Annotated in this window: 38 protein-coding genes (2 of these 38 cut by a window edge); 23 read left to right on the forward strand and 15 right to left on the reverse strand. The window is 63.4% G+C overall.

Annotated features, from left to right (window positions below; translation table 11 throughout):
* A protein-coding gene (locus tag RGUI_RS14830; protein WP_081534359.1) for an acetyl-CoA carboxylase carboxyltransferase subunit alpha crosses the window boundary here: on the reverse strand, nt 1-452 show its start. 508 nt of this gene lie to the left of the window's left edge; the window shows 452 of its 960 coding nt (coding positions 1-452); it begins with the start codon at nt 450-452; its stop codon lies off the left edge, out of view.
* Nucleotides 453-578: 126 nt separating this feature from the next.
* Between RGUI_RS14830 and RGUI_RS14835 the strand changes: the two genes are divergently transcribed.
* The gene (locus RGUI_RS14835) at nt 579-1,040 is read left to right on the forward strand and encodes a GyrI-like domain-containing protein (protein ID WP_081534362.1); all 462 of its coding nucleotides are present in this window, start codon (nt 579-581) and stop codon (nt 1,038-1,040) included.
* Here the strand turns inward: RGUI_RS14835 and cysK are convergent.
* From cysK to RGUI_RS14850, 3 genes are all read right to left on the reverse strand, one after another.
* Nucleotides 1,037-2,116, reverse strand: coding sequence for a cysteine synthase A (gene cysK, locus RGUI_RS14840; RefSeq protein ID WP_081534365.1), 1,080 nt, complete (start codon nt 2,114-2,116; stop codon nt 1,037-1,039). The two genes, RGUI_RS14835 and cysK, sit on opposite strands and share 4 nt — an antisense overlap.
* A gap of 229 nt (nt 2,117-2,345) precedes the next feature.
* On the reverse strand, nt 2,346-2,801 hold the full coding sequence (locus tag RGUI_RS14845; RefSeq protein ID WP_081534368.1) for an isoprenylcysteine carboxylmethyltransferase family protein: 456 nt from the start codon (nt 2,799-2,801) through the stop codon (nt 2,346-2,348).
* 65 nt (nt 2,802-2,866) lie between these two features.
* The gene (locus RGUI_RS14850) at nt 2,867-3,826 is read right to left on the reverse strand and encodes an L-malyl-CoA/beta-methylmalyl-CoA lyase (protein ID WP_081534370.1); all 960 of its coding nucleotides are present in this window, start codon (nt 3,824-3,826) and stop codon (nt 2,867-2,869) included.
* Between the two features lie 230 nt (nt 3,827-4,056).
* Here RGUI_RS14850 and dgcN point away from each other — a divergent pair, with 230 nt between their 5' ends.
* From dgcN to RGUI_RS14865, 3 genes are all read left to right on the forward strand, one after another.
* A complete protein-coding gene (dgcN, locus tag RGUI_RS14855) occupies nt 4,057-5,058 on the forward strand; it encodes an N-acetyltransferase DgcN (RefSeq protein ID WP_081534372.1) in 1,002 nt (333 codons plus the stop codon).
* Nucleotides 5,059-5,067: 9 nt separating this feature from the next.
* Nucleotides 5,068-6,033, forward strand: coding sequence for an N-acetyl-D-Glu racemase DgcA (gene dgcA / locus RGUI_RS14860; RefSeq protein WP_081534375.1), 966 nt, complete (start codon nt 5,068-5,070; stop codon nt 6,031-6,033).
* Nucleotides 6,034-6,094: 61 nt separating this feature from the next.
* The gene (locus RGUI_RS14865) at nt 6,095-6,955 is read left to right on the forward strand and encodes a D-amino-acid transaminase (RefSeq protein ID WP_081534378.1); all 861 of its coding nucleotides are present in this window, start codon (nt 6,095-6,097) and stop codon (nt 6,953-6,955) included.
* 6 nt (nt 6,956-6,961) lie between these two features.
* Here the strand turns inward: RGUI_RS14865 and RGUI_RS14870 are convergent, their stop codons facing one another.
* The 3 genes from RGUI_RS14870 to RGUI_RS14880 form a co-directional block, all read right to left on the reverse strand.
* A complete protein-coding gene (locus tag RGUI_RS14870) occupies nt 6,962-8,605 on the reverse strand; it encodes a SulP family inorganic anion transporter (protein WP_081534381.1) in 1,644 nt (547 codons plus the stop codon).
* Between the two features lie 96 nt (nt 8,606-8,701).
* The gene (locus RGUI_RS14875; RefSeq protein WP_081534384.1) at nt 8,702-9,019 is read right to left on the reverse strand and encodes a DUF1244 domain-containing protein; all 318 of its coding nucleotides are present in this window, start codon (nt 9,017-9,019) and stop codon (nt 8,702-8,704) included.
* A 16-nt stretch (nt 9,020-9,035) separates the two neighbouring features.
* Nucleotides 9,036-9,776, reverse strand: coding sequence for an N-formylglutamate amidohydrolase (locus RGUI_RS14880; RefSeq protein ID WP_081536112.1), 741 nt, complete (start codon nt 9,774-9,776; stop codon nt 9,036-9,038).
* Nucleotides 9,777-9,912: 136 nt separating this feature from the next.
* Between RGUI_RS14880 and pyk the strand changes: the two genes are divergently transcribed.
* The 4 genes from pyk (at nt 9,913) to rplT (ending at nt 12,918) form a co-directional block, all read left to right on the forward strand.
* Complete coding sequence (pyk, locus tag RGUI_RS14885) at nt 9,913-11,358, forward strand: pyruvate kinase (protein WP_081534387.1); 1,446 nt, start codon at nt 9,913-9,915, stop codon at nt 11,356-11,358.
* A gap of 170 nt (nt 11,359-11,528) precedes the next feature.
* Nucleotides 11,529-12,167, forward strand: coding sequence for a VPLPA-CTERM sorting domain-containing protein (locus tag RGUI_RS14890; protein WP_156882979.1), 639 nt, complete (start codon nt 11,529-11,531; stop codon nt 12,165-12,167).
* A gap of 174 nt (nt 12,168-12,341) precedes the next feature.
* Nucleotides 12,342-12,542, forward strand: coding sequence for a 50S ribosomal protein L35 (gene rpmI, locus RGUI_RS14895; protein WP_081534392.1), 201 nt, complete (start codon nt 12,342-12,344; stop codon nt 12,540-12,542).
* A gap of 13 nt (nt 12,543-12,555) precedes the next feature.
* Complete coding sequence (gene rplT, locus RGUI_RS14900) at nt 12,556-12,918, forward strand: 50S ribosomal protein L20 (protein ID WP_081534395.1); 363 nt, start codon at nt 12,556-12,558, stop codon at nt 12,916-12,918.
* A 63-nt stretch (nt 12,919-12,981) separates the two neighbouring features.
* Here the strand turns inward: rplT and RGUI_RS14905 are convergent, their stop codons facing one another.
* Nucleotides 12,982-13,599: a nitrogen fixation protein NifQ gene (locus RGUI_RS14905; RefSeq protein WP_081534397.1), complete on the reverse strand. Its 618-nt coding sequence runs from the start codon at nt 13,597-13,599 to the stop codon at nt 12,982-12,984.
* 229 nt (nt 13,600-13,828) lie between these two features.
* Between RGUI_RS14905 and pheS the strand changes: the two genes are divergently transcribed.
* The gene (pheS, locus tag RGUI_RS14910; RefSeq protein ID WP_081534400.1) at nt 13,829-14,902 is read left to right on the forward strand and encodes a phenylalanine--tRNA ligase subunit alpha; all 1,074 of its coding nucleotides are present in this window, start codon (nt 13,829-13,831) and stop codon (nt 14,900-14,902) included.
* Between the two features lie 332 nt (nt 14,903-15,234).
* Here the strand turns inward: pheS and RGUI_RS14915 are convergent, their stop codons facing one another.
* Nucleotides 15,235-15,942, reverse strand: a complete 708-nt coding sequence (locus RGUI_RS14915) for a VPLPA-CTERM sorting domain-containing protein (RefSeq protein ID WP_172841162.1) — start codon at nt 15,940-15,942, stop codon at nt 15,235-15,237.
* A 187-nt stretch (nt 15,943-16,129) separates the two neighbouring features.
* Between RGUI_RS14915 and RGUI_RS14920 the strand changes: the two genes are divergently transcribed.
* From RGUI_RS14920 to RGUI_RS14930, 3 genes are all read left to right on the forward strand, one after another.
* Complete coding sequence (locus RGUI_RS14920) at nt 16,130-16,420, forward strand: YrhK family protein (protein WP_371586880.1); 291 nt, start codon at nt 16,130-16,132, stop codon at nt 16,418-16,420.
* 148 nt (nt 16,421-16,568) lie between these two features.
* A complete protein-coding gene (locus RGUI_RS14925) occupies nt 16,569-18,086 on the forward strand; it encodes an alkaline phosphatase (RefSeq protein ID WP_081534406.1) in 1,518 nt (505 codons plus the stop codon).
* 5 nt (nt 18,087-18,091) lie between these two features.
* Entirely contained in the window at nt 18,092-18,394 is a 303-nt protein-coding gene (locus tag RGUI_RS14930; protein ID WP_081534408.1) for a hypothetical protein, read from the forward strand.
* Between the two features lie 37 nt (nt 18,395-18,431).
* Here the strand turns inward: RGUI_RS14930 and RGUI_RS14935 are convergent, their stop codons facing one another.
* From RGUI_RS14935 to RGUI_RS14950, 4 genes are all read right to left on the reverse strand, one after another.
* Entirely contained in the window at nt 18,432-19,055 is a 624-nt protein-coding gene (locus RGUI_RS14935) for an exopolysaccharide biosynthesis protein (protein WP_081534410.1), read from the reverse strand.
* Nucleotides 19,056-19,331: 276 nt separating this feature from the next.
* Nucleotides 19,332-20,093, reverse strand: a complete 762-nt coding sequence (locus tag RGUI_RS14940) for a methyltransferase domain-containing protein (RefSeq protein WP_081534411.1) — start codon at nt 20,091-20,093, stop codon at nt 19,332-19,334.
* 155 nt (nt 20,094-20,248) lie between these two features.
* Nucleotides 20,249-23,785, reverse strand: a complete 3,537-nt coding sequence (locus RGUI_RS14945; protein WP_081534413.1) for a glycosyltransferase — start codon at nt 23,783-23,785, stop codon at nt 20,249-20,251.
* Entirely contained in the window at nt 23,782-25,002 is a 1,221-nt protein-coding gene (locus RGUI_RS14950) for a glycosyltransferase (protein ID WP_081534414.1), read from the reverse strand. The genes RGUI_RS14945 and RGUI_RS14950 overlap by 4 nt, the downstream gene beginning before the upstream one ends.
* 293 nt (nt 25,003-25,295) lie before the next feature.
* Here RGUI_RS14950 and RGUI_RS14955 point away from each other — a divergent pair, with 293 nt between their 5' ends.
* From RGUI_RS14955 to RGUI_RS14980, 7 genes are all read left to right on the forward strand, one after another.
* Entirely contained in the window at nt 25,296-26,045 is a 750-nt protein-coding gene (locus RGUI_RS14955; RefSeq protein ID WP_081534415.1) for a hypothetical protein, read from the forward strand.
* The gene (locus RGUI_RS14960; protein WP_081534416.1) at nt 26,045-29,227 is read left to right on the forward strand and encodes a glycosyltransferase; all 3,183 of its coding nucleotides are present in this window, start codon (nt 26,045-26,047) and stop codon (nt 29,225-29,227) included. The genes RGUI_RS14955 and RGUI_RS14960 overlap by 1 nt, the downstream gene beginning before the upstream one ends.
* The gene (locus RGUI_RS22205; protein ID WP_253798463.1) at nt 29,217-30,038 is read left to right on the forward strand and encodes a hypothetical protein; all 822 of its coding nucleotides are present in this window, start codon (nt 29,217-29,219) and stop codon (nt 30,036-30,038) included. Before RGUI_RS14960 ends, RGUI_RS22205 begins: the two co-directional genes overlap by 11 nt.
* Nucleotides 30,039-30,193: 155 nt before the next feature.
* A complete protein-coding gene (locus RGUI_RS14965) occupies nt 30,194-31,300 on the forward strand; it encodes a class I SAM-dependent methyltransferase (RefSeq protein WP_256387887.1) in 1,107 nt (368 codons plus the stop codon).
* 69 nt (nt 31,301-31,369) lie between these two features.
* The gene (locus RGUI_RS14970) at nt 31,370-32,215 is read left to right on the forward strand and encodes a DUF1698 domain-containing protein (protein ID WP_081534420.1); all 846 of its coding nucleotides are present in this window, start codon (nt 31,370-31,372) and stop codon (nt 32,213-32,215) included.
* Nucleotides 32,216-32,235: 20 nt separating this feature from the next.
* A complete protein-coding gene (locus tag RGUI_RS14975; RefSeq protein ID WP_081534422.1) occupies nt 32,236-33,924 on the forward strand; it encodes a glycosyltransferase in 1,689 nt (562 codons plus the stop codon).
* Nucleotide 33,925: 1 nt separating this feature from the next.
* Nucleotides 33,926-35,458 (forward strand): hypothetical protein, encoded by a 1,533-nt coding sequence (locus tag RGUI_RS14980; RefSeq protein WP_081534424.1) that lies wholly within the window; start codon nt 33,926-33,928, stop codon nt 35,456-35,458.
* A 75-nt stretch (nt 35,459-35,533) separates the two neighbouring features.
* On the opposite strand, the gene pyrF is transcribed toward RGUI_RS14980, so the two are convergent.
* Nucleotides 35,534-36,235, reverse strand: coding sequence for an orotidine-5'-phosphate decarboxylase (pyrF, locus tag RGUI_RS14985; protein ID WP_081534425.1), 702 nt, complete (start codon nt 36,233-36,235; stop codon nt 35,534-35,536).
* 193 nt (nt 36,236-36,428) lie between these two features.
* Between pyrF and clpB the strand changes: the two genes are divergently transcribed.
* Nucleotides 36,429-39,044: an ATP-dependent chaperone ClpB gene (clpB, locus tag RGUI_RS14990; RefSeq protein WP_081534427.1), complete on the forward strand. Its 2,616-nt coding sequence runs from the start codon at nt 36,429-36,431 to the stop codon at nt 39,042-39,044.
* A gap of 152 nt (nt 39,045-39,196) precedes the next feature.
* On the opposite strand, the gene RGUI_RS14995 is transcribed toward clpB, so the two are convergent.
* Nucleotides 39,197-39,640 (reverse strand): DUF302 domain-containing protein, encoded by a 444-nt coding sequence (locus RGUI_RS14995; protein ID WP_081534430.1) that lies wholly within the window; start codon nt 39,638-39,640, stop codon nt 39,197-39,199.
* A 124-nt stretch (nt 39,641-39,764) separates the two neighbouring features.
* Here RGUI_RS14995 and RGUI_RS15000 point away from each other — a divergent pair, with 124 nt between their 5' ends.
* The 3 genes from RGUI_RS15000 to msrQ all read left to right on the forward strand — a co-directional run.
* A complete protein-coding gene (locus tag RGUI_RS15000; protein WP_081534433.1) occupies nt 39,765-41,318 on the forward strand; it encodes an FMN-binding glutamate synthase family protein in 1,554 nt (517 codons plus the stop codon).
* A 116-nt stretch (nt 41,319-41,434) separates the two neighbouring features.
* Nucleotides 41,435-42,340 carry a protein-methionine-sulfoxide reductase catalytic subunit MsrP gene (gene msrP, locus RGUI_RS15005; protein WP_081534436.1) on the forward strand — a complete coding sequence of 302 codons (906 nt, stop codon included), beginning with the start codon at nt 41,435-41,437 and terminating at the stop codon, nt 42,338-42,340.
* A protein-coding gene (gene msrQ, locus RGUI_RS15010; RefSeq protein WP_081534439.1) for a protein-methionine-sulfoxide reductase heme-binding subunit MsrQ crosses the window boundary here: on the forward strand, nt 42,340-42,417 show its 5' end (the start). 540 nt of this gene lie beyond the right edge of the window; the window shows 78 of its 618 coding nt (coding positions 1-78); it begins with the start codon at nt 42,340-42,342; its stop codon lies beyond the right edge, outside the window. The genes msrP and msrQ overlap by 1 nt, the downstream gene beginning before the upstream one ends.

Raw genomic sequence — 42,417 nt, forward strand, 5'->3', positions numbered from 1 at the left:
AGCTTGAACCGGTCGGCAAGATCCATCAGCCGCACGGCCTTGCGGTATCCTTCGGGGCGGGCCATGCCGAAGTTGCGCTCCAGCCGCGTCTTGGTGTCGAACCCCTTCTCGTGGCCCAGAACCACCACCGGCTTGTCGTCGAACCGGGCGATCCCGCCCATCACCGCGCTGTCCTCGGCAAAATTGCGGTCCCCGGCCAGCGGCGTGTATTCGGTGAACAGCGCCTCGATATAGTCCTTGCAGTGGGGACGGTCGGGGTGCCGTGCGACCTGACATTTCCGCCATGGTGTCAGGGTCTTGTAGAGTTCCTGCAGAAGGCTGGCGGCCTTGCGGTCTAGGGCCGCGGCTTCCTGCTCGACATCCATTTCCTCGTTGGCGCGGGCCAGTGCCCGCAACTCTTCGGCCTTGCCTTCGATCTCGGCCAGGGGCTTTTCGAATTCGAGGTAGTTCATGGACGGCCTCCCGCTCTCATCCGCGCGTATATGACGGCGCCGGGTGCCATTTGCAACAGCGTACCAACTGGACGCAAGGACGCGGAGGGCTATGGTCGGTGCGGCGTGTTTGGTCGAGGGGTTTGAATGTTTTCTGTCGAGGTTCGGGAGCTGCCTGCCATGACCGTTCACGGTCTTCCCCACCTCGGACCCTATACGGCAATCGGGCCGACCTTTCGAAAGCTTGGCCTGCGCCTTGAGGCGGCGGGGCTGGTTGATCGTGCATGGCCCTGGGTCGGGGTCTACCATGACGATCCCGCCCGGGTCGCAGCGCGGGAGCTGCGCAGCCATGCCTGTTGCGTGCTTCCCGATGGTGCGGCTGTGCCTTGGGGATTCGAATGTGTGAAACTGGCCGGCGGGCGCTGTGCCGTGCTGCGGTATCGCGGCCCCTATTCCGGGCTTGCCGCCGCGTGGGGCTGGCTGTTCGGGGACTGGCTACCGGGCCACAAGGCAATGCCCCGTGGCCCGACCTTCGAAATCTACCGCAGCATGTTCCCGACCGTGGCGGCAGAGGAGCAAGTGACGGAGATCTGCGTACCGCTGGTCTAACCCAGACGGAACCCCGGCGTGGAGGCTGCGATGGCCTGTTCGTCGGCGTCCATGTCGGCAGCGATGTCGTCGAACAGCGGCGTCGAGAGGTACCGCTCCCCGGTGTCGGGCAGCATGCACAGGATGACTGCGCCCGGTTCGGCCTTCTCCGCCACGGCGAGTGCGACGGCAAAGCTCGACCCGCCGGAGATACCTGTCAGGATGCCCTCCTTGCAGGCCAGATCCTGCGCGGCCTTGATCCCGTCGGGACCCGCGACAGGGATCAATTCATCATAGAAGCCTTTGTCGAGCGTTTCCTGCAGGACCAGCGGAATGAAATCCGGTGTCCAGCCCTGGATCGGGTGCGGTTGGAAGGCCGGGTGGCTTTCGTCCGGTTCACCCTCGGCCGTCCGCCCCTGTGCATGGCCGCTGGCGACCAGTTGCGCATTGGCCGGCTCGCTGAGGATGATCTTCGTCTCGGGCCTGTTCTGGCGCAGGGCGCGGGCGATCCCCGTGACCGTTCCCCCCGTGCCGTAGCCGGTAACGACGTAGTCCAGCCTTTGGCCGTCGAAATCGGACAGGATCTCGCGGGCGGTGGTCGTCTCGTGGATATCGGCATTGGCGGACGTCTCGAACTGATGGGCCAGGAACCATCCATTCGCCTCGGCCAGTTCCTTGGCTTTCTTCACCATGCCCATCGCCTTGTCCGCCTTTGGCGTCAGCACCACCTTGGCACCCAGCATCCGCATCAGTTTCCGCCGCTCGACCGAGAAGCTTTCGGCCATGGTGATGACCAGCGGATACCCCTTTTGCGCGCAAACCATGGCCAGCCCTATACCGGTATTGCCGCTGGTCGCTTCCACAACGGTCTGGCCGGGTTTCAGATCCCCGCTCCGCTCTGCCGCCTCGATGATGTTGACGGCCAGCCGGTCCTTGACCGAAGCCCCCGGGTTGAACGCCTCGGCCTTGACGTAGATCGTCACGCCATTGGGCCCAAGATTGTTGATGCGGATCGCGGGCGTGTCGCCGATGGTGTCGAGGACACTGTCAAAAAGCCGCCCGCGGCCGTTGGTGGTTCGGATGCTGGTTTCGGTCATTGCCTCTCCCTACGGCGGCGCGGAGTCGGCCGCCTGTGACTTGTTTCTCGCGACGGACAATAGCAATCCGCGCGAGGACGTGCAGGGGGGCAGGCAAATTGAGGACGGGTTTGCGGGGGGCTTTTGCCGGACGAAAGCCCGTTCGCTGGGGTATCCGGGCGATAGAAGCGGGGACCAGAACGAGACGCACCGGCCGGATACCATTCCGCCCAGCTGGGGCGCATTAGCGCTACAGCCAGCGCCGGACGCGACCTTTATACGCCAAATAGTCGGCTCCGAAGGTGTCTTCGGCCCGCTCCTCCTCCATCCGGATGAAGTACCCGTTGGCAATCGCAAAGAAGACCGCGGGGGTCAGCAACGCACCCCAATCATTTGCGAAGAGCGAAATCCCGGCCAGCATGACTATGAAAGCAAGATACATAGGGTTGCGCGAATGGGCGAAGGCGCCGGTGGTCATCAGGTTGCGTGGCGCCTTGTAGGGATTGATTTCGCACCCGTTGCGGATAAACGGGTGGTGGGCCCATAGCATCAGTGCCAGTCCAGCCGCGAACACCAGAACGCCCACAAGCCGTAGCGGCCAGGCTGGCGTTAGAAGCGTGCCGCCGGGGAGCAGCCATAAAACGCCAATCGCTATCAATAAGACCTGAAAGACGCGGGGCGGGATGAACCGAAACAATCCAGACATGAGGCGCCGACCAACCTAGCAGTGCAAGATTGGTCTGCGCCTGCGACCCCGCGCTGTCAAGCGGGTCACGCAGCGCCGATCATCTCGGACTGTTTCACGATCACCTCGGCCTGCTTGATCGAGGCGATGTCGACCAGACGGCCCTTGTAGACGGTTGCGCCTGCGCCCTCGGCCTTGGCCTTTTCCATCGCGGCGAGGATCTCGCGCGCCTCGGCCACGGCTTCTTCGGACGGCGTGAACACCTCGTTGGCCAGCGCCACCTGCTTGGGGTGGATCGCCCATTTGCCGACCATGCCCAGCGTGGCAGAGCGCAGCGCCTGCGCGCGGAACCCTTCGTCATCCGAGAAGTCGCCGAACGGGCCGTCGACCGGCAGCACGCCGTGGGTGCGGCAGGCGGCGACGATGGCGGTTTGCGCCCAATGCCACGGGTCGGACCAGTATTTCGCCCCTTCGCGGATCATGTAGTAGTTTTCCTGCGTCCCGCCGATGCCCGTGGTGGCCATGCCCATCGAGGCTGCGAAATCGGCGGCGCCAAGGCTCATCGCCTGCAGGCGCGGGCTGGCCGCCGCGATTTCTTCGACATGGGCGATGCCAGCGGCGGATTCGATGATCACTTCGAACGCGATGGGCTTGGTCCGGCCCTTGGCGCGTTCGACCGCGGTGACCAGTGCGTCGACGGCATAGATGTCGGCGGCACAGCCCACCTTGGGGATCATGATCTGATCCAGCCGGTCCGACGCGTTTTCCAGCAGGTCCACCACATCGCGATACCAGTAGGGGGTATCCAGCCCGTTGATGCGGACGCTCAGATGCTTGCCGCCCCAGTCGATATCGCCAATGGCCTGGATGATATTCACCCGCGCCGCATCCTTGTCGTCGGGGGCCACCGAATCCTCAAGATCGAGGTTGATCACGTCCGCGGCGCTGGCCGCCATCTTCTCGAAGATCGCGGGGCGCGACCCCGGGCCGAACAATTGGCAGCGGTTGGGACGAGAGACCGGCGTGGGCTGGATACGGAAGGACATGGAAGACCCTTTCGGCAAGGATGTGTCGTTTGAATCGGTCTGCGTGATAGAATGTTGCGCGCCCTTCCGCAAGCGATTTCGCCGCGCTGCAGCGCGGGCGCATGTTTCTTCATCAGCGGCGTGCGAAATTCGAACGATCTTGCCCGGCCGCCCCCCGCGGGATGCCAGATCGGCAGAACATTTCCCGCCCCGATGCTAGGTTTCCCGCCAACAAATGAGGGAGCCGTTGGATGATCGAAACGCCGTATCTGCTGTTTCTCGGGGACGCGCCGGACCAGCTATCGTCAAAGGTGGCGCAGGGTATCCGGGATTGGCGGCCGGACAATGCCGTGGGCCAATACCGGATGGAGGGCTGCAAGGCCGATCTTCGGCTTCCGGACATGGATCTGGCAGAGGCGCGTGCCGCAGGTGCAAAGACGCTTGTTGTGGGCGTTGCCAATCGCGGCGGGGTGATCTCGCCCGCTTGGAAAAAGGTGCTGGTTGCCGCGCTTGAGGAAGGGTTCGACCTTGCCAGCGGTCTGCACAACCTGTTGCGCAATGAACCCGACCTTGCTGCCGTGGCCAAGGCGACGGGCCGCGCCCTGCACGACGTCAGGGTGCCCGAGGTGGCCTATCCCATCGCGAACGGAAAGCGGCGCAGGGGGAAGCGGTGCTTGGCCGTGGGCACGGACTGCTCGGTGGGCAAGATGTACACCGCGCTGGCGCTGGATCGGGACATGAAGGCGCGCGGGCTGAAATCGACCTTCCGGGCGACGGGGCAGACCGGCATCCTGATCACCGGGGATGGCGTGCCACTGGACGCCGTAGTGGCCGATTTCATGGCCGGGGCGATCGAATGGCTGACGCCCGACAACGACCCCGACCATTGGGATATCATCGAGGGGCAGGGGAGCCTTTTCCACGTCTCCTATTCCGGGGTCACCCTTGCGCTGATCCACGGGGGGCAACCTGACGCTCTGATCCTCAGCCACGAACCCACGCGTCCGCATATGCGGGGGCTGCCGGACTATGGCCTGCCGAGCCTTGAAGCGGTGCGCGACGTGTCGCTGACACTGGCCCGCTTTGCCAACCCCGACGTTCAGGTGGTGGGGGTTTCCGTCAACACCGCTGCGCTGGATGAGGCTGCGGCCCTGGCCTGCATGGCCGAGATCGAGGACCGGATGGGACTGCCGACGGTGGATCCGTTTCGGCAGGGCGCGGGACGTCTGGTGGATGCGCTCGTGGCGCTGTAGGGTGCCCGCATGAAGATTGCAGTCACCAAAGATACGTTCCAGTTCGCCGAACCGTTCACCATCTCTCGCGGCTCCAGAAGCGAGGCGGTGGTGCTGACGGTCCGTGTTTCCGCCAATGGTGCCACGGCATGGGGCGAATGTGTGCCCTATGCCCGCTATGGCGAAACGCCGGAAAGCGTGGCCGCGCTGATCGAGGGCTTGCCCGATAGCGTCAACCGCCAGAACCTTCAGGAGTTGCTGCCTGCCGGGGCCGCCCGAAATGCCGTGGATTGCGCGCTTTGGGACCTGTCGGCCAAGCGGGCGGACAAACGGGTCTGGCAATTGCTGGGCCTGCCCACGCCAAAGCCGGTCGTGACGGCCTATACGCTGTCGCTGGACACGCCCGAGAACATGCGCGCTGCCGCGGCCAAGAATGCCCACCGACCGCTGCTGAAGATCAAGCTGGGCACCGAGGCCGACATGCCGCGGCTGGAGGCCGTGCGCGAAGGCGCCCCCAAGGCCCGGATCATCGTGGACGCCAACGAGGGGTGGAGCGCCGAGGTCTACGCCGACCTTGCCCCCCATCTGGTCCGGCTGGGCGTCGAACTGGTGGAACAGCCCCTGCCGGCCGATGCCGATGACATGCTGGCCGAAATCGAACGCCCGGTGCCGGTCTGTGCAGATGAGTCCTGCCATGACCGGGCAAGCCTGCCGGCGCTGAAGGGCAAGTACGACGTCGTCAACATCAAGCTCGACAAGACCGGCGGCCTGACAGAGGCGATGGCGCTGCGGGCCGAGGCCAGGAAACAGGGGTTCGGCATCATGGTCGGCTGCATGGTGGGGTCGAGCCTTGCCATGGCACCCGCGGTCGTGGTGGCGCAGGGCGCGGCGGTGGTGGACCTTGACGGCCCGCTGCTTCTGGCCGAAGACCGGCCGGTGCCGCTGAAGTACGACGCCGCGGGTGCGCACCCGCCGAGCCCGTTCTTATGGGGCTGATCTGATCAGTTAACGGGTGGCCTCCTTAGCCGGGGCCGACAGTAAGGAAGGAAATACCGCGATGAGCCGGACCGTCTATGTCAACGGGGTCTACATGCCCGAGGAAGAGGCCAAGGTCTCGATCTTCGACCGCGGTTTCCTGTTTGCCGATGGCGTTTATGAGGTGACGAGCGTTCTGGGCGGCAAGTTGGTCGATTTCCACGGTCACGCAAGGCGGCTGGAACGGTCGCTGGGCGAGTTGGACATGCCCGCCCCGGTGACGGTGGAAGAACTGCTGGATATCCATCGCGAATTGATCGTCCGCAACGAGGTGACCGAGGGGATGATCTATCTACAGATCACCCGCGGCGCGCCGGCCGACCGTGACTTCGTGTTCCCCGACCCCGAAGCGACCCCGCCAACCCTTGTGCTGTTCACGCAATCCAAGGCCCTGATCGAAAGCCCGGCCGCGGAGAAGGGGCTCTCGGTCATCTCCATCGACGATATCCGTTGGGGACGGCGCGACATCAAGACGGTGCAACTGCTGTACCCGTCGATGTGCAAGATGATGGCCAAGAAGGCCGGCGCCGACGATGCGTGGATGGTCGAGGACGGTTTCGTGACCGAAGGCACCTCGAACAACGCCTATATCGTGAAGGGCGGCAAGATCATCACCCGAAGCCTCGGTACCGAGATCCTGCACGGGATCACCCGTGCCGCCGTCCTGAAATTCGCGCGCGAGGCGCAGATGGAGGTAGAGGAACGCCCCTTCACCCTGGAGGAGGCCAAGCAGGCGGACGAGGCGTTCATCACCTCGGCGTCGACCTTCGTGATGCCGGTGGTCTCGGTCGATGGGGTGTCGCTGGGCGATGGCACGCCGGGCCCCGTGGCGCGACGGCTGCGTGAACTTTACATCGACGAAAGCGTCAAGGCCGCCATCTGAGACGGGTCAGACCGCGCGCTTGCGCGCGGTCGCGACGTCTGGTGCCCGTGCTGTCGTATCCGGCAGGCCCGCCGCTTTCAGCATCTCCATGTGTTGGGGGCGCGGCGCGGCCAGAGTGACCTGCATGCCCTGATCCTGCGCCTTTCGGATGAATCCGGTCAGGCTGTGCGCGCCGGTCATGTCCAGAAGGGGCACATCGGCCAGATCGAGGATCAGATGGCGGGGGCGCGCGACGATCTGGTCCAGAACACTTTCGATCACCGGGGCGGAGCCGAAGAAATAGGCCCCTGTCAGCCGCAGCACCACCGTTTCGCGGGTTTCCCCGCGGTCTTCGGGCCGGGAAACGGTATCGGCTTCATCCAGCATCGTGTCCACGCCGCTCATCTGCGCCATGCGGTGCATGAAGACCAGCGCGCCAAGGGCAAGGCCGGTGACGATGGCCTCTGTCAGGTCGCGAAGAACGGTCATGGCGAGCGTTGCCAGCAGCACCACCGCCTCTGCCCGTGCCGTGCGCAGCAGGGTGCGGATCGCCTTGAGGTCGATCATGTGCCATGCGACCGAGACGAGGACGCCAGCAAGCGCGGCCAGCGGGATGGCGCTTGCCAGCGGGGCCAACAGCAGGACCATCGCCAGAAGGGCAAGCGCATGGATCATGCCCGCCACGGGGCCATGCGCGCCGGAGCGGACATTGGTTGCCGTTCGCGCGATGGTGCCGGTGACGCAGAAGCCGCCGAAACAGGCCGTGGCCATGTTGGCCACACCTTGCCCGACCAGTTCGGCGTTTGAGCGATGGCGCCGCCCGGTCATCGAGTCCGCGACCACGGCGGACAAAAGCGACTCGATGGCCCCCAGCAGGGTGAAAGCCAGCGCGTCGGGCAGCACGGCCTGCACCTTTCCCCAAGACAGGTCTGGCAGGTGCGGTGCGGGCAGGCTGGAGGAGAGCCCGCCATAGGCGCTGCCGATGGTCGGCACGGGCAGTTTCATCAGCCAGACCGTAAAGCCGGCCAGCGCGATGGCCGCCAGCATCCCGGGAAAGCGCGGGGCCATCCGGCGCTGGACGCTGATGAACGCGAACGCGCCGACACCCATCGCGACGTTCAGGAGGCTGAAGGTCGGCAGCGCATCCCATAGGACCGGCAGCTTTTCCAGAAAGGGGCCCGGTTCCGGCCCGTCCAGCGTGAGCCCTAGGAACGGCCGCATCTGGCTGACAAGGATGATGACGCCGATCCCGGCGGTAAAGCCCACCGTGACCGGGTAGGGAATGAACTTGACGAAACTGCCCAGCCGCAGCGCGCCCGCCGCGGCCAGAAATATCCCCGAAAGGAATGTCGCGAGCGCCAGACCGTCCAGCCCGTGCCGCTGCACCGTGGCCAGAACCAGAACGATAAAGGCCCCCGCCGGACCGCCGATCTGGTACCGGCTGCCGCCCAGAAGCGACACGAGGAACCCGCCGATAATGGCGGTCACCAACCCACGGTCCGGCGGCACGCCAGAGGCAATCGCGATGGCCAGTGACAGGGGCAGCGCGACCACGGCGACGGTCAGGCCGGCGATCAGGTCGGCGCGGAAGGCGCGCAGGCCATAGCCCTCCGCCATGACCGAGACGATCTTGGGGGTGAATTGCACGATTGTAGGCGCGGGCGCTTTCATGCCGCTTTCCGGAATGGGATAAATTGCTGTCAGGACTGTCGTCGTGATAGCGCCCGTGACAGGAAATGTCCCTGTCTAATCCTGTCGCTGGTGGGCTCAGCCGCTGTCCTTGCCGACATTCTCGGCATAGGCCGTCTGGAAGGCATCCTGTTGTGCGGCCGTCGCTTCGGTCTGGTACGTCGCCTTCCACTCGTCATACGGCATCCCGTAGAACGCCTGCCGCGCCTCGGCCTGGGTCATCTCGACCCCGCGCTCTGCCGCGGCTTCCTGCATCCAGCGGGACAGGCAGTTTCGGCAAAACCCGGCAAGGTTCATCATGTCGATGTTCTGCACGTCGCGCCGGTCTTCCATCAGGTGCTGCTGTAACCGGCGAAAGGCGGCCGCCTCGATCTCGGTTCGTGTCTGGTCGTCCATGGTCTTTCCCCTCCCTTTACAGGCCCGCTTCGACCAGCGCTTCCTCCATGATGGGGGCAAGCCGGTCGGCCCAGGCGATCTGGTCTTCCTCCGTGGCGATCACGTCGTTGCGCAACTCGATCAGCACGTTCGGCAGGCTGTTGGCGATGGCGTGCCGGTCGACGGCGTCCCCTTCCAGATGGCCGCCATAGGGTTCGTTTTCGCCGACGAAAAGATCGGGCTCCTGGTTCAGGCGATCGATCAGGGGGCGGGCAAGCCGATCATCGGCGCCATGCAGGATACCGATCTGCCAGGGCCGGTTGTCGCGGCCGCGCAGGCGCGGTGCAAAGCTGTGGATCGCGAGGTACACCGTATCGGGCCGTCGGGCCACCAGCCGGGCGACCTCGCCATGATAGAGGCGCCAGAAGGCGTTCAAGCGCCGTTCGACTTCGGCCTCGTCGACGTCACGGTTGGCCGGAATCACTGACCCGTCGTATAGCCGCATCACCAGCGTCGGGTCGTCTTCGCCACGATTCGGGTCGATGACGAGGCGGGAAAAGTTCGTGTGGACGAACGGCCCGTTCAACTTTTCGGCAAGTCGCGCAGCGACCCCCGCCGCGCCGGGGTCATAGGCGATATGCCGGGCCATATCCTCTGGCGTCAGCCCCAAACTGCCGCCATTTACGCTGTCCGGCACGGTATTCGTGGCATGGTCGCAGGTGACCAGCCAGCGCGCCGTGCGCCCCTTTTCGACGGTTGTGTATGCCTGATAAGTCATCGCCATGTCATCTTTCTGGGTCACATGGCCCCAAGAACGGCCGCGGCACAAGGGCCAATTGCCTTTGGGCGGACTTGCGCCCTAGACGAATGTGTGCAACCGCATACCGCGCGGTCGAAGCAACAGATGGGACAGGATGAGACGTCTTCGCAATCTGAAAATCGTGGCCACCCTCGGGCCGGCCTCTGACGACTACGACATGATCCGGGCCCTGTTCGAGGCGGGGGCCGATGTCTTCAGGCTGAACATGAGCCATGGTGCGCATGAGGAGATCGCCCGCCGCCATGCCATCATCCGGAAGATCGAGCAGGACACCGGTCGCCCGATCGCGATCCTTGCCGACTTGCAGGGGCCGAAACTGCGATGCGGGACCTTCGCGAACGGTGCCGCCGAGCTTGAGGATGGGCAGGACTTCCGGTTCGACCTTGATCCCACGCCGGGAGAGACGCACCGGGTGCAACTGCCCCACAAGGAAATCTTCGAGGCACTGGAGCCCGGTTCCACGCTGCTGGTCAATGACGGCAAGCTGCGGCTGAAGGTCAAGGATTGCGGTCCGGACTTTGCCAATTGCGAGGTTGTGGTTGGCGGTACGATCTCGAACCGCAAGGGCGTGAACGTCCCCGATGTGGTGCTGCCCGTCGCCGCGTTGTCGGAAAAGGACCGGCGCGATCTGGATTTCGTTCTGGAGCTTGGCGTGGACTGGCTGGCGCTGTCCTTCGTGCAGCGGCCCGAGGATGTGACCGAGGCGCGCGCGCTTGTGGGCGACCGTGCCGCGATCCTGTCGAAGATCGAGAAGCCCGCGGCGGTGCAATGCTTCGACGATATCCTCGCGGTGTCTGACGGTATCATGGTCGCCCGCGGCGATCTGGGGGTCGAACTGCCAGTGCAGGCTGTTCCACCAATTCAAAAACGTCTGGTTCGTGCTTGCCGTGCAGCGGCCAAGCCGGTCATCGTGGCGACCCAGATGCTGGAAAGCATGATCGAAAGCCCGATGCCCACCCGGGCAGAAGTGTCAGACGTGGCAACCGCGATCTACGAAGGGGCCGATGCGGTGATGCTGTCGGCGGAGTCCGCGGCGGGCCAGTACCCGCTTGAGGCCGTGACGACCATGAACAATGTCGCGGTGGAGGTCGAAAGCGACCCGACCTATCGCGCCATTCTGGACGCCAGTCGCCATGCCAACCGGTCCACCGTGGCAGACGGGATCGTGTCGGCGGCCCGCGAGATTGCCGAGACCGCCGATATCAAGGCAATCTGCTGTTTCACCGAATCCGGCACGACCGCCCTGAAGACGGCCCGCGAACGGCCTCGGGTCCCGATCATTGCCTTGACGCCCTCGACGGCGACGGGACGGCGGTTGTCGCTGAGCTGGGGGATCAACTGCTACTTCAATGAGACGGTGGAACGCTTCAAGATGGCGGTGGTCAGCGCGGCGCGCGCGGCCCGTGCGGGCGGCTATGGCGAGGGCGAGGATCAGATCATCGTGGTCGCGGGCCTGCCCTTCAACATGCCGGGCACGACGAACATCCTGCGCGTCGCCCCGTGCGAGGAACGGCTGATCTTCAACGTGGAGCCGGAATAGCGCGCGCCAATAGAACGACGCCGCGCCGCCGGGTTGAACCCGCGTGTCACGCCGTACCGTCCCATCTCCTTCAGGTTTGGGGCGGTGCGGCGTCGGTCAACTTGTCGCCTTACATGACTCGTGATGGGACGAAATAGTGAATCTGTTTTATAGGTTTTCTGGAGCATCCCATGAAAGTTGCATCGCCTTTGCTCGCCCTGTCTCTCGGACTTGCGGCAACGTCCCTTTCAGCGGCCTCGGTCTCGGTCGAGGGTCACGTCAGCGTGGAATTCACTGGTTTCTCGACCACCGCCTATGGTGGGCAGACCTTCGATAACCCGCTCTCTTATGACGACCCGTTGTTCTATGACGATCCGCTGTTTTACGATGACCCTCTGTTCTATGATGATCCGCTTTTCTTTTCTCAGATCATAGCAAACTGGACATGGGCGGAACTCTTTTCGCCAACCGGGGCGGCCGAGTTTCTGGAACGTGGAAACGAGATCTTTGTCTTGGGATGCTCGGGGCAAATGCTCTTTGCCTGTGCGGGAAATCCCGTGCTGTCCGGGGAACTCGACACGTTTGACTATAGCTTTTCGGATGCTGAACTGATCTTTTCACCCGCTGGCTATACGTCGACGGGATCGGCAAGCGCGTGGTCCAACGCTGCAGGTCGGCACAGCTATGACAGCGTTGTCGTGACCGTCTCGTTCGACCGGTTTTTGGTTGACGGTGTCCAAGTGGCGCCTGTCCCCTTGCCTGCGACGGCGTTGCTATTCGGCGGAGCATTTGCTGCGCTCGGCCTGATCGCCCGGCGTCGCGACACCTAACCCAAAGGCGTAGGGCTGTTCCCGCTGGCCTAGACTGCCCGCGAGCGCAACCTTGGTGCGTCAAAAGCCCTTGCCCATATCGCGCTTGGCGCTTATAGGCGGGGCTTCGTTCGGCGCGACCGGCCCCCGTGGCATGCCGAGTCGCGTGTTAACCGCCCGCAAGAGGAGACGGAAATGCCCAAGATGAAGACAAAGTCGAGCGCCAAGAAGCGCTTCAAGGTGACGGCGAAAGGCCGGGTCAAGGCGGCCCAGGCCGGCAAGCGCCACGGCATGATCAAGCGGACCACCAAGTTCATCCGTACCGCACGCGGCACGACCACGCTCTCGGCCCCGGACGAGAAGCTGGCCAAGTCGTACATGCCCTATTCGCGCTGAGGAGGCCTGAGAAATGTCCCGAGTCAAAGGTGGAACCACCACTCACGCCCGTCACAAGAAGGTCATCAAGGCTGCCAAAGGCTACTACGGCCGTCGCAAGAACGCCTTCAAGACTGCCACGCAGGCTGTCGACAAGGCCAACCAGTACGCGACCCGCGACCGCAAGCAGCGCAAGCGGAATTTCCGCGCGCTCTGGATCCAGCGGATCAACGCCGCCGTGCGGGCCCATGATGAGGCACTGACCTATTCGCGCTTCATCAACGGTCTGAACACCGCCGGGATCGAGGTGGACCGCAAGGTTCTGGCCGATCTGGCCGTGAACGAGCCCGAAGCCTTCGGTGCTATCGTGGAAAAGGCCAAGGCCGCGCTCGCCTGATCGCGTTTCGACCCTGATAAACAGCCCCGTCCGTGACAATCGGGCGGGGTTTTTCGTTTTCGATCAGCCGATGTTGACAAGCGTCTGTGTGTCCGCCCGCCGTGATCGGGCCAGACGGGCTTCACCGGTTTCCTCGCCAAAGCACATGTCGAAATCGCTGCAGTCGGTGCACACCGGCGTCGTGCACAGAACGAAGCCTTCGGCCTCGCACAGTTTGCGGTAGAAGAAGCGTTTCCATTTCATGCCATCGGAATTCTGGCGCGCCAGCGGCCCGAAATGACGGTCGAGCAAGTCAGAGAGTTCGTCCCGGTTCCGCAGCCCCAGATCCTGCCACAGGTGGTTCGGCTCCACCGCCCGTCGCGCCACCATTGCGGCCAACGGTGTTTCCAGCGGGTTCTGGCCGCTGGCATGGCTCAGCAGCAACCCCCGGACCGACTCTTCCTCGATCTCCGGTGTGTGGCGTCCGCCTGCGGCCATATCGGCAAGGGCCGCCGCACGGCTTGGGAAGTACTGCCCGGCCATGTCAGCGATTGCCGATTGCGTCAGACCGCACCGGTCGGGAAGGGCGCCGCCTTCCTCGATCGCCAGCGCGAGGATCGAGGCGACGATATGGGTGTCGAATGGATCGACATCGCGATTGGCACCGGCCATCAGCCAGCCATAGGCATCGCCATCGATCATGGTTGCATTCTCCCCTGTCTGCGCATCGCAAAACGATCCATGTCTGGGCAGGCGCGGTCAACGTTTGGGCGCTAGCAGACCAAATGCTGCCAGTCCGGCGCACAGAATTGCGGCAACGATGGCCTGCGGTGCATCCTGGGTCGGCATTCCGCACCCGGTGCTGCGGCGCATTTGCAATCCCCGGGGCCTGTGCTATCGACCCCGCGGACAGCGTGACCGGAGGGGCCAGATGGACGATCTGAGGCAAAAATATCTCGACGCGATTGCCGGGGCAGCGGATGAGGCCGGGCTTGAAGACCTGCGCGTGCAGGCCGTTGGCAAGAAGGGCGAGATCAGCCTGAAGATGCGCGAACTGGGCAAGATGAGCCCCGAGGAACGGCAGGTCATGGGGCCGAAGCTGAACGCGCTGAAGGATGAGATCAACGCAGCCCTCGCCATCAAGAAAGAGGCGCTGGCCGACGCGGCCCTGAACGAGCGGTTGCAGGCCGAATGGCTGGACGTCACGCTGCCCGGGCGCCCGCGGCCGCGGGGTACCGTGCACCCGGTCAGCCAGGTGACCGAGGAGATCACCGCGATCTTTGCCGATATGGGCTTTGCCGTGGCCGAAGGCCCGCAGATCGAAAGCGACTGGTACAATTTCGACGCACTGAACATTCCGCCGGAACACCCCGCCCGGCAGGAGCATGACACCTTCTTCATGTCCCGTGCCGAGGGCGACGACCGCCCGCCCCATGTGTTGCGCACCCATACCTCGCCGGTGCAGATCCGCGCGATGCAGGCGCAGGGCGCGCCGATCCGGGTGATCGCGCCGGGGCGCGTCTATCGCTGCGACTATGACCAGACCCACACGCCGATGTTCCATCAGGTCGAGGGGCTGGCCATCGACCGCGATATCTCCATGGCGAACCTGAAATGGGTGCTGGAGGAGTTCTGCCGTGCGTTCTTTGAGGTCGAGGGGGTGGAGTTGCGCTTCCGAGCCTCCCACTTCCCGTTCACCGAACCCTCGGCCGAGGTCGATATCCGCTGTTCCTGGTCGGACGGGTCGCTGAAGATCGGCGAGGGCGACGACTGGATGGAGATCCTCGGCTCCGGCATGGTGCATCCCAAGGTGCTGGCCGCGGGCGGCATCGACCCCGATCAGTGGCAGGGCTTTGCCTTCGGCATGGGCATCGACCGTCTGGCGATGCTGAAATACGGCATCCCCGATTTGCGGGCGTTCTTCGATTCTGATTTGCGGTGGCTGCGGCACTACGGGTTCAGCGCGCTGGATCGGCCGACCCTGCATGGCGGGCTGAGTGGGTGAAGCACTCGCCCGGGCGACCGGCCCGGGCCAAGCCTTTCACGCGGCTCCGCGTGTTCGGCCCTGACACCGTCCAGCGGACGATGTCCTACACGGGCCTCACCCTTCCCTTGGTAGGTTGAGATTTCGACGGTTCAAGAATCACATTCGTTTGAGGAGCGTGGCCTCAAAATCAAGCAGACCAAACCGGAGTTGCGCACTCACTGAGGCCCGGGCGCTGCCCGTTGTTTATAGCTGGGTGGGGTCGCGCCGCGAATTTTGGCTGCCGCCGGCGTTCCCCCAACAAAAAAGGACAGGCCCGGGAGAGCCTGCCCCTGTCTTCATGAAAAGAAAGGTCAGCCGCGGCGGCGTACCACGAACCCGGCGAGGCCTGTCAGCAACAGAAGACCTCCCGCGGGTAGCGGTACTGGGGGAGTTTGTGCCACGGGTCTGCCCTCGCCCCCAACGAACATGTTCCCGTAAAGGGTAAAATAGGCGATGCCGTGCGGGGCGAGGGTGTAGTCGATGACAGACGTAATTGTCTGGGTGGCATCAAGCTCGTCCGTTACGGTCCAGGCAAAGGGTTGGAAGTATTCCTCGAAATCCGGCGCCATCAGGTCGGTGCCGAACTGGTAGTCAAAAATCGTGCGGGCCTGTGCGACATCATCCGGCCCGCCGTCTGTTCCGACCGAAGCGGAGATCAGGCCGTCGATCATGACGGTGAAGACGGCCGTTTCGGTGTCGCTGTCGTTGATGATGTAATAGCTGCTCGCGAATTCGACGAGTCCATCGGCGGTGCCGTCCCCGGCACTGAAACTGGACGATGCGTCGACCGAGAATTCGGTCGGGCGGTCGAAGGCATTGACCACGCTGGCGGAGCCGGTGGTGTTTTCGTCGTTTTGATCCCAGTTGTCATAGGCCGGGACGTAGACGCGCAACGCGTCATAGGCCGCGAAATCCGGCATGGTGATCGTGAATGAAACCGCAGACTGCCCCGTAGTGGCCGAAAAAACCGGCGTAGCGACCAGCGCCCCGAATGCGACGCTGCCGAGAAGTGTCCTCAACATAAGTTCCCCCTTCGATAATGCGAACCCAACATTCATAGAGTACCGGCCGGGCCGGGAGCTGGGCTATACCCCGGTTGGGGAATGGGGCGTGGATCCTATCGATCGGTGGCTCTGGCGCGGGCCGTTGAACCCGAAATGCGGCGGCCGCGTTGGTCCCTGGGAAACTGGAACCGAGGAGCGCCCCATGTCGATGACCCTTTTCCGCCACGAGAACCGCGAACGGACGGCCGACACCCGGCGGGTCTATGCCTTGTATGAAATTGCCCATACCGCCGTCGACTTCGCCGCGGCGCTTTGTTTCCTTGCCGGGTCGATCCTGTTCTTCTGGCCGTCGGTGGAGACCGCGGCGATCTGGCTTTTCGTGATCGGGTCGGTCTTCTTCTTCCTCAAACCCGCGATCCGGTTGGCGCGCGAAATCAAGCTCTACCGGATGGGCCGGATCGACCGCCTCGCGGCCCGGGCGCGGGAGGAGTAGGCACCTCAGAACGCGACAGGACCGCGACAAAGACAACTGTCACCGCTTCTTCATCGAACTGTACGGCCCCTGAAACAAACTGGGGGAATGTCTTCTGCCCACGGGTTCACATTGAACCGGCAGAAAGCTGAAACATGGAAGGTGACCGATGTCCTCCAAACTGATTCTGGGCGCTGTGCTTGCGGCCAACGTGTTCGCCGTGCCGGCCCTGGCCGTCGAGAAGCCGATGCAGCCCTATGGCGTGCAAAGCGGCGATGTAACCACCGAGTCCGCGATCATCTGGGGGCGCAGCGACAGCTCGGCCCGCATGATGGTTGAAGTCGCGACCAAGGCCGACTTTTCCGATGCGCGCATGATCGAAGGGCCGGCGGCGCTGGAAGACACCGACTACACCGCCAAGGTCGATGTCACGGGCCTGCCTTCGGGCACGAAGGTCTATTACCGCGTGACCTTCGTTTCGCTCGACGACATCAACGTGAAAAGCGAGCCGGTCGAAGGTGTGCTGCACACCGCGCCGACCGCTGCGCAGGACATCCGCTTTGTCTGGTCGGGCGATACCGCCGGTCAGGGCTGGGGCATCAACGAAGAGTGGGGCGGCATGAAGATCTATGCCGAGATGGCCAAGGCCGAGCCCCAGTTCTTCATCCATAACGGCGACTCGATCTATGCCGACGGCCCGATCAAGGCCGAGGTGGAACTGGCCGACGGCACCGTCTGGAAGAACATCACCACGCCTGAAAAAAGCAAGGTTGCCGAGACGCTGGACGAGTTCCGCGGCGCCTATCGCTACAACCTGATGGACAAGAACCTGCGCGCCTTCAACGCCGCGGTACCGATGTATGTTCAGTGGGACGACCATGAGACGACCAACAACTGGTACCCGCAGGAAATGCTGACGGCGGACACACGGTACGCGGTCAAGTCGGCCGCCATGCTCTCGGCCCGCGCCAAGCAGGCCTTTGCCGACTACATGCCGATCCGCTACTCGGCCGAAGCCGAAAAGATCTATCGCATGTTCGAATACGGTCCGCTGATGGATCTCTACATGATCGACATGCGGACCTATCGCGGCCCGAACACTGCGAACCGTCAGGAGGAGCAGGGCCCCGAGACCGTGTTCATGGGCGCCGAGCAGATCAAGTGGCTGAAGGAAGGCCTCCTGTCCTCTGACGCGACCTGGAAGGTGATCGCTTCCGACATGCCGATCGGTCTGGTGGTGCGCGACGGCAAGGAGCATTTCGAGAACATGGCCAACGGCGACGGCCCGGCGCTGGGGCGTGAGCTTGAGTTCGCCGATCTTCTGCGCTTCATCAAGGACGAGAAGATCGAGAACGTCGTGTTCCTGACCGCCGACGTGCACTACACCGCGGCGCATTACTACGACCCGGAAAAGGCCCAGTTCAAGGACTTCGCCCCGTTCTGGGAATTCGTCTCCGGCCCGTTGAACGCCGGCACCTTCGGCCCGAACGATCTGGACAACACCTTCGGCCCGCAGGTCGAATATGTGAAAGCGCCCGAGGCCGGCAAGGCCAACCTGCCGCCGAGCGATGGTCTGCAGTTCTTCGGTCAGGTGGACATCGACGCCGAAAGCGAAGTGATGACCGTTTCGCTGAAGGACCTGACGGGCGCGACGCTCTACAAGGTCGATCTCGACCCGGCGAAGTAAGCCGGATGGCATGTCTGCAACATGCGGGCATTCTGGCGGGGGCGGCATGTGCCGCCTCCGTCTTGGCATCTCTGCCCGCCTTGGCCAATGCCGATGATGTCGAGGCTGCCGCACGCGCGGCGATTGCCGCCAATTGCGAGCGCTGTCACCCGCCCTTGCCGGATGGCGGGTGGGAGGTGATGACGCTTCGCCCCCATGACCGCGAGGAAATGGCGTTTCTGCTTTACCGAATGGAAGAGGAGTACTCGGCCTTCCCGTCCGATGACGAAGCGGCGGCGATCATCGCGTTCCTGAGCGGGTTCGAGTGATCGCGATCTGCGGCCCGGCCGGAATTCCCTTTAGCGTCTATTCGATGATTGCCTCGGTCCCGACGGCGAAGGACACGACGATTGCAATCGTCAGCATCACAGACAAGGCGCCCGAGACAAGGCCGAGAATGGCCACCACCCCGTCCCGCTCGACCAGCCCGACGCCGACAATGAACAGGGAAAAGGCCGGGAACCAGCCGCTGAACGGGATCGGAAGGAAAAGGGTGAAGGACACGATGAAAAGGGCGAGTCCAAGTAGCGGTTCGTGCCGGGCGGTGAACATGGCAAGAATGCGAGGGCGCAGGGTACGCTCCAGCCGCCGGGTAACCGGATGCAGCCGCAACAGCGTGCGCCGCAACTTGTGGTGGTCAAGCTTCAGCCGCGCGAGGGGACCGGGCAACCGGACATAGGGGAAGCCGAACATCATCTGTCCGGTGGTCAGAAGAACGGGTAAGGCGGTGATCAGCGAAGATCCGGGCGGCAATGGCAAGAGCGTGACAAGCGAAAACACGACGATGGCCCAGCCGAACGACCGCTCGCCCAGGTCCTCAAGCAGATTGCCAAGCGTCAGCGTCCCGGCGTTGTGATGCTTCCGCGACCGGCGAATGATGGGAAGGGAAAGGGAGGGTTTGCGCCTGCCGTTGTCCTGCGGTTCCGTCATTTCGCCCCCAATATGTGCCCGGCACATATCGTCGTATTCGCCGAACTATGCAACGCGGCGGTGAAAATTTGCATGGTTCGCGTCCGGCCGTGGCCGTTTCGGTTCGGATGAGGGCTGTTGCGGGTGGTCCAAGCCCGCCAGGCCGTTTCGGCGAAGCGCGGGCGACGGCATCACGATCGCCGCTGGCACTTGGTGCGGCGGCCAGCCGGTTTCACACTGACCTGCTGGCACCTACGCACGATTTGCCGCCGACCGGTTCGCGCGTCAATCGCGTCGTCAGCTTGCCTTGTACCACCAGGGTTCTTTTGCCTTCGCCTGCGGAATTTCAAAGGGCACACCGGGCTTTATGTCCACGATATCATCCCCCATCGTGTGGATCTTCATCGGCGCCTTGCAGGCCAGCTTGTAACTTTCCGGCCAACCGATGCTGTCCATGTCCGCAGTGCAGCCCTGAAAGAAATCGAAGGGAAAGTACTTTTTCAGGTCGTCGGCTTCCCAGTGCAGGCCCACGGCGGCACTTCTCGCAATGTCGCCGATCTGCTCGGTCTTTCGGTTTCGCACGATGATTGAGATCTCATGCCGGCCTCGGCACAGTCTGGCTTCAGAGCAGTCGATGCCCGCCATGACGAGATTGTAGACGAGGATCCCCACCGTCCATGAGGTCAGATGGCCAAAAAGCAACTTGTGCAAATGCTGATGGGGGACGATGACGACAAGATGGCCATCGTCCGCGCACAGGTCGATCAGCCGTTCCAGGAAATGCCCGACATTTTTCTGATGCTCCAGGATGTTGGATGCATAGACGACATCGAACTTCCGGCCGAGATCGGTGGTCAGTATGTCCCCGGTGATGTGAAAGGGATCCTCGCGTTCCAACAGGTCGTTGGAGAATGCCTCTGCATAGAACTGTCTGAAGAGAACGCCGTGATCGGTGGTGCCGGCCCCGACGTCGATCAGCGAACGGCCAAGCGGCGCTTCGCATATTCGCAGGGCTGCCTCCAGTCCGTTGCGAATATTCAGGTCTTGAGTATCTGGCATGTTGGCTATCCTGAGGGTTGCAAGGCCCGGTCGCTTTTCTTCTCCATCTTTTCGGGGCCAGACGGGAATCGCAAGGACCTTGCGGGTGCGGTATCGTCAAAGCAGGGAGGTAGCCGTTTCGTGTTGCAAGTGGGTCGGTTTGCAGACGCGCCGTATCATGTCCGCGGATAAAGCCGGTTTGCCCAAACCCGGTACGCCGGTGTTTCGAGACCATGGAAGAACCCTGCGGGGTCTGCGTCGAAGCGGGCAACATCGTCGGCAGTGCCCCGGGCGACTACAAAGGGCCGGACGAGTGGCGCAAGCAGCCAGCGCCGCCAGCCCAGGAGCCCGTAGGCGACCGATGCGTCCACGGCGCCCGGTGGTGTTTTGCCGGGGGATGCTGTGTGCCGTGCATAGGTCGCTTCGATGATCTCGATTTCTTCGGGGTGCAGGTCGGTGGACTGCGGTGGCGCCTTTGACGGCGGAGACAGAAGCGCCTTGGCGCCGTCCGGCATCCAGCGCTCCACGATGTCTGTGTTGCAACCGGCAAGCTCTTCCATCAGATTTACGCGCGCTGCGTGATCGAGGTAGTCGGGTGCCGACATGGCAATGCCCCGGTTCGCGCGCCAAAGTGACAACCGGTCCGTTACATCCTGAATGAAGGCCAGATAGGCCTGCCGCGTCGGAAAGGGGCGGGCATTGATATCTCTCAGCCGTGCGCCATGGGCCGCGGACAAGACGGCACCCCGGACGAGGTCGTCCTGTGGCTGCGGGTGCCCGACGAGGCCATCAAGACCCGTGGAATGCGCGAAATCGGCGATCAGATCGCCCTGAGGCCAGCATGCGGGGTCATATGGGCGAACGATCATGTTGTCGCGGCCGATGCGGTCGGCCCACGCATTCAGGATATTGCGGTAGTCGAGCAGACGGCGGGTGTTCGGGGCGTCCAGCCAGGTCTGGATGTCCTGCGTGACGCGGCCGATTGCGCCGCCGGCGACGAGTTCGTGATATTGCGAGTTCGCCCACGCATCCTGACGTCGGAGATAGACAAGGGCGCGGCAGTCCATACCCGGGAAGAGATCCACCAGCTTCGGCCCCTTCGGATCGAGTAAGAACGCCTCGCTGGACAAAAGGATCGTGTGGATCGCGGGTCCCTCGCTTCTGGCGACGTCGCGCAGGAACCGCCGGGTGCGGCGATCCCCTTTTTTCGCGGCCGCCAGCAGAAGGGCGTGACCGGCCTGTTTGTGCGGCCGCCCCGGCTGCAGCAGGAGACCCTTTTGCGGATACCAGATACCCTGACGCAAAAGGGCTGGCCGGTTCCGTTCGAAATAGTGCTGAAGAAACGTGCTGCCTGTCTTGCTTGCGCCGATGTGGATCAGGACTTTCGGTGGCGCGGCGGTGGAGCCCCTGTGATGCGCCGGGGCAAAGACCACGCGGTCGTTGCGGGCATAGAGGTTCACGGCCGATTGCAGCCATACCGCATCACCCCCTTCGGGCTGAGTGCGAAAGAGGTGATGCACCTCTGCCAGCGGCAGCGGCTGTCCCTTGATTGCCGAAAGCAGCAAGTCCGGCCGGTTATTGGCGAGGGCGGCGAAGAACAGGCAAAGTGCCGGGACGGTCTCTGTCAGACCAGAGAACCGGCTGATGGCGCCCTGCCAGTCGCTCTGGTCGAGCCGAAAATGCCCGAATGCGGTCTTGAGGCGCAAGGCAACGCTGGCACCTGCGTCGGATGCGAGAGCGGCGGTCAAACACCCGGCCCAAGCTGAACTGCCCAGAAAGAAGCGGCCGAACTGGGCGGCCAGAATGCCGCCTTCAAGACAGGCGCCGAATTCGGTGCCGACCCCGTCAATCGCGGTGATCAGCATGTCGAGATCGGCTGGCCCGCGCGCCTGCGCCGTGGTCGATCCCGCCCTTTTGCGATAGCGAATACCCGGCCGCGGCAGGCACCGGATCCCCTTGGCGTGCCGCAGCGCCTTGGCCACAAAGGGCCGTTCTTCCCAGCGGGGGGTCAGAAAGCGGATCTCCTGCCGCCGCAGCAGGTCGGTTGCGTAGAGAAATTGCCAGACATGCCAGCTTTCCAGAATTCGGGTGTCGGCCGCTAGGTCCGGCTGCTGACGGTCCTCTGTGAACTGGCGCTCCACCGGATCGGCGCGCGCAAGATGCGGATCCTCGCCATCGGTGAAGGAAAGCTTTTGAACGCGCACCATCTCGACGTCGCTCTCGCGCGCGGCGGCAACGGCGTCGGACAACACCCCCGGATCGGCCAGAAGATCATCTGAATCAAGGAAGAACACGAACGCGCCCCGCGCCGCGGCAAGCCCGCGATTGCGCGCCATGCCTTGCCCGACATTCTGCTCCAGCACGATCGGGCGGATCCGTCGATCTTCGCGGGCCAGCCGCTCGATAATGGCAAGGCTGCCGTCGGTGGCGGCGTCCACGACGGGAATGATCTCGATCTCTGCGAGGTTCTGGCGCTGCACCGAACCAATGCTCGCTTCCAGAACGTCCTCGACATTGAAGACCGGCATCACCACGGAAACCACCGGCGGCACCGCATGGGCGCTGTCATCGGGCGGGAACTGCACCGGGCGCGTTTCCTCGATATAGTCGATCACCGCCTCGATCTCGCTCGGCAGCGGTGCGCCGGGCACATGGTAGATCGTGTACCAGACAAAGACGTAGTGGAAGAGGTCTTCGAGACTGCGCCGCCGCTGCCGGTGGGGTACCACGGCACGGTCATCCGTCAGGCCCCATCCCGCGTAGAAGGGCGCCCCGAAACAGATCACCCGCTTGCCGGCAAAGAGCGCCTCCAGCCCGATCTGGCTGGTCCCGACATAGACGGTATCGACCAGATCGAACAGCGCGTAGGGATTGACCGGATCGCGCAGCACCCGGACGCGGCCGCTGTTTGACAGATGGCTGAAATAGCCGGGCCGCTTGCCCTTTTCCCACGTGGTGTCGGGATGCGTCTTGACGAGGATCTCGGCATCGGGGTTTTCGCGGATCGCGGCCAGAAGCATCGCCTCGAACCCCGCCCTGTCGATCCGGCCATAAATCGTCGAAGCATCCGCATAGGCCTGATCGCAGACCAGAACGCGCCGGCCGCCGCCATTTCCGATGTCAGGCAGCCGAAGCGGCTGGGCATTGTATTTGGAGATCCGACGCGCCACGATCCGGTCGATCAGTGCGCGGGCGCGGGCGAGATCGGAGGGCGCCGGTACATCTGTGCTGTTCAGCTTGTGGATCAGGCGGTTGGGGTAGTCCGCCATGAAGTAGTGGGCGATATCGTCATAGACGTAGCCCAGGCAGGCGGCGCGCGGGTCGCGGTCACGAAAGGAATGGGACCAGCTGGAGGCCGATGCAAGGAAGCCCTGCTCGAACAGCAGGATCTCCGGCCGGCCGTCCCAATGGTGAAACAGGCGGGTCCCGCCGGCATGCGACCGGTCGGCGTCCCGGTAGATCGTCCCCAGCATCAGATAGGTGTCGCACTCGGCCCAACCCGGTGCGCCAAGCGGCAAGGCGCGGGGAAAGAGCCGTGCAAGATTGGTGCCGTATCCGCCTGAAAGGGCCGCGCTGACATAGCCGAGCCCGATCTTTCTGTCCCGAAGAGAAAGGACATGGGCCCGGATGTCGCGGTCGTCGGGTGGTTCGGCCCGCCGGGCGTCGAGGAAATCGGCGAACTTGTTGTAGGCGTCGAGGTGATTGCGGCTCATTTGCGGGCCCCGGTCGATGGCGGCAGGTCCAGCCGGGTGGTGTCGCCCCAGACCAGATCGTCACAACGCGCCGCCAGATAGCTTTCAAGATCGGGGCGCGCGCCGGGCGGTCCGGCTGCAATCGCGTCCTCCACCAGATCGGCCCAGTCTTGCAGGACCGTATCGGGGGAATAGAGCGCCCGCGCCCGCGCCCGCCCAGCCTGGCCCATCCGGGCCCGCAGGGCGGGGTCGGCGACAAGTCGCGCGATGTCTGCGGCGAGCGATCCTTCGGACATGCCCCCGCTGCTCAGCAGGCCCGTTTCGCCGTGCAAGACTTGCACGTTGATCCCATTGCAGATGCCGTAGCCGATCACCGGAAGACCGTGCGCCATTGCTTCGAGACTGGCCATGGGGAACGCTTCGTAGATGGAGGGCAGCGCGAAGATGTGGGCCTGCGCATAGTAGGGGCCCGGGTCCGCGACCTCTCCGATGAAATTCACCTGCCGGGCGATGCCCAGCGACCGTGCAAGCCGGCGCAGGGATCGGCGTTCGGGCCCGTCGCCCACAAGGTCGAGAACGCAGTTTCCGCCGCCGGTGCGGACCTCGGCGACGGCGGAGATCAGACGCCCGATTGCCTTTCGCGGAACGAGCCTTGCGACACAGACGATCCGAACCGGGTTGCCCTGTTCCGGATGGGCAACTTTGTCTGTTTCGGGGACGGCGTTGGGAATGACCCTGATCCGCGGCTGAAGAAAATCCGGCAACGTCTCGCGGAAAGCGTCGGCCAGCAAATGGATGCGGGTCGCTCCGCTGAACGCGATCCAGCGCTCTTCGGGGGCGAACGTTCCGGCCCGCGCCGAAAACCGCGGATCTGTATGCTCGGACAGGATCAGCGGGCAGCCGATGCGATGGGCGCACCGGACATATCGCTGGTGGGTCCGGTTCATGTGCAGGCCGATCAGAACGTCGGGATTGAGCGCGGCGACCGATGTGGACAGCGCCAATTCGCTGTCGGGATCGGCCCGGGTCGGCGCATGGATCAGGTCGACCGACGGGGAGAGGGGCCAGCGCGACGGACGTCGTGCATCGTCGAAGGTGACGATGCTGACCTCGTGCCCCCGCCGGGCAAGACCGTTGGCGATGAACTGTCCGACATTTTCCGTCCCGCCCCGTCCCTGCGTGATCCACGGTACGAAGACAACGATCCTCCGGCGCCTGATGTTGTTCGGCATCGTCATGGCGGATCAAATGGCGCTTTCTGGGGACAACATACGCTCACAAGGATCAGCTTGGGAAATCCCGCCCTCAACTGCAAGACCTTGCCAGCCAACCGGCCCGGCCAGACCGGCATCGGCCGAAGCACAAGAACCCGGTCAACCCCGGGGACATGCGCCACTTATGTTGCTTGACCTCAGAGTGTCAACTATTGCACGAATGCACGGCAGCGTTAACTAACCCCCGGTGGAAGAGAGCGAGGGATGCAGAGGGCAGGAAGCCAGTACGTTTTGTCCGCCAACAGGGGTTTTTCCTGTTGAATTTGACCATTCTGAGAACCTACCGACAGTTTGCCGTTCAGTCGAGTGAGGCGCTTGAGGCGCTTCGGGGCTGCTGCCGTGACGAGGATGTTTTCATTCTCGGCTCGGGCCCCTCGATCACGAATACGGATCTGAAACGGCTCGATGGCAAGGCTGTCTTGCTGCTGAACAATGCCGTCAGCCTGCTGGACCGCTTTTCGCCGAGGCTGGCTATTGCCGTTGTGAGCGACCATTTGCGGGCCATCGAATTGCGCGATCAGATCACGCGGCAAGACATTGCGTGCATCGCGACCACCGACAAGATCCAGAACGGCGCCGTCAACCCTGCGATCTTTCGGCCGCCCTTTCTTTTCGTCATGCCGCGGATTACGGTGGATGCCAGCGGGTCCGTCCGGGTTTCCCGCGCGCTGGGCTTCTCTGATGATCTTGGGCGTGGTGTCTATCTCGGCAAGTCCGTGGTCTTTCCGGCGATCCAGATCGCGCATCACCTGGGCGCGCAAGAGATCCGGCTGGTCGGGATCGACATGACGCTTGGCCGTGGGGTGTCCTATTTCGACCCGGCCATCAGCAGCAACTGGAGCGCGTTCGACTATGCCGCGGACGGCCGCCCCCATTTCGCGGCAATGGCGGGAATGCTGCGGGCGCGGGGTATTCTTCTGACCAATGAAACCGTCGGTGGCGACCTGGACGTTCTAGCGCATCTTCCCGACCGTCTTGCCCTGTCGGCCTCGGGAGAGGGGGCCTGATGTCGCTGCCGAAAAAGGTACTCGGGCTCATTCCGACCCGCGGGTTCGGCGGGGCGGAGATGCACGCGCTGACCCTGGCCAGATGGCTCAAGTCGAACGGGTCGGACGTGACCCTGGCCTTCGACCTTTGCGCAGGAACCTTGCCGCTTCTGCGTCAATGCAACGAAAGCGGTATCGATGTCATCGATGCCCCCATCGCGCCGCCGATTGGTGCGTCGCCGATGGAAATACACGAGGCGCAGGGCGCGATCGTCGCCGCGCGGATCGATTTCGCGAAGTATGACTTGGCCTTTGTCGCCGCGCCCTCGCCTGCGACATGCATCGGCATTCTTCCCGCACTGGCCGCCTCGGGGCTTCCGGCCATCGTGGTCTTTCACCTGGTGGCCGAAGGGTTGCGACTTTCCGAGGCGGTGCGCGAGGTCTTTGCAGCCTCCCTGCGCCCGTGGCTCAGCTTCGTTGCGGTGTCCGAATTCACGCGCGACATGCTGGCAGCCGCGCTAGGCCTGCCCGCAGAGGCGGGCTTTGTCGGTGTCATCGCGAACGGCGTGCAGATCGAGCGGACGGATGCGCCCATCAACCTGCCGTCTGTGATCGGCGTGGACGACGCCCGTATCGTGGCCAGCATCGGCAGGCTGCACCCGCAAAAGGGCTGCGCGACGCTTGTCGATGCGATCCCGCACGTCGTGTCGAAGATCCCGAATGCCCATTTCCTGTGGTTCGGCGATGGCGAACTTGGCCCGTCGATGCGAGAGCGAGCCGAAAGGTTGGAGGTCGGGCAGCATCTCCACCTGATGGGGTTCTCGGACCGCCCGGTGGACATCATGGCGGCCGCCGATGTGGTTGCGCTTCCGTCCCGGTACGAGGGGTTGTCGCTGACCCTGCTGGAAGCGATGCATGCGGGCGCGGTAATCGTTACGACCGAAACCTCCTATCAGGAGCGTATCCTGACCGAGGGGGTCGATGCGTCGATCGTTCCGCGCGACGATGCGGTCAGTCTTGGCGGTGCCGTGGCGCAGCTTCTTGGCGATCCCGCTGCCTGTGACAGCTACCGCATCAACGTGCAGCAGCGGGCGCAGGATTTCACCCTTGCCCGAATGCTCGACGACTACCGCATATTGATGGAACGCCTTGTCGAGGCGCGGGCAAACACCGTGCTTGGCGCTGACACTGCTGGCGGTGGGACATCCTGCATCTTGCGGGTTGAGGTGTCCCTTGGCGCGACCGGCCTGTCGATGGCTGTTGTCGATGCCCAGGGCGGCCGGCATTCATTGCCTCTCCATGGTTTGTTCGAAGACGACATATCCAGGCTGCTGGAGGGCTGCGAAAGCGCGGAAGTGCAAGCAGACCTTGGGGGCGAACTGGAGTATGTCGGTTCCGGTGCCCTTCCCAACGACGCGGGCCCAGTGACCGCGGCGTCTCTGCTTCTGCGGCTTCTCGGTGCAATGGGCCCCTATGCCCCGGCCGCGGTCATGGCATTGCACGAGGCCTTCGGACAGGTGTTTGTCGGGCGACTTGCCGAGACGCCGTCCTTGTCCGTCGACTGTATCGAGGATGTGCTGGACGGGCTTGAGGCGGTCGAAAACGGTGCCGGGTTGTCGCCTTTGCGGCTGGCCAATGGTCTTTTGACGGAACTGAAGGATGCGCGCCTTCGCGATCGCGTGGTTTCCCGACTTGCCACGGCGGTCGTCAGCGAGGTCAAATCCGATACCGTGAAAGACGCGCCGCCGGATGCCGCGGCGGCCCTTCGTATTGGACAAGGCCAGATCGCAGATTTGCCCCTTCAAGATGGGGAACGGGCCCGCTTTTTCGCATCGGTGACAAACGAGCTGGGTGGCGCTGCGGAAGCGCGTCGTTTCAGGTTGCTGGCCCGGGGCCTTGGCACCACCGGCCCCGCATCTTCCGGGAGGACACCGGGGCGGGTCACCGTATTTGCGGAGTTCTTCAACTTCCCGGCCCGAAATGGGGGCGATGGTCGCATCCTGTCGCTGATCCTTGCCTATCGGCGGATTGGGCTCGACGTTACGGTGTGCCTGTTGGTGCATGAGGGCAAGTGGTCCGAGAAATGCCGCGATGCCGAACGGCTCCGTACCGCGCTGAATGTCGAGGTCGATCTCGTCCCGCTCTCCGACAAGGCATCGGCAAGACTGCGTCGGGCGCATCAGGAGTTGGCGCAGGGCAACGGCAATCTGGAAGGCTTCTTCGACCAGCAGGCCTTCGCCCAAATCCGGGCGTATCTGGAAGCGGCCCGCCCGGACATCCTGCATGTGAACTATTGCTACTTCGGATGGGTCGCGTTGGCAGCGGAGGGGCTGGTTCCCCACCGGGTGCTGGATACCCATGATATCATCTCGCGCCGGACCGCGCTGCTGCGCGAGATCCGGCGGCGGTCGCAGGATACGTTGCCGACAAGTTGCGCCTCGGTCCCTGCCATCCTGCATGCGGATGCCCAGTTCGCGGCCTTGCGTTATGACCTTCACCCGGCGGAATTGCCGATGATGGGCAGTTTCGAAACGGTTCTGATGATTTCGCCGCAAGAGGCTGCTGATATCTCGGGTCTTCTGCCCGCCGGCCGGGTCGTCCCCTTGCAGATGCACCTCCCGTTTGTGCCGCTCACACGCTACGGGACCAGAAAGGCCATGTTTGCCGCCGGGCGCAATGTATTCAACATCCTTGGGGCGGCTGCGATCCAGAACCATGTTGCCAGTTACCTTGCGGCGCGAAACGGTGGTCAGGACATGCCAGCGCAAGTGGAGGTTTACGGCGACGTATGCGGCGCAATGGAACCGGGCGACGGAATGGTGCTGCATGGTCGCGTGCCAAATGTGGCCGCGGCCTATGAGGATGCGGCGGTCGCGTTTTGCCCGGTGCCCGCGGGGACAGGACAGAACGTGAAGATCGTCGAGGCGCTGAGCCGTGGGTTGCCGGTGCTGACCTACGCCTCGATCGGGCGGAATGCGGGCGTTCAGCCCGGGGTCAACGGCCTGCTTTACGGTTCGATCGACGATATGCGGCGCGGTCTGGCCGATTTGCTGGACAGCCCCGACCAGCTTGCCGCGCTTCAGGCGTCGACACGGGATTGGGCCGCCCGCAGATATTCGTCTGGCCGTTTCGTTGCCGATCTGGCGAAAGCGCTCCGGACCACGGGATGTCAGCTACAGGAGGTGGAACGTCTTGCAGACTGAATTCGACATCATCCTCGAACGGTTGCGCGCGGTCGAGGCGCTGCTCGAAAAGGGCAGGGTGGAGGATGCGCGAGAGTCTCTCGCGTCGCTCCGCGATACGCTGGCACGTCTTCTGCCGGAAGCAAATCCCGTACCGCTGCACCGAAAACCAATGGGTTTCTCGGGGCTGCAGGACCTGCTCGCCCAGGCCGAGAAGAGCAAGGACATGTCCTTGCCGGTCCACCGCTTCACCTCTGATCTGCGCTGCTGGGGGTGGTATGATGCGCAGGTCGACGCGTCCGGCCGGCATTACCGGTGGTGTGGTGAAGCGGCAGAGGCCGGTGTTCTGCTTGATCTCGCCCCCGAAGGTCTGGTCGGGCTTGCGGTGCGGATGCGGCCCTTGGCTTCGCTGGGTCTGAAAGACGCTCAATTCGAAGTCCGGATCGACGGAGAACGGGCCGAGCTGTCAATTCTGCCGCCGGTAAAGGGTGTCTACACGGCCCTTATCGCCGTTACGCATGCGCCAACGGAGGCGCCGACAGAAGTGGTGTTCTACCCGAAGGCCACCGCGATACCGAAGAAGACCGGCGAATCCTCCGATACGCGCAAGCTTGCATTCAACGTCATCGAGATTCTGGAACTGCATCGCCCCAAAGACGGGAGTGATGACAACACGGACACCGATCAGTCATGGCATTCCCGACACTCGAAGAAATCCGACAAGCGCCCGGATACGACCTCGAACCCATCGTCCGGGAAGGACTCCGGGTCCTCGTCCAGCGCCGCGTCACTGCTGCAACCGATCTGGAAGAAGCGTGGCGGGCGGCCCTGACGTCGGAAACGAACTATTGGGAAAAGGTCTTCTCGGGGCAACATGCGCAGGACGCCGAGGCGTTGCTGGACCGCGTTGCGCAGTATGATGGACAGCGGTTTGACTTCGCCCAGTACTGCGCCCCATCTTTGGACGGAACCTGCGACGTTCTGGACGTGGGCGCGGGGCCGCTGACGGTTATCGGGCGTGTGCACGAAAACTTGGATGTCCGCATTACGGCAGTCGACCCGTTGGCGGACCACTTCGGTCAAGGTTTCGCGCAGATGGGCGTGACGCCGCCTGTCGTGACACGGGAAGGACGCGGAGAGGACCTCAATCGGCTGTTCGATCCCCAGAGTTTCCACCTTGTCGTGGCGATCAACGCACTTGATCGCACGTCTGACCCGATGCAGTGCATCGAAAGAATGATCGAGGTCTGCAAACCCGGCGGATCGGTCATCCTGTCTGGACCGGAAAACTGGGCGCTCCAGAATGCCTATGGCGGACTGAACCAGTGGAACTTCCTTGCCGTGGACGACGATTTGACGATCTGGCGTCCCAATCGGAAGATTTCCCTGCAAAAGGCGCTCGGCGCGCGGGCCATCGTCCGGGCACGGACGGATGACCCGGACCGCTACTTCGTCGAAATTCATGTGCCGGAGGTTTCGGCAGAGGACGCAGAGGTGGCGCCCGTCGGTGGCGACGCGGTCGACTATGCCGAACTCTATGATGATGTCTACGACCGGATCCCGAGTTACACGATGGCGCATATGTCACCCGGTTTGCGCACGGCACTTCGGCACGCAGACGAACTCTTGTGTGCGGGCAGAGACTGTCTGGATGTGGGGGGCGGACCCGGCTATCTGGTCGAGGCGCTGCGCTTGCCCCCGTTTCGCAAACGCGCCTTCGGCGCCGACATCAGCCGCCGCGCGGTTGAGTTGGCCGAGAAACGCCTCGGCCCCGACATCGTCAGGGTCATTGATGCCGATGGGCGTCTTCCATTTGACGATGCGTCGTTCGACCTGATTACATGCTTCGATGTTCTTGAACATCTCGATGAACCGGACATCGACCGGCTTGTCGGTGAAATCAGACGTGTCGGGCGAAAGGGCGGAACGGCGATCTTCAATATCTCGCTGCGGGACAGCGCATCGAAAGACATCACCGGCGCTTCGCTACACCGGACGGTGCGGCCCGTACCTTGGTGGATCGATCGATTGCCTTTCGCATTCTATTCCGTCGAGGCGCGTGAAAGCGAATTATACGGTCGGTTGAACCTGTGATGCTGAACCGCCGCCGCGATCCAAATGGCAGGAACGTCGACACCAAACCGCACAGAAGGGAGCAGCCCCGTGACAGCAAACTATGCGCGTTCTGACAAGGAATGCCGGGACTTCCTGGCCCAGAAACTGCCGCACTACCATATCATAGACCTGAACGGGAAAGTGCGCACGCCGGGGCGAGTCGACCGCAATCAGGAGTTCGACTATGTCGGCCTGACCAATGCCAGCCTGAAAGGCATGCGCGTTCTGGATGTTGGCGCACTTGACGGTGTCTTGGCCTTCAGGGCCGAGAAAGCCGGGGCCTCGCAGGTGCTGGCAATCGACGTTGAGGATCCAGCTGAACAGGACTGGGGCTGGGACGGGCCGGCGCCGTCTTTCGCGGGCAAGGGCGAGATCAAGAACAGGGTCTTTCCGGCGTTGAAGACGTTCTTCGGAAGCGCGGTCGAGCGCAAGAAGAAGACCGTTTACGACATGACGGCGGATGCCGACGGCATGTTCGACCTGATCTTCTTCTACGGGGTGCTTTATCACCTGCGGCATCCCCTTCTGGCATTCGACCGGCTACGCGCGGTGTGCCGCGGTGCCATCGTGGTGGAGACCCATGTCTGCAACTACGACCCGTATCTGCCGGTCTGCCTGTTCTACGGTGACGATGTGCTGGACAACGCGGACAGCAACTGGTCCGGCCCGACAGAGGCGTGCGTGGCATCCTGGATGCGGGATGCAGGGTTCAAGACCGTCTTTGCCGAGACCCGACCCCGCGTGGCCTCGCGCCAGCGTTTCGTGGGCTTCGTCGATGCCCCGACATTCGAGGTGAACACGGATACATTCCGGCTGCTTGACAGCGATTACTTCGCGGAGGTCCGCCGGGAAGCGGCCAGCCGCATTCGCGTGGGCCGAATGTGGCGACGCTGAGCATCCACGGGAGCAGGTGAATGGAGGAAGCGGCTTCCCTCGATGCGGGCAAGGGCGACCCTGTGCCGGGAAACGGGGCAACCGGACCGGACGTAGAGGTCTGGCACGCCGGTACGCCGCCCTTTCTTGGGGTCGAGCGGAATAAGGTCGTAGTTGTGGTTCGGGCGTCGGAGTTTTCTGACAACGCTGATGCCTTGAACAGCCTTATCACCCGGCTCTCGGGCCACCCCAAGCGTTCGCTGTACCTCATTTTCATCGGGGAGGGTGCAACGGGCGTTCCCGGTCTGTCGAAGGTCACGCTTGCCGACCTTTTTGCCGATGTCGGCCCGACCGACATCTTCGTCCATGCCCAGGCCGAAGGCGATGCCGATCCCGGGCTGCCGCCGACCCTGTTGCGGGGTCTGTTAGATCAAAACATCCGTTCGGTGCGGCAGTTCACGTCCGATGGGGCTGAGTGGCCCTATCGCCTTGGCGAAACGGGAGAGCGAAAGGTGCTGTTCGTCTTTCCCGGCCCGATCTTCCCGATCAACATGGGATCGCACCAACGGGCCGTGAACATGATGCTGGCATTGATTGCCCATGGCTGCGACCTGACCGTTGTCCTGTCCGGCCCAAGCTATGCGGCACGTATGGCGGCGCTTCCCCCGCTCAGTCTCTTGGCATGCAAGACGGATCACTACCCCAACCGGAAGGATCTGTTCGCGCGGTGGCGGGTGCAGGCGGAGACCAAACTTCTGGATCTTGGCCGCGCGGTCGGGGCCACGCGGGCGCCCCGGCGCGAAAGCTTCGGCCAGCGTGTGCGTTTGCGTAATTCCGTAGCGTCTTTGCGGTGCCTGAAGCGGCACGAGATCGACTCTTTCGATGTCGTCTTCGTGAACTATGCATGGCTCCTGCCGAATGTTCTTCGCCGTCACCCCCGGCGTCCGCCCATCGTCTGCGATACCCATGACGTGCAGTTCGTTCGGTCTTTCAGCGATGAGGCGATACTTCCGGACCCGATCCGCACCTGGCAGTTCCGACGGGCACAGCGGCAGGAACTGCGCCTGCTCGGGCGGGCGGATCTGGTGCTCGCCATATCGGAGCGCGACCAGTCGGTTCTGGTGAAGCATCTGCCCGAGGAAAAGGTTGTCCTTGCGAGCAGCAGTTTCGAACATGCGCTGGCGCCGGTCCGGTTGCCGCCCGCCGTCCGCCCGCTTCGCTTCGGTTTTTTCGGCACGCGGATGGAGGCGAATGAACTTGCCCTTGCCGATGTGCTGACGCGGTGGTGGCCTGCAATTGGGCGATGGTCGCCGGAAAGCCGGCTGTTCATTGCGGGCAGCATCTGCGGTGGCACGTCACTGCGCCAGCACGGCTATCTTGATGACACGATCGAGCCGGTGGGTTTCGTTCCGACCGTTGCCGGATTCTATCAGACGGTCGATGTCTTGCTGTCGCCGGTGCACATGGCGGGCGGCATGAACTTCAAGAATGCGGAGGCGATTGCGGCAGGTGTCACGCTGATCACGAACGGCCTTGGTGCCGAGGCGCTGGGGCTCGGCGAAGACCTGCGTGTGGCCGAGACCGAGGGCGACGTGCTTGCCCATTTGCAGCAGATCGAGACGGACCCGCAGGCAGAACTTGCACGCCGCCAGAGACTTCAGGACCGCCTGATGGAAAGATACCGGACCGACCCGGCGATCGAGCGCATTTTGAGCGCCGCACCCGCCTGACATGCGCATCCTGATCCAGTGCGGCGACAACCTGGAGAACACGCGGCGCGTCTTGGCCCTTGCCGTGTTGCTCCGACAGGTCGGCCACGACCCCGTCGCGGGGGTGTACACCGCCCCGTACGCCGCGCCGTTCGAGGCGATGGGGATCGACACGGTTGCGCTCCATCCCTTGCGCCCTGCGCGGCTTCCGAAGGACCCTGCGGAGGAGTTGGGCTTCGAGCCGGACATCTTTGAGATGTTGCCGGTCGAACGCGCGTTGGCGCGTCTCGAAGAGAAGGGCAACCCGATGGCAGAAAAACGGGGTGCAGTGCTGAAGGCCCTCTTCGCGTCCGCGCGCGCAGTGCGCGAGACGGAAGCGGATGCTCTGGTCGTCTGGAACGGTGTGACCGGTCATTTCGCCAACGCGTTCAGCTATCTGAAGTCACACCTGAAGATGCCCGGCGGCTTTATCGAGCGGGGGCCCATCCCGGATGGCCTGTTCTTCGATCCGCTCGGCACGAACGGGGCGTCGTCGCTTGCGGACGGCGCCGTCTTGGGCGCGGCAGAACGCGATGACCTGTTGGGGCGGCACGCGGCGGCCTTGTGGTCCCATTTCCCGTTCCTCGATCCAAGAGAGTTTGCAGGTCGCGCCTCCGCGCCAAGGGGGAAGCAGATCTTCGTGCCGCTTCAGGTTCAGGGCGACAGCAACATCCTGCTCTATAGCCAGCATATCAAGAGCATGCGCCGCCTCGTGATAGAGGCGATTACCCTGCGGGACCGCTGGTTTCCCGACCACGAGATCGTCGTGCGCCCGCATCCCGAGGAAAGCCGGGGACGGCGGCTGAACCTGCCGCAGGTGCCCGGGCTTCGGGTGACGTCCGACGGATCTCTCACCGATCATCTTCAGGTTGCACCGATAACGGTCACGGTCAATTCCACCGTCGGGCTGGAGGCTGCATGGCATGGCAGCCTTCCGGTCGTCTATGGCGACGGCATCTATGGTCGGGAGCCTTTCGTCCTGCGGCAAGACCCCGGGGCGCCGACCGATCCGGCCCCGATCCTGTCAAGGCTGCGGGACGATCCGGTCGCGGCATTGGAGGCGATCACCGATTTCATGCTTGTTCTTCTCGACCGCCATCTGGTGCAGCCCCTGCGTGCGACGGAAAGCCGGCCGGAGGCGTTGCTGAAGGCCTTTGCTCCACCACCTGTGCCTGACCGACGGTCGCTTTCCGGTGCTCTTTCCCATTTGCGGGGTGCTTTCGCCGAGCATTCTGGGCCGTTGCACTGTCATGTGCTGACCGAACGTCCGCCGACCGGGAACCTGGACTACAGGCGTATCGGTCAACCCGTTTCAGCACCCGATATCGACAGGATGCTCCGGGCGCTTTTCATGCGCGACACGCCCTTTGTCGCCCGGCGCGGGGCTTGGTCAGACCAGTATCATGTCGCCATCGCCGACCCGGATACCCCTGCTGACCGGCTGCGTGGGTACCGTGCCGTTGTCACTCCGAATTTCGGTGTGCACCCGATCATGCGGACCCCGCCGGAAGCCTGACGGTCGAAGGCCGGGCTGTGCCAATTCTGCGAGGGAAGTCGCGACCTTTCAGCCAGGATGTGGGCTGCCGCTTGGCTAGGGGGCAACCGTGCTGAGGTCAGCGAGGATTGCCTTTGCCGCGTCGCGCGGGTTGGAAGCCTGCCAGATGGGGCGGCCGACGACCACGTGATCGGCGCCCTCGGCGACGGCCCGGGCCGGTGTTGCCACGCGCTTCTGGTCGCCAAGGTCGGCACCCGCGGGGCGAACGCCCGGGGTTACGATCAGCTTTCCTGCAGCTTCCGGCAAGGCGCGGAGCATGGCGGCCTCATGCGGGCTGGCGATGACGCCGTCGGCCCCGGCCTCGAAGGCGCGGGCGGCCCGTTCGGCGACGATGTCGGGGACGGTGCCGGCCATAATCAGGCTTGCATCCAGATCGTCCCGGTCAAGCGACGTCAGGACCGTGACGCCGAGGATCTTCATGTCCGACCCGGCCGCGCCTTCCCGCGCCGCGCGCACCACATGGGGGTCGCCATGCACGGTCAGGAAATCCAGATCGAATTGCGCAAGGCCGCGCACCGCGGCCTCCACCGTCGCGCCGATATCGAAGAGCTTCATGTCGAGGAAGATGCGCTTGCCGTGTTCGTCCTTCAGTTCGCGCGCAAGCGCAAGCCCCCCGCCGGTCAGCATGCCCAGACCGATCTTGTAGAAGCTGACCGCATCGCCGATCTGTGCGGCCAGTTGCAGGCCCGCATGGGCATCGGGCACGTCGAGGGCGACGATCAGGCGGTCATCGGACATGGGGCAGACTCCTCGGTCGGGTTTCCGCCTTCCTATGGGGCCGATGCGCGTCCGTCCAGATGTGACAAACAAATGCCGTTCTCTTGCAACGGCTGAACGGCTTTCCCACATTCGTGATCGAGGCCCGCGAAAAGACAGGTGCGCTGCCGGGCAGGCACCAGGAGGGATGGGCGCTTGAGAAAGGAGAATACCGATGAACCTTGAGCAGTTCACGGAACGGTCCCGCGGTTTCCTGCAAGCCGCACAGACAATCGCGATGCGCGAAAGCCACCAGAGGCTTGCGCCGGAACATTTGCTGAAAGCGTTGATGGACGATGAGGAGGGCATGGCGTCCAACCTCATACGCAAGGCCGGTGGTGCGCCCGAGCGCGTGCTGGACGCTGTCGATGCTGCGCTGGGCAAATTGCCCAAAGTGTCGGGCGATGTGGGCCAGACCTATCTGGACCAGACAACCGGCAAGGTGCTGGACGAGGCGGAGAAGATCGCGAAGAAAGCCGGGGATACGTTTGTCCCCGTCGAGCGTATCCTGATGGCGCTGGCGATGGTGCCGTCGAAGGCCAAGGATGCGTTGGATGCGGGGGCTGTGACGGCGCAGAACCTGAATGCCGCGATCAACGATATCCGCAAGGGCCGCACGGCTGACTCCGCCTCGGCGGAAGAAGGCTATGACGCGCTGAAGAAATATGCGCGCGACCTGACCGAGATGGCCGAGGAAGGCAAGATCGACCCGATCATCGGTCGGGACGAGGAAATTCGCCGTGCGATGCAGGTGCTTTCCCGCCGCACCAAGAACAACCCTGTGCTGATCGGGGAACCGGGCGTCGGCAAGACCGCGATTGCGGAGGGTCTTGCCCTGCGTATCGTCAATGGCGACGTGCCGGAAAGCCTGAAGAACAAGCGCCTTATGGCGCTCGACATGGGCGCGCTGATCGCTGGTGCGAAGTATCGCGGCGAGTTCGAGGAACGGCTGAAGGCGATCCTTAGCGAGATCACCGCCGCGGCGGGTGAGATCATCCTGTTCATCGACGAGATGCACACGCTGGTCGGCGCGGGGAAATCCGAAGGCGCGATGGATGCGGCCAACCTGATCAAGCCGGCTTTGGCTCGGGGGGAGTTGCACTGTATCGGCGCAACGACGCTCGACGAGTACCGCAAGCATGTGGAGAAGGACGCGGCCCTTGCCCGTCGGTTCCAGCCGCTGATGGTCGAGGAACCGACGGTCGAGGACACCGTGTCGATCCTGCGCGGCATCAAGGAGAAGTATGAGCTCCACCACGGGGTGCGGATTGCCGACTCCGCGCTGGTGGCTGCGGCCACGCTGTCCCACCGCTACATCACCGACCGGTTCCTGCCCGACAAGGCCATCGACCTGGTCGACGAGGCGGCAAGCCGCCTGCGGATGGAGGTAGACAGCAAGCCCGAGGAACTCGACGCGCTCGACCGCGATATCCTGCAAAAGCAGATCGAGGCAGAGGCCCTGCGCAAAGAGGACGACGAGGCCTCCAAGGACCGCTTGCAGAAGCTGGAAGCGGAGCTTGCCGACATGCAGCAGCAGTCCGCCGAACTGACCGCCAAGTGGCAGGCCGAGCGTGACAAGCTGGACAGCGCACGCGATCTGAAGGAGCAACTGGACAAGGCGCGGGCGGAACTGGACCACGCCAAGCGGGAGGGCAACCTCGCGCGGGCCGGTGAACTCAGCTACGGCGTCATCCCGCAGCTTGAAAAACAGTTGGCCGAGGCGGAAAAGCAGGACGACGATGTCCTGGTCGAAGAGGCGGTGCGGCCCGAACAGATCGCGCAGGTCGTCGAACGCTGGACCGGTATCCCAACGTCGAAGATGCTGGAGGGCGAACGCGAGAAACTCCTCCGCATGGAAGACGAACTGGGCAAGCGCGTAATCGGGCAGCGGCAGGCGGTGACCGCGGTGGCCAATGCCGTGCGTCGGGCGCGTGCCGGGCTGAACGACGAGAACCGGCCGCTTGGGTCATTCCTGTTCCTGGGGCCCACCGGCGTCGGCAAGACCGAACTGACCAAGGCCGTGGCCGAGTACCTGTTCGACGACGATCAGGCGATGGTGCGCATCGACATGTCGGAGTTCATGGAGAAGCATTCGGTCGCCCGTCTGATCGGCGCGCCTCCGGGCTATGTCGGCTATGACGAAGGCGGCGTGCTGACCGAGGCCGTGCGCCGGCGCCCCTATCAGGTGGTGCTGTTCGACGAGGTCGAGAAGGCACACCCCGAGGTCTTCAACGTTCTGTTGCAGGTTCTGGACGACGGGGTGTTGACTGACGGGCAGGGCCGCACGGTCGACTTCAAGCAGACGTTGATCGTGCTGACATCGAACCTTGGCAGCCAGGCGCTGAGCCAGCTGCCGGAGGATGCCGATGCCAGTGCGGCCAAGCGCGATGTGATGGACGCGGTGCGGGCCCATTTCCGCCCCGAATTCCTGAACCGGCTGGACGAGATGGTGGTGTTCGACCGTCTGACGCGGGACGACATGACCGGGATCGTCGAGATCCAGTTGCGTCGCTTGCAGAAGCGTCTTGCGGGTCGGAACATCATGCTTGACCTGGACGCCAGCGCCGAGAAGTGGCTGGCCGATGCAGGCTATGATCCGGTCTATGGTGCGCGGCCGCTGAAGCGCGTGATCCAGAAGAGCCTTCAGGACCGGTTGGCCGAGATGATCCTTGCCGGAGAGGTCAAGGACGGTGAGGCGGTTTCGGTCACGGCGGGTGCAGATGGGCTGATCATCGGCGAGCGAGTGGTCGGGTCAAACCGGCCGAAGCCGGATGATGCCGTCGTTCACTGAACGCAAGCGTCAGACTGACGTTTGACTGCATGCCATACGGCCCGCCCCTTATGGGCGGGCCGATTTCTTGAGGTCACCGCCTATGGGCAGCGCGTTCCGACCGCCCTTCAAAGGCGATACGCCCCTGCGCCGTGGTCCATCGACCAGCCGGGTCAGTCCAGCCCGACGGCCTCTCGCGCGATGGCGTCCAGCAATGCCTCGACCTCTTTCATCGGGCCATCGGGGAATTGACGGTAACCGATTGTCGTCTGGTCGGGCGTGTCCGGCATCTGGATGACGAAGATGTCGTAGGGGCAGAACTGGACATTCATCGGATCGGCCTCCATCACCTTGCGCGACAGCGCGGCCGAGCAGAAGCTGAAGATGTCCGCCTGCAGAAAGACCGTGACGTCAGAGCCGACATCGGCCCTGGTTCGTTCCAGCATCTCGCCGGTATGGCTGACGCTGTCGACCACCAGCCCTTGGCCGATGACGGCATTTTCAAGACCGAAGACCACGTCGTCGAAACTCTGATCGACGGTATAGATGATCGGTCCCTCGGCATGGGCGCAGGCCGCGGCGATTGCGAAAGCCGCTGTGGCGAGTGCTTGTTTCATCAAATCCTCCCTCCCATCACTTCAGGACGGTTGTATCGCGGTTCCCGCGCGCGCAGTCTAGGGGGGATGGATATGGCCTCCTTGATCGAGGTCAACAGGCACACGGATACAGACAGGGGGAAAGATGGGCTGGGCGTATTATGCGTTGCAGGTGCTCGCGGGGATGTTCGCGCTGTTCCTCGGGATCTTGCTGCTGTTGACGATCGTTCTGTTCGTGATGGACCGCATACAGACCGGCGATGCGATCCGGCGGAACTATCCGGTGATCGGTCGGTTCCGGCATCTTTTTTCGACATTGGGAGAGTTCTTCCGGCAGTATTTCTTCGCCATGGACCGGGAGGAAATGCCGTTCAACCGCGCCCAACGCAACTGGGTCTACAAAGCCTCGGAAGGCAAGGGCAACACGGTCGCGTTCGGGTCGACCCGCAACCTGAACATTCCCGGCACGCCGATCTTCATGAATGCGGTCTTCCCGCCTTTGGACGATCAGTACGCCTCGACCGAGCCGATGCTGATCGGTCCCCATTGCCGTGAACCTTACGTCGCGCCGTCGTTCTTCAACATCTCGGGCATGTCCTATGGCGCGATTTCGAAACCTGCGGTGCAGGCGCTGGCACGCGGGGCACGGCGTGCCAATGTCTGGATGAATACGGGGGAGGGGGGGCTTGCACCCTATCACCTTGAAAGCGGATGCGACGTTGTTTTTCAGATCGGGACCGCGAAGTTCGGTGTGCGTGACGAAGCGGGCAATCTGAGCGATGACAAGTTGCGCGAAGTCGCCGCGCACAGCCAGGTCAAGATGTTCGAGATCAAGCTTAGCCAGGGGGCCAAGCCGGGCAAGGGGGGCATCCTGCCGGCCGCGAAGATCGACGGGGAAGTCGCGCGAATTCGCGGTGTACCGATGGGTAAGGATGCAATCTCGCCCAACCGGCACAGGGAGGTGGACGATTTCGACGGCCTGCTGGACCTGATCGCCCGTATCCGGGATGTGACCGGCAAGCCGGTGGGGATCAAGACCTGTATCGGGTCGGCCGATCCGTGGTTCGACCTCTTTATCAGGATCAAGGAGCGGGGAGTGGAAAGTGCGCCCGACTTCATCACCGTCGATGGTGGCGAGGGTGGCACGGGTGCAGCCCCCATGCCGCTGATCGACCTTGTCGGTCTGCCCCTGCGCGAGGCGCTGATCCGCATGGTCGACCTGCGCGATCTTGCCGGGCTGCACGAACGTATCCGCATCGTGGCCAGCGGCAAGCTGGTGGCGCCGGGCGACGTGGCCTGGGCCATTTGCCTTGGTGCGGACTTCGTGACCAGCGCGCGGGGCTTCATGTTCAGCCTTGGCTGCATTCAGGCCCTGAAATGCAACCGCAACACCTGCCCCACGGGGATCACCACCCATATCCCGTCCCTGCAGAAGGGATTGGTGGTCGGCGAGAAGGAAAAGCGCGTGGCCGCCTATGCGAAAGCGGTGATCGGCGAGGTCGAGACCATCGCCCATTCGGTCGGTGTGGCCGAGCCACGCGAAATGCGCCGCCGCCATGTGCGGATCGTGCAGGATGACGGGACCTCGGTCCAGATGAACGAGTTGCATCCGTCCGTGCTGCTGGGCGTGGAAGGGCTTGCCAGGGCGCGTGGCCACAAGCGGTTCGAAGCGGCGCTGCAAAGGCTGGGCGAAACCTGATCCGGCCCCCGCGCGGTCCTGTTTCACTGCGCTGACGGCGGTGTGAGGCAAGTTGCTTTGGGCAACCGGAAACATGCGCATAGATTGCGTGTGACCAGAAGCGGAAAGGGTTTCAGATGGCAGGCCGGTGGCGCAACAAACTGACGTGGTCGCAAATCACGCCAGAGGCGGTGTATCTCAATCGCCGTCAGATCATGGGCGGTCTTGGTGCGATTGGGGTGGGTGCTGTTGCCTTGCCGGGGCAGGCTGCGCCGACGGATCTGGAACCCAACAGCTGGGAAGAAATCACCAGCTACAACAATTTCTACGAGTTCGGGACCGACAAGAGCGACCCGCAACAATACGCCGGGCAGATGACGACCGACCCCTGGGCGGTCAAGATCGACGGGCTGGTGGCCCGGCCCGGGACCTACGATCTGGGCGATATCCAGAAGGTGGGGACGCTTGAGGAACGGCTCTATCGCCTTCGCTGTGTGGAGGCGTGGTCCATGGTCGTGCCTTGGGTCGGGTTCGAACTGGCCGATCTGCTGTCACATGTGGGCGTAGAGCCCTCCGCCAAGTATGTGGCGTTCGAGACCCTCTATCGCCCCGACGAAATGCGGGGGCAAAGACGTCCGGTTCTGGAATGGCCTTATGTAGAGGCGTTGCGGCTGGACGAGGCGATGCATCCTTTGACGATCATGGCGACAGGTCTTTACGGAAAGGACCTTCCCAACCAGAACGGCGCCCCGATCCGGCTGGTCGTTCCGTGGAAATACGGATTCAAATCGATCAAGTCGGTGGTGCGTATCACCCTTACGGCGGACCAGCCGCCGACAAGCTGGAACCGTTATGCGCCGAACGAATATGGCTTCTACTCGAACGTGAACCCCGAGGTTGACCACCCGCGGTGGAGCCAGGGGACGGAACGGCGCATCGGCGGCGGCTTCTTTGCGCCGCGCGTGCCCACGCAGATGTTCAACGGCTATGCGGAGGAGGTGGCATCCCTCTACGCCGGCATGGACTTGAAGACCAACTTCTGATGTCGCCTGTCCAGTCGATCAATGGGGCGCTGCGCCATATCCCGGCATGGCCTGTCTATCTGGCGGGGGCGGTTCCG

It is taken from the genome of Rhodovulum sp. P5, from assembly GCF_002079305.1.
GTDB lineage: Bacteria > Pseudomonadota > Alphaproteobacteria > Rhodobacterales > Rhodobacteraceae > Rhodovulum.

Excerpts from the sequence above, each read along its gene's own strand:
- RGUI_RS14835 (WP_081534362.1), top strand. The coding sequence starts at position 579 with ATGTTTTCTGTCGAGGTTCGGGAGCTGCCTGCCATGACCGTTCACGGT.
- cysK (WP_081534365.1), bottom strand. The coding sequence starts at position 2,116 with ATGACCGAAACCAGCATCCGAACCACCAACGGCCGCGGGCGGCTTTTT.
- RGUI_RS14845 (WP_081534368.1), bottom strand. The coding sequence starts at position 2,801 with ATGTCTGGATTGTTTCGGTTCATCCCGCCCCGCGTCTTTCAGGTCTTA.
- RGUI_RS14850 (WP_081534370.1), bottom strand. The coding sequence starts at position 3,826 with ATGTCCTTCCGTATCCAGCCCACGCCGGTCTCTCGTCCCAACCGCTGC.
- dgcN (WP_081534372.1), top strand. The coding sequence starts at position 4,057 with ATGATCGAAACGCCGTATCTGCTGTTTCTCGGGGACGCGCCGGACCAG.
- dgcA (WP_081534375.1), top strand. The coding sequence starts at position 5,068 with ATGAAGATTGCAGTCACCAAAGATACGTTCCAGTTCGCCGAACCGTTC.
- RGUI_RS14865 (WP_081534378.1), top strand. The coding sequence starts at position 6,095 with ATGAGCCGGACCGTCTATGTCAACGGGGTCTACATGCCCGAGGAAGAG.
- RGUI_RS14870 (WP_081534381.1), bottom strand. The coding sequence starts at position 8,605 with ATGAAAGCGCCCGCGCCTACAATCGTGCAATTCACCCCCAAGATCGTC.
- RGUI_RS14875 (WP_081534384.1), bottom strand. The coding sequence starts at position 9,019 with ATGGACGACCAGACACGAACCGAGATCGAGGCGGCCGCCTTTCGCCGG.
- RGUI_RS14880 (WP_081536112.1), bottom strand. The coding sequence starts at position 9,776 with ATGACTTATCAGGCATACACAACCGTCGAAAAGGGGCGCACGGCGCGC.
- pyk (WP_081534387.1), top strand. The coding sequence starts at position 9,913 with ATGAGACGTCTTCGCAATCTGAAAATCGTGGCCACCCTCGGGCCGGCC.
- RGUI_RS14890 (WP_156882979.1), top strand. The coding sequence starts at position 11,529 with ATGAAAGTTGCATCGCCTTTGCTCGCCCTGTCTCTCGGACTTGCGGCA.
- rpmI (WP_081534392.1), top strand. The coding sequence starts at position 12,342 with ATGCCCAAGATGAAGACAAAGTCGAGCGCCAAGAAGCGCTTCAAGGTG.
- rplT (WP_081534395.1), top strand. The coding sequence starts at position 12,556 with ATGTCCCGAGTCAAAGGTGGAACCACCACTCACGCCCGTCACAAGAAG.
- RGUI_RS14905 (WP_081534397.1), bottom strand. The coding sequence starts at position 13,599 with ATGATCGATGGCGATGCCTATGGCTGGCTGATGGCCGGTGCCAATCGC.
- pheS (WP_081534400.1), top strand. The coding sequence starts at position 13,829 with ATGGACGATCTGAGGCAAAAATATCTCGACGCGATTGCCGGGGCAGCG.
- RGUI_RS14920 (WP_371586880.1), top strand. The coding sequence starts at position 16,130 with ATGTCGATGACCCTTTTCCGCCACGAGAACCGCGAACGGACGGCCGAC.
- RGUI_RS14925 (WP_081534406.1), top strand. The coding sequence starts at position 16,569 with ATGTCCTCCAAACTGATTCTGGGCGCTGTGCTTGCGGCCAACGTGTTC.
- RGUI_RS14930 (WP_081534408.1), top strand. The coding sequence starts at position 18,092 with ATGGCATGTCTGCAACATGCGGGCATTCTGGCGGGGGCGGCATGTGCC.
- RGUI_RS14935 (WP_081534410.1), bottom strand. The coding sequence starts at position 19,055 with ATGACGGAACCGCAGGACAACGGCAGGCGCAAACCCTCCCTTTCCCTT.
- RGUI_RS14940 (WP_081534411.1), bottom strand. The coding sequence starts at position 20,093 with ATGCCAGATACTCAAGACCTGAATATTCGCAACGGACTGGAGGCAGCC.
- RGUI_RS14945 (WP_081534413.1), bottom strand. The coding sequence starts at position 23,785 with ATGAGCCGCAATCACCTCGACGCCTACAACAAGTTCGCCGATTTCCTC.
- RGUI_RS14950 (WP_081534414.1), bottom strand. The coding sequence starts at position 25,002 with ATGACGATGCCGAACAACATCAGGCGCCGGAGGATCGTTGTCTTCGTA.
- RGUI_RS14960 (WP_081534416.1), top strand. The coding sequence starts at position 26,045 with ATGTCGCTGCCGAAAAAGGTACTCGGGCTCATTCCGACCCGCGGGTTC.
- RGUI_RS14975 (WP_081534422.1), top strand. The coding sequence starts at position 32,236 with ATGGAGGAAGCGGCTTCCCTCGATGCGGGCAAGGGCGACCCTGTGCCG.
- RGUI_RS14980 (WP_081534424.1), top strand. The coding sequence starts at position 33,926 with ATGCGCATCCTGATCCAGTGCGGCGACAACCTGGAGAACACGCGGCGC.
- pyrF (WP_081534425.1), bottom strand. The coding sequence starts at position 36,235 with ATGTCCGATGACCGCCTGATCGTCGCCCTCGACGTGCCCGATGCCCAT.
- clpB (WP_081534427.1), top strand. The coding sequence starts at position 36,429 with ATGAACCTTGAGCAGTTCACGGAACGGTCCCGCGGTTTCCTGCAAGCC.
- RGUI_RS14995 (WP_081534430.1), bottom strand. The coding sequence starts at position 39,640 with ATGAAACAAGCACTCGCCACAGCGGCTTTCGCAATCGCCGCGGCCTGC.
- RGUI_RS15000 (WP_081534433.1), top strand. The coding sequence starts at position 39,765 with ATGGGCTGGGCGTATTATGCGTTGCAGGTGCTCGCGGGGATGTTCGCG.
- msrP (WP_081534436.1), top strand. The coding sequence starts at position 41,435 with ATGGCAGGCCGGTGGCGCAACAAACTGACGTGGTCGCAAATCACGCCA.